Source organism: Cupriavidus sp. 05N40 (genome assembly GCF_056397305.1).
The window spans coordinates 1-41,822 of sequence record NZ_JBFTND010000043.1; the positions used below are offsets into that span (position 1 = coordinate 1).

Here is a 41,822-nt window from a genome sequence, read left to right on the forward strand (position 1 = left end):
TCCCGTCGCCTCGCAGGAGAACGCAGCATGAACCTCACAGGCAATCTCCTCCCGTCGCCTCGCAGGAGAACGCAGCATGAACCTCACAGGCAATCTCCTCATCGGCGCGCAGGAAGTGGGCGCCACGGCGGGCAGCATGCAGGCGCTGAACCCGGCAAGCAATCTCGAGTTCGCGCCAGCCTTCGCGTTCGGCGGACTCGATGAAGTCAATCGCGCGGCGCAACTGGCCGACGACGCGTTCGACAGCTACAACAGCACAAGCCTGGAGGTGCGCGCAGCGTTCCTGGAACGCATTGCCGACGGACTCGACGCCAATGCCCAGGCGCTGGCCGAACGCACCGCGCTGGAAACCGGCCTGCCCGCCGCCCAGCTTGCCGGGGAAGCCGCAAAGGCCGCTACCCAGTTCCGGCAGTTTGCGACGGTGGTGCGCCAGGGGCGCTTCCGGCAGGCGACGATCGATCCCGCGCAGCCGGAGCGTCAACCGCGCCCGCGCATGGATCACCGCATGCAGAAGATCGGCCTCGGTCCGATTGCAATCTTCGGGGCAAGCAATTTCCCCATCTCGTACTCGGTCGCCGGCGGCGACACGGCATCGGCGCTGGCAGCCGGATGTCCCGTCATCCTGAAGGCACACAACGCGCATCCCGGCGGATCGGAAATCATGGGCCGCGTCATCCAGCAGGCCGTAAGAGACTCGGGCCTGCACGAAGGTGTCTTCTCCCTGCTGCGCGGCGGTGGCAATGCGATCGGCGAAGCGCTGGTGGATCATCCGCTCGTCAAGGGCGTGACCTTCACCGGCTCGGAGGCTGGCGGGATGGCGCTATACCGGCGTGCACAGCAGCGTCCGGATCCGATCCCTGTCTTCACCGAGATGACCAGCGTCAATCCCACGTTCGTGCTGCCTATCGCGCTCTTCTCGCGTGCCGGTGAGATTGGCGACGGCTTTGCCGAACGCATGCTGGTGAACGTGGGCCAGGCTTGCCTGAAGCCCGCAATCCTGCTCGCCATCGACGGCGTGGGCTACAGCGAACTGAAGCAGGCGATGATTGCCCGCGTCAAGGCGATGCGGTCTCGCACGATGCTCACGCCAGSCATCAACATGGCGTACCGCAAGAACGTGGGTCGTCAGCTCGACGCAGGCGCAGAAGAGATCGCGGCGGGCGCCGGGCCCGAAGGCGAGTGGGACGGCCAGTCATTCCTGTTCGAGGTGGACGGCGCGCGCCTGCTCGACGAGCCGGCATTGCTCGAAGAGGTCTTCGGACCCGCGGCACTGCTGGTGCGCGTCAAGGACGACGAGCAACTGATCGCCATCGCCAGGCGGTTCCGGGGCCAGCTCTCGGCGACGATGCATCTCGAGCGCGCCGATCATGCGCTGGCTACGCGGCTCTTGCCCATCCTCGAACGCCGCACCGGCCGCATCGTCATCAATGCGTTCGCGCATCCGCAGGAGGTTTCCTACGCATCGATTCACGGCGGTCCGTTTCCGGCCACCTCCGATAGCCGGTTCACGTCGGTTGGCATGAGTGCGATCGAACGATTTCTCCGGCCCGTCTGCTACCAGGGCTTCCCGGACGAGCTGTTGCCGGAGGCGCTCCGGCACGACAACCCGCGCGGCCTCTGGCGGCTGACCGACGGCGAACTGTCGAAGGCCTGATCCCGCCCGGCACCCGTCCGCGCCGCAACGGCGCGGGCGGCGCCACTTCGCAAGCAGCAAACGATCCGCACACAGGAGATACCCATGCAGTTTCTTGTTCTGGTTGCCCGTACCTCGCCCATCCCTGAAGACATCCCCACCCTCGCGGAGCGCGAAGCCGAGTCCGAGGTCATCCGCCATCTCTACCTGGATGGCGTCGTCAGGCAAATCTGGCTGCGCGGCGACGGGGGCGCCTGCATCATCGCCGAGAGCGACGATGCGCAAAGCCTGGAGCGCTCGTTCTCCGCCCTTCCGCTGGTGAAATCCGGTTTCCTGCAAGCGCCCACGGTGATCGCGCTGAAGCCCTATTCGGGCTTCGGCCCCAGGGCTGCGCCTTGATCGACAGGATGTTGTGATGCCGCCGAGGCGCTGGCCAACGTCAGGGATGACTCCGATCTGAACCGAACGGAAGAATTGAACGGAACCAAGCTGATCGAGGCGCTTGTCGTTGCGCTGCGCATCAACGCGGCCCAGCCCGCCCGTTACGTCGGGCAGCCGGGCCGTGGGTCCGGATCCGGATCCGGCGCGCCTGAGGTATCAGGCGCTCGGATGCGTCATCTCGATGGGCACGATCCAGCGGGCGTATTCTTCCTCGCTCAGATAGCCCAGCGCCAGCGCCGCCGCCTTGAGCGTCAGCCCTTCCTTGTGCGCCTTCTTGGCGATTGCCGCTGCCTTGTCGTAACCGATATGGCGGTTCAATGCCGTCACCAGCATCAGGTTCTTGTCGAGGTTCTCCGCGATCTTCGGCAGGTTCGGCTCGATGCCGACCGCGCAATGGTCGTTGAAGGCCAGGCTTGCGTCGGCAATCAGCTCGATGCTTTCCAGCACGTTGTGCACCATCACCGGCTTGTACACATTGAGCTGGAAGTTGCCCTGGCTGCCGGCGAACGCCACCGTGGCATCGTTGCCGAACACCTGCGCACAGACCATGGTCATCGCTTCGCACTGGGTCGGATTGACCTTGCCCGGCATGATCGACGAACCCGGCTCGTTCTCGGGAATATTCAGCTCGCCGATGCCGCAACGCGGCCCCGATGCCAGCCAGCGCACGTCATTCGCCATCTTCATCAGGCCGCCGGACAGGGTGCGCAGCGCGGCCGAGGTCTGCACCAGCGCATCGTGCGCGGACAGGGCAAAGAACTTGTTGGGCGCATCGACAAAAGGATGGCCGGTCAGCGTGGCAATATAGGCCGCCGCGCGCGCGCCGAACTGCGGATGCGCATTCAGGCCCGTCCCCACGGCCGTTCCGCCGATCGCCAGTTCCAGCAGGCCTGGCAGCGCGGTCTTGACCGCGTTCAGGCCGAAATCGATCTGCGCGACCCAGGCGCTGATCTCCTGGCCGAGCGTGATCGGCGTGGCGTCCTGGAGGTGGGTGCGGCCGGTCTTGACGATATCCTTGTACGCCGTGGCCTTGGCCGCGAGCGTGTCCCGCAGGGCTTCCACCGCCGGCAGCAGCTTGGTGTAGATCTGCTCCACCACCGCGATGTGCATTGCCGTGGGGAAGGTATCGTTGGAGCTCTGGCCACGGTTCACGTGGTCGTTGGAATGCACCGGCTTCTTGCTGCCCAGCTCGCCGCCGGCAATCTCGATGGCCCGGTTCGAGATCACCTCGTTGGCATTCATGTTCGACTGCGTGCCGGATCCGGTCTGGAACACCACCAGCGGGAAGTGATCGTCCAGCTTGCCGGCGATGACTTCGTCCGCCGCCCGCACGATCAGGCTGGCCAGATCCTTGGGCAACTCGCCCAGCTCGGCATTGGCCTCGGCCGCCGCCCGCTTGAGGATCCCCAGGGCACGGATGACCGGCCGTTGCCAGCGGAACCGGCTTACGCCGATGGGGAAATTGATGGTGGAACGCTGCGTCTGCGCGCCCCAGTATCGATCTGCGGGGACGTCGCTGGCGCCCATCGAGTCAGTTTCGGAACGGAATTCGGACATCTGAGTTGCTCCCCAAACAAGGTTAGGCCAACGCCCTCCCGCTCTGGACGAGGGATGGCGTCTCGCGGTCAAAGATCAAGCTAACGTGAAACGATAGCGCACGTTGCCGTCACTAGCACGCGTACCCCGACGGGTGAAAGGGGTAAGTCGCCACGCATCAATGGACGATCCGCTGATCGTCCCGCAAGCCATTCTCGACACGCCCCGTGCAAGGTCAAGGCAAGTTCGTCGCCACCGCGGCGACAACGACCGCCTGCGGCAACTGGCCGACGATACGCAAGCGAGAAAGGCGTATGGAGACGGAAGCCGGCCATGAAAGCCAGCCCGAAAGGCATGGAGGGATTGGTGGTGGCGACGACATTGCCGTTGCCATTGCTGAATGGCTGAACCGCTGAACGGCTGGGCAGAAGAACGGCTGGGCGGCTGGACGCGGCGGCAGGAACCCGGAACCGGCCAAGGCCGGATCCGGCAAGTCCACCCGGCGCAACTCATGAGACAAGCGCCGGCGCCCCGGCAATCGGCTGCCGGGGGAAAGTGGCTCACTCCACGCCGAGGATGGCCCGGTTGCGGGCCTTGATCGTCTCCGCCGTCTTCGCCGTCGCGCCCTCGCCGGCTTCGACCCGCACGTCGCGTATCCCAAGCATGCGCTCTCCCACGCGCAGGCCTATCGGTTCGACGGGCAGGCCGCTGCTGTGCTCGACGAGCCGCAGCGGCGCTTCATGTCCGCACCACTTGTCGCCCCATTGCATCAGCGCGATGAGCACCGGATAGAGCGCCTCGCCCTTTTCCGTCAGCCGGTATTCGGTGCGCCGCTCGCTGCCCTCGGCCAGCACCTTGTCCAGCACGCCGTGCTCGATGAGGCGGTTCAATCGCGCGGTGAGCACGTTGCGCGCGATGCCCAGGTGGTCCTGGAAGTCGTCGAAGCGTGTCGTACCCAGCGCGCATTCGCGCACGATGAGCAGAGTCCACCACTCGCCGACCTGTTCGAGCGCGCGGGCAATCGAACAGTTCATGCCATCAAAGGTTTTTCGGTACATGGAGCCATGTTAAGTAAAAAAGTTGCACGACGCAACTTGACCTGATATCGTAAGTTTCGTCACAAAACTTATCAGGCTGACAGCCTGCAAGCGGCCGCGCGCCGCCAAGGATTTCCCCATGGATAGACGCCTCCTCGTTCTGGCCTGCGGCATGTTCGCCATCGGCACCGACAGCTTTGTCGTTGCCGGCGTGCTGTCGCAGGTATCCGCCTCGCTAGGCGTGTCCGTCGCGCTCGCCGGGCAGATGGTCACCCTCTACGCGCTGAGCTATGCGCTGCTGTCACCGGTCATCGCCGCGGCGGCCGCGCACTGGCCGCGCAAGCGGCTGCTGCTCACCGGCCTGGCGATCTTCGTGCTCGGCAATGTCGTGACCGCCCTGGCGCCAGGCATCGAGCTCGTGCTGGCGAGCCGGCTGCTGGCTGGCCTGGGCGCAGCCATGTTCAGCCCGACGGCGACGGCCACCGGCGCGTCGCTGGTGCCGCCCGAGCAGCGTGGCCGGGCACTCGCCATCGTCATCGCCGGCCTGTCCAGCGCGACGGCGCTGGGCGCGCCGCTGGGCACCTTCATCGGCGGCTGGCTGGACTGGCGCGCGACCATGTGGTTCGTCGCCGCCGTCGGCACGGTGGCCGCGCTGGGCGTGGCCTGGCGCTTGCCGGACATCCCGACGCCGCCGGCCGTCAGCCTCGCGCGCCGGCTCGCGCCGCTGGGTGAGGCGCGCGTGCTGCTGACGCTTCTGACCACCTGGCTGGTGTACGCGGGCCTGTTCCTGGTCTACACGTATATCGGCTTGAGCTTCGACCGCGCCACGGGCGGCGACGCGCGCGTGCTGGCGGTGCTGCTGTTGCTTTGGGGCGTGGCCGCGACGGCCGGCAACCTGGCTGCGGGCAGGCTGACCGACCGCTTCGGCGGCCGCCGCATCATCAACGCTGCGATCGCCATCGTCGCGCTGGACTTCGTGCTGTTGCCATGGACCTCGGCCTCGCTTGTGACAGCCGTGCCCGCCCTCATCGTGTGGGGCCTGTGCGGCTGGGGCCTGCTGGTGCCACAGCAACACCGCCTGATCAGCGTCACGCCCAGCGCGGCGCCGCTCCTGCTGGGGCTGAACTCGGCCGCCATTTACGTCGGCGTGTCGATGTCGGGTCTTATCGGCGGGGCCGCCATCACCTTGTTCGACCGTCACGCCCTCGGCCTGGTCGGCGCGGTCTTCATCACGGTGGCGTTGTTCGTCGCCGAATGGGCGCAACGGCGCATCGCGCGAACCGATCGCGCGCCGGCCGGCACGCCTGCCGCGCCGCCGGTCGCGGCCCGCTGAAGCGGTGGAACTCTCCGGCAGGAAGGCATGAGCCCGGGGGGGATCCGCCGTGTGGCACCCGCAGCGATCGATCTCGAAGTCGACGAGATGCGCCCTCGCATTGCGCCCGACACCTATTGCCGCCGGCTTTGCTCGCAGGAAGGACGCTCTCGCGAAGCGCGTCGGCGAGCTGCCGGGGCCTTCGGGCAATCGCACCTGCGAACGCATTGCCGCCACGCTACAGGCGGCCTGACGACACAAACGTCTGCCCACGATGCGAAAAATTCGCTATATTCTCGCCTAGCCGCCGCCGGCGGCCATTTCCGCTTATCCGAGGATCCTGCCCACATGGCAACCAAAGCAAAACCCACCGCGAAGACCCCTGCCAAGCCCGCTGCAAAGAAGGCCGCTGCCCCGGCCAAGACGGTAGCCGCACCGGCCAAGAAGGCCGCAGCCGCTGCGCCGGTTGCCAAGCCGCTGAAGGACACGTTCAACAAGTCCAGTCTGCTGGYCCACCTGGTCGCCCAGACCGAACTGGATGCCAAGACCGTCAAGACCGTGCTCGCGCATCTGGAGACCACCATCCTGAGCGCCGTGCACAAGAAGGGCGCCGGTGAATTCACCCTGCCGGGCCTCCTGAAGGTCGTGGCCACGCAGGTACCGGCGACGAAGAAGCGCTTCGGCAAGAACCCGTTCACCGGCGAAGACCAGTGGTTCGCAGCCAAGCCGGCAACCGTGAAGGTTAAGGTCCGTGCCATGAAGAAGCTGAAGGACGCCGCGCTGTAAGCAGCGCGACCTCCCAGACGCAAGAAGGGGCAGCTCACGCTGCCCTTTTTTTATGGAATGCGCGCGAGTGGCGACGACCAGGTCCGTGTCGAAAGGCGAGCAAGGTGATCGGGGGCCAATCGGGCTACCCATTCCCGGCGGAGCAGAACCTACTCAATAACGATCCCGGCGTCCTCTGCCAACTGCCGATAGCGAGCGGTCTCGACGCGGACCCGCCGGCGGAAGGCCTCCGCATCGCCTCGCACGACGGCAATCGAGTGCCGGGCGAGCGCCTTCTCCAGATCCGGGTCATTCAGCACCGCCTGCAGTTCCGATTGCAGCCGTTGCAGCACCATCTGCGGGATGCCGCGCGGGCCTGCCACGCCGAACCAGAACGAACCGCAAGGGTTCGCTATGCCAAGGTCGGCAAAGGTGGGGACTTCCGGATACTGAGATAGCCGTGCCGTAGCGCTGGTCGCCAGCGGTCGCAGCGAGCCCGTATCGATATAGCGCCTCGCGGTACCGACCGGGTCAATGCTCAGATCGATCCGCCCGCCCAGGACGTCTGCAAGCACTTGCGTGCTGCCCCGATAAGCGACGGGCAGCATATCGAGCTGAAACGTAGTGGCAATCATGGCGCCGATGAGGTGTGGCGCCGTCCCTGGGCCAGTGGTGCCATAGGTGACCATGCCCGGCCGGGCGCGCGCTTGTGCCAGCAGTCCGGCAAAGGACTGGATATCCGAGCCGGTCCTGACCGACAAGATGACCGGCGTTTCCGCGACGAGGCCGACAGGCGCCCACGCGCCTTCCGCGGCGATGGCCAGATGAGGTCGCAGGGCAGGCAGCAAGGCGAATGTCGTCGAGCTGGCCAGCAGCAGTGTGTACCCGTCTGGCAGCGCCTTTGCCACCCGCTCCGCCGCGGTCACGGTGGATGCGCCGGGCCGATTCTCCACCAGAACTGGCTTGCCTAGCCTGTCCTGTAGTTTGTCGGCCAGCACGCGCGCAATCGTGTCGCTGGTCCCGCCAGGACTGAAGGGGACAACCAGGTGCACGGGGCGATCGGGGAATGCGAACGCGCAGGCAGGCGCGGTGAGCACCGCCGCCATCGCCAGCAGGGCGCCGTATACGAATTGCACAGTCACGCGAGTCAAGGACATCGCTGTATTAACGGCAAAACGGCGACCAGGCTTAAGGGGACAGGAGGCAATCGGCAGCCCATCATGTCCCCGTGACCCCGCCGATGCTTTACCGAGCGGCATACTTTGCGCGACTTCGCAGAGAGCAACGGTGGACGTCTTGCACTGGACAGTCTGGGCAGTCCCTGAGGGTCAGGCGGGATCAGCCCTAGCCCTATCCACTCCATTGAAGCCCGTTTCTTTGACATGATCCCGATTCTATAGGAATGGGCTCAAGCAGATATTCACTTGTCGAACCTTCATCTCAAGAGATGGGTGGAATGCAGAGTTGAACGTGACGCCCGCGGCGATCGGGCAACTCATTCGCGGCCTCGAAAGCTATTCGATATTGAACTGTTCCACCGTTCCAGCTCCGGGCCGTCGCGACTGGCATTAACGGATGCCGCACGTGCTGCGCTGCCAGACCTTCAAGGCGGCTTCGATCTCCTTTCAAACGCGGTAGAGAGACTGAAAGCGAGCAAGTCACGCATTATCTTTACCGTGACGGTCCCGCCGGCATTTGCGGAAAAATGGCTCCTGTGGCGGGTTGACCGCTTTCAGCGGCGCCATCCTTATTACGATCTGCGGATCGAGACCAGTGGCCGCTTGGTCGATTTCACCTCCGAACGGATCGATATCGGCATCCGATATGGTGCTGGCGCATCGCCGGATGTCACGTCGACGTTTCTGCTGCGCGACGAGTTCTTTCCGGTATGCAGCCCAACCCTTTTACAGGGTCCCAGCGCATTGCGAGAGCCGAGCGACCTGAAGCATCATGCCTTGATACATGACACGTCGATGATTGGCTTCGGCATCTTTCCCTCGTGGCGCTCGTGGCTACTCCACGCGGGGTATGGAAATGTTGTCGATACCGACCGCGGCCTTCAACTCAATGATTCCGCGATGGCGGTTCAGGCAGCAATCTCTGGACACGGCGTCGCACTTGGCAGAACAACGCTGGTCGAGCGCGACCTGGCGGAGGGGCGCCTTATAAAGCCCTTTGAATACGTTCAGGGGTGCGAGTTAGCGTACTACCTAGTTCACAGGAAGGAGAGCGCCCAGCATGCACCGGTACAGGCGTTCAAGGAATGGTTGCTGGAAGAGGCGGGCTCTGGCTAGGCGCAGGCAGTCGCCTCAGTCTTGCACAGTGGATGCGGCGCGCTGGAACGGGTCGGGTCGGCAATAGAGAATGAGAAGGGAAGCCAGCAAAAGGAGCCGACCTATCTGCCTACTCGCAAGCCAAGCTCAACGCGATAGCACCAACTGGACACAGTAGTGCACCTGTGGGCTCGCACGGGTCTAGTGAACCTGCTCGCCCCTACACAAGCACGCGTCGCTGAAGTGGCCTTGCTCGCCGGGCGCCGGCAAGTTTTGTCTCGGTCTTGAGACGCATCCAGTCGCAGCTCTTGGATAATCGCGTTGCCATCGCACACGTATGGGCTCATACGTGGCGCCTCCAAAACTAAATAATCACCATTGAATCAATGGCTTACCAAAAAACATAACATTACCGACGGCGGTGGCATGCCGATTGCGAAGTCCCTTGGGCAGCCGGCCCGCGCATAGTGCGCGTGCCGAACATGCGCACAAAATGGAGGTGACAAGCAATGGTCCAGAAGAAACTCGTGGCAATCGGCGATGTGTGTGCTTGGGTGTCCGGGCAAGGCCCGGCAGTGGTGTTTTGTCATGGATTCACCACCACCAGTGAGTTTTGGAAGTCGCAGGCAGAGGACCTGTCGGCGAACCACACGGTGGTCTGCATCAACTTGCCCGGCCATGGGATCTCACCGGCGCCGCGTGAGCGTGCCTATACGATGGCAGCTTTCGTAGACGACCTGCATGCGGTTTTCACCACGCTGGGTCTCAAGGACGCGGTCCTAGTGGGACTGTCGATGGGCGGCACAGTTTCGCAGCTCTTCGCGCTCAAGCATGGATCGCTGCTGCGGGGACTCGTTCTGGTCGGTGCAACCCCGCATGGCCTGGGCGAAGACGTCGACGCGGCGCGCGTGCTGGAGGCCATCGATGTGTACGGCGTTGCCAAGGCGAGCCAGAACGTCATCGAGCGGTCGTTCGCGCCATCGGCCAGCCGCGAACTCATCGACTTCGGCAAGGGCGAGGTAGTGCAGACACCTGAGCATGTCGCCCGTCAGGCAATCGTTTCGCTGAACGGCAGCGATACGCGCGATCGCCTGTCGGGCATCGCATTGCCTACGCTCGTCATCTGCGGGACCGAAGACACCATCACACCGCCGCGGGAGTCCGTGCAACTCGCTGCAGGCATTCCCGGAGCGAGGCTGCACATGGTTGAAGGCGCCGGCCACTTCCCGATGCTGGAAGCGCCGCAGGCATTCAATGCCGTCCTCGGCGCGTTCCTTGCCGAACAGACCTGCTGAAGCGCCCTCTTCACGCATACCTGCCATTTAGGAGCTCCATCATGTCAGCAGGAACCATCGCCGCGCAGCCGTCGGCAGTCAACACCCGGGAATCGCGCCAGGTCGTCCTGGCCGCAGCCTTGGGCACGGTATTCGAGTGGTACGATTTTTTTATCTATGGAAGCCTCGCCGTATTCTTCGGCAGCTTGTTTTTCCCCAAGGGCAACGAAACCGCGGCGGTGCTTGCGTCGCTGGCCACCTTCGGCGCGGGCTTTGTGCTGCGCCCGTTCGGTGCCATTGTGTTCGGCAAGCTCGGCGACACCATTGGCCGCAAATACACCTTCCTTGTGACGATGCTGATCATGGGACTGGCTACCGCGGCCGTCGGATTGTTGCCCACCTATGAGACCATCGGTTGGCTGGCCCCTGCCACGCTGGTCACGCTGCGGCTTCTGCAGGGCCTGGCGGTCGGGGGTGAGTTTGGCGGCGCGGTGACCTATATTGCCGAGCATTCGACGGCAAGGGACCGCGGCCTGATGACAAGCTGGCTGCAGATCACGGGAACCGTAGGGCTGCTGATGTCACTGTTGATCATCATGGCGTTGCGGCAGATCATGTCCGAGACCGCGTTCGCGGCCTGGGGTTGGCGCATCCCGTTCGTGCTGTCGATCGGACTGCTGGTGGTTTCACTGTATATCCGACTGCGCCTGCATGAGTCGCCTGTGTTTGCCGAAATGAAGGCCCATGGCAAGACCTCRCGCAATCCGATCCGGGACATCTTCGGCGATCGCAAGACCCTGCGGCTAGTCTTGCTGGCGATCTTTGGCATCGTCGCAGGCCAGGCGGTGATCTGGTATACCGGCCACTTCTACAGTCTCTACTTCCTGACCTCGACGCTCAAGCTTGACTACCAGTCGGCGTACCTGTACCTGACCGTCGCGTTGGTGCTAGGCACACCGTTTTTCGTCGTATTCGGCCGGCTGTCAGACCGGATTGGCCGCAAGTGGATCATGCTGACAGGCTGCCTGTTATCTGCGCTGCTGTTCATACCGATTTTCAAGGGGCTGACTACCTATGGGAATCCGCAACTCGCCGAGTTTCGCGAGCGAACCAGCGTGGTGGTCCAGGGCGGCGATTGCCGGGAGGAGCAGTCTTTTCTCGGCCAACTGTTCAATCCCAAGCTGACCACGCCGTGCACGCGCGCCAAAGCCTTTCTTTCCGCCAATGCCGTGCCCTATGTTGCCAAGCCCGGCGACGGCCCGCTTGAAATCGTCCTGAATGGCAAGCTCACAGCGGGCTTTGATGAGACTCGGCTCAAGGCTGACCTGGTGGCCGCGGGCATGCCGCTGAAAGCAGATCCGGCGCGCGTTGATGCGCCCCGCATGATCGGACTGCTGTTCGTTCTGGTACTGCTCGCGACCATGGTCTATGGCCCGCTCGGCGCGTGCCTGGTCGAACTGTTTCCCACGCAGGTGCGCTACAGCGGCGTATCAGTAGCACTGCAGTTTGGCAATGGCTGGATCGGCGGCTTCGCGCCGTTCATCGCGACGGCGGTCGTGGTGCGGACCGGCGATATCTTTGACGGCCTGCTTTATACCGTCATCGTGGCTGCGGTCTGTTTCGTCATCGGCGCATGGCGGCTGCCAGAGACGCGCGGGCGCGACATGCGCGCCTAACGCGGCGACAAGGCGCGGGCGGTCGGCATGCCTCCTGTTGACTGCCCGCCGATGGCTGCCTAATCTAAAGAGCGAGACGAGGCGTCTCATCATTGAGATAGTGTGCCATGCCCTTCCCCGAACTTTCCGGCAACAGTGACAGCCAGGCGTCATTCCTGAAGCTCGTGCTCGATCATGTCTCTGACTGCCTCGTTGCGGTGGATACCGAAGGACAGATCGTTCTGATCAATGAGCCTTACTGCAAGTTGCTGGGCGGCACTGAGGCGGATTTTCTTGGACGGCATATCACTGAGGTGGTCTCTCCGCACACGCGCCTGCACAAGGTGGCGCGCGGCGAGGAAGTGGTGGGCGGCGCGCCGCTGCAGGTTCGGGGCTGCAAGCTGATCACCCGGCAGGTTCCGGTCCTGCATGAGGGGCGTATCGTCGGTGCCGTTGGCCTCGCGCTCTTTTCCAACTACGAACTGCTCAAGCGCACTTACGCCCTGGCATTTACGCCAGGCATCGCTCTGCAGAATGCCCGCAGCGGCTGGACCACCCAGCATACGGCTGACGATATCCTTGGCACCGGCCCGGAGATGGACGCATTGCGGCAACAGATCCGCGTGGCATCCTCGCATGCGTTTCCGACCCTCTTGCAAGGAGAGACCGGCACCGGCAAGGAGCTTGCCGCGCATGCCATCCACAGCGGCTCGGATCGTGCCCAGCGGCCTTTTGTCTGGGTCAACTGCGCCTCGATCCCTGAGCAATTGATCGACGCGGAACTGTTCGGCTACGAGGGGGGTGCGTTCACTGGTGCGTCGAGTCGCGGAAAGCCGGGCAAGTTTGAACTGGCTTCCGGCGGCACGCTGTTCCTCGACGAGATCGGCGACATGCCTATGGCGCTGCAGACCAGCCTACTGCGTGCCATTCAACACCAGCAGATAGTACGCGTGGGCGGGACATCTCCGCTGGACATCGACGTTCGCATCATCTGCGCCACCCACCGCGACCTTGCGCAAGCTGTCGAGACCGGCCGTTTCCGAGCGGATCTCTACTACAGGCTCTCCATGTTCCGTGTTTTGTTGCCGCCGCTGCGGGACCGCAGCGATCTGCGGGGACTGGTCACCCAGATCTATGCACGGCTCCTTGCGCGGCACGGCCTGGATCCCAGGCCCTTGCTAGACGACGTAATGGAAGCACTGCTGCAGCATCGGTGGCCAGGCAATGTGCGTGAGTTAGAAGGGGTATTGATTCGCTACAACCTTGACGGGAAAGTCGATATCCCCGCCGCTCAGGGCGCGGCCCCCCCTCAATCGGCGACAGAAGTGGCGACCTTCGACCTTCACACGCACCTCGAACGGCAGAAGCACGCCATGATCCAGACCGCGCTTCGACATTGCGGCCAGGACCGTAACAAGGCTGCAGCGTTGCTTGGCATCAGCCGTGCGTCCCTATATCGGGAACTACAGGCAGCCCGCCCTCGGCAGTGACCTAAGGCACTTCGGAAGCGGTCCAGCCGCTGGCCGCAGCCAGACGGGCGTGACGGGGCGACCGAAGGAGTCCAAGCGTGGATTTCAGCAATCGGTGCCGGCGGCAGCGGGGGTCGGCGGGTTCACCGCCCCGCCTGAACGAAGCAGGCTCTTGAAGACCCAAGGGTGGTGCCACCGTCTCCGGCGCATGAGCCGCTCTACGTATTCCTTGTGATGAGGGCGGCCACGATATTGCTTTGGGAGTTCCCACCGCCATCGACTCGGGCTTGTAGATGCTCGGCCGTGCATTGAAGGTGTCGAGCCTGTCGACTGGAGAGCGTCCGATTCGGGAACGATGCAAACCGCGCCGCCGGCGGCAAAGCCTGCGGAAATGATTTCCTCCTCCGACGCTACCCGCCGCCGTCGCAAAGCCCCCGCCCCGCGCTCCGTTTGAGTGTCCTACGTACCACTATTTCAGCTGACCCTCTGCTTCGCGGGCACTATTCGCACCTTTAATTTCTCAACATATAAGAAAGCTTCTCATAAGTTGATAATTACGAAGCCGCGGGTTAATCTTCGCCCGCAGTACAGACCCGCCAACGCACAGCGCGAATCCGCACACGGCTGACTCACCCCCGGCACCCGCAAGAAGGGCAGGCAGCAGCGGTGCACCAAAGGAGGCTCAATTGGTAACGAAGAAACTCAAGGCCGCGATCATCGGATCGGGCAACATCGGCACGGACCTGATGATCAAGATCCTGCGCCACGGCAAGCACCTGGAAATGGGCGCCATGGTCGGGATCGACCCGGCATCCGACGGCCTGGCGCGCGCCGCCCGCATGGGCGTGGCGACCACGCATGAGGGCGTGGAAGGTCTGATCGGGCTGCCGGGATTCGCCGACATCGACGTCGTGTTCGACGCCACCAGCGCCGGCGCCCACGTGAAGAACGACGCCCGCCTGCGCGAAGTCAAGCCGGGCATCCGCATGATCGACCTGACGCCCGCGGCCATCGGCCCGTACTGCGTGCCCGTGGTGAACCTGGAGCATTGTCTCGACGCGCTGAACGTCAACATGGTCACCTGCGGCGGCCAGGCCACGATCCCGATGGTGGCAGCCGTGTCGCGCGTGGCGAAGGTGCACTACGCCGAGATCGTTGCGTCGATTTCCAGCAAGTCGGCCGGTCCCGGCACGCGCGCCAACATCGACGAATTCACGGAAACCACCTCCAGGGCCATCGAGGTGATCGGCGGCGCCGCCAAAGGCAAGGCCATTATCGTGCTGAACCCCGCCGAGCCGCCGCTCATCATGCGCGACACCGTCTACGTGCTGAGCGCCGCCGCCAACCGTGTGGAAGTGGAAGCCTCCATCGAGGAAATGGCCGCCGCCGTGCAGCAGTACGTGCCCGGCTACCGCCTCAAGCAGAAGGTCCAGTTCGACGAGATCCCGGCCAGCGCCCCGCTCAACATCCCCGGCCTCGGCAAGTTCAGCGGCCTGAAGACCTCGGTTTTCCTGGAGGTCGAGGGCGCCGCCCACTACCTGCCTGCCTACGCCGGCAATCTCGACATCATGACCTCCGCCGCGCTGGCCACCGCCGAGCGCATGGCGCAGTCCGTTCTGACCGCTTGAGGAGACACCCGCCATGCCTTTCAACCCCGGCAAGAAGCTCTACATTTCCGACGTGACGCTGCGCGACGGCAGCCACGCCATCCGCCACCAGTACTCGATCCAGAACGTCAGGGACATCGCCCGCGCGCTCGACAAGGCCCGCGTCGACTCCATCGAGGTCGCGCACGGCGACGGCCTGCAGGGCTCCAGCTTCAACTACGGTTTCGGCGCCCACACCGACCTGGAGTGGATCGAGGCGGTGGCCGGCGAGATCTCGCACGCGCGGATCGCCACGCTGCTGCTGCCCGGCATCGGCACCATCCACGACCTGGACAACGCCTACAAGGCCGGCGCGCGCATCGTGCGCGTGGCCACGCACTGCACCGAGGCCGACGTCTCGCGCCAGCACATCGAGCGCGCCCGTGAACTTGGCATGGACACGGTCGGCTTCCTGATGATGAGCCACATGACCACGCCGGAGAACCTGGCGGTCGAGGCCAAGAAGATGGAAAGCTACGGCGCCACCACGATCTACGTGGTCGACTCCGGCGGCGCGCTGGGCATGGACGACGTGCGCGCCCGCTTCCGCGCCCTGAAGGCCGTGCTCGACCCGTCGACCACGACCGGCATGCACGCGCACCACAACCTGTCGCTGGGCGTGGCGAACTCCATCGTCGCCGTCGAGGAAGGCTGCGACCGCATCGACGCCAGCCTGGCCGGCATGGGCGCCGGCGCCGGCAACGCACCGCTGGAGGTGTTCATCGCCGCCGCCGACCGCATGGGCTGGGACCACGGCACCGACCTCTACGCGCTGATGGACGCCGCCGACGAACTGGTCCGTCCGCTGCAGGACCGCCCGGTACGAGTCGACCGCGAGACCCTGGCGCTGGGCTACGCCGGCGTGTACTCCAGCTTCCTGCGCCACTCGGAAGTCGCCGCGAAGAAGTACGGCATCAAGACGGTCGACATCCTCGTCGAACTGGGCAAGCGCCGCATGGTCGGCGGCCAGGAAGACATGATCGTCGACGTCGCACTGGACTTGCTGAACAAGGCATAACCTGCCGCATCCGCCGCGCCCCGGTGGCACAACCGACGGGGCGCAACGCATCAATACAAAAGAGACACGAACAATGAGACAGACTGTAACCGGCTCCAATGTGGGCGGCATGGCTGCACCCAGGGAGTCCCTGATCACGTCGACCGACCGCCGCCGCGCGCTGGTGGGCAGCGCGGTGGGCAGCACCATCGAGTGGTACGACTATTTCCTGTACGGCACCATGTCGGCCACGGTGTTCGGCAAGCTGTTCTTTCCCGCGACCGACGCTGTCACCAGCCAGTTGCTGGCCCTGGCCTCGTTCGCGCTCGCCTTCCTGATCCGCCCGATCGGCGGCATCGTCTTCAGCCATATCGGCGACCGCATCGGCCGCAAGAAGACGCTGGCCATGACCCTTGGCATCATGGGCGTGTCCACCGTCGCCATCGGCCTGGCCCCGACCTACGAGAGCATCGGCGTGTGGTCGCCCATCATCCTGACGCTGCTGCGCCTGCTGCAAGGGCTGGCACTGGGCGGCGAGTGGGGCGGCGGCCTGCTGCTGGCGGTGGAATATTCGCCGCCCAAGCGTCGCGGCTTCTACGGCGCGGTGCCGCAGATCGGCGCACTGGTCGGCCTGGCGCTGGGCAATCTGATCACCTCGGGCCTGAGCGTCGCCTTCTCGGAGGAAGCGTTCTATGCCTATGGCTGGCGCATTCCGTTCGTGCTGTCGATCGTACTGGTGCTGGTCGGCATGTGGATCCGCAACACCGTGGACGAAACCCCGTCATTCAAGCGCGTGATGGCGAGCAAGACCGAAAGGAAGGTGCCACTGGTCGAGACCGTGACGAACCACTGGCGCGCGGTGCTGGTGGTGATCGGCGCCAAGTTCGTCGAGACGTCGACCTTCTTCCTGTTCGCCACGTTCACGGTGTCGTACCTGGTGGGCCTGCACTATGCCCGCGTCGATGCCCTGAACATGGTGCTGGCCGCCGCCGTCATCGGCTCACCGATGATGCTGGTGTACGGCGGCCTGTCGGACCGCATCGGCCGCAAGACGATGTTCGTGCTGGGCACTGTCGCCGCCATGGCCTACGTGCTGCCGTTCTTCTGGCTGATGAACCAGGGCTCGGTGTGGCTGTGCGCGCTGGCGGTGATCGTCGGCTTCGCGCTGATCTGGCCGATCTACGGTTCGGTACTGGGGACGTTCTTCGCCGAGAGCTTCCCGCCTGACGTGCGCTACACCGGCGTCTCGCTCGGCTACCAGGTCGGCGCGGCTATCGTGGGCGGCCCGATGCCGCTGATCGCCACGGCCCTGCTGGCGTACTACGGCGGCAGCTACATCCCGGTGAGCCTGTTCGTGATCCTGTGCGGCGCGGTCTCACTGGTCGCCGTAGCTTTCACGAAGGACCGCAGCGGCCAGTTGCTGGACGACTGAGCCCGGCTTTAGCTGCCCACGCAATTTCCTGAGCCGTTCCCCCCGACGCCGCCGCGACCACTGGTCCGGCGGCGTTACACTTATGGCATGACCGACACGACTTCCCCCACTCGCACCCTTGCCAGCCAGACRCTTTTCCGCGGCCTGGACGTCGTCGATGCCGTCGCGGCCGGCGCCCTGACCGTGCAAGAAATCGCCGATCGCACCGGGCTGCCGTTCAGCACGACGCACCGGCTGGCGTCGGCGCTGGTGCAGGTTCGCTACCTGAATTTCGAACCCCGGCGCGGCTACCGGCTGGGGCCTCGCCTGCTGGAGCTCGGCTTCGCTGCGTACCGCGACTCGGACATCACACGCAGCGCGCGCGCCGGCATGGAGCAGCTTGCCGAGCAGACCAAGGACACCGTCCACCTCGCCCAGCTCGACGGCGACGAGATCATCTACCTCGACAAGATCGGCGGACAGCGCGCGATCAGCGTGAATTCCCGCATCGGCGGCCGCAAGCCGGTCTGCTCGACCGGCGTGGGCAAGGCCCTGATCCTGGACGAGAGCGAGGAGAAGTGGCGTGCGCGCTACGCCTACGATGCCCAGCGGAACAACGTCCACGTCCCACTCGACAAGTGGCTGGCCGGCATGCGCGGCTACGCAGTGGGCGGCTATGCCTTCGACCTGGAGGAAGACGCCCCCAGCATTCGCTGCGTGGCGGTGCCGATCCGCGACGCCAGCGGCCAGACCGTGGCGGCCATCAGCGTCACGGGCACGGCCGACTACACCGACGAAGCACAACTGCGAGCCCTGATTCCAATGGTGCGGCGGGTCGCGGCATCCATCAGCGAAAGGATTGGCGGCAGGCTGGCGTAAGCAGCCCTCGCGCTGATCTTCGGTGGGCGGCCGGGTATCGCCGTGGCCAGTGGCGCCTTCTTCCCGCCGTTGGCAAAGTCGGCCAGCCAGCGATAGACGTTGCGCAGATTGACACCAAAGGCCGCAGCCACGTCTCCCGCCGTCTGGACTTCGCGAATCGCCTTAACCGCCCGCTGCCCCATTGTCTGCAAGGCTTGGTGTTCGATCGACCGAGCATCCGAGTGTCGTCGGGCGCGGGAACGACTACCGGTCAACGGCCGGTAAATCGGGCAGGTCTGCGCTCGATGAAATGCGCAACCCCCTCCGTAAAGTCCTCGCTCTGGATGCTTTCGAACATCTCGGCATTGGCAACCCGAGTTGCTTCGGCCAATGACTGGAACGGTTGCTCCCACAATTGCCGCTTCATCACGCGGATAGATCGGGGCGAAACGTTCTCTGCCAAGTCGTCGGCATAGTCGAGCGTCGTAGCCATGAGCGTGTCCACATCGACCACACGGTCGACCAGGCCGATCCGCAGCGCCTCGTCAGCCAGCACCTTTCGCGCCGAGTACAGCAGGTCGGCGGCGCGACCGGGGCCGACCACGCGTGGCAGTAGCCAGGAGATACCGTGCTCGGCAATCAAGCCCCGACGCGCGAACGCAGTGCTGAACGCGGCGTTGGCGCTGGCGAAGCGCATGTCGCTGTACAGCGCGAACACCAGCCCCAGTCCCGCTGCCGCACCATTGATCGCCGCGATCACGGGCTTGCGCATGGCCGGAAAGTAGCCATAGCGCGTCTGATAGTCGGCGCGCCGGTTCATGTCGAACGGGCGCATCCACTGGGCGGCGCGGATGTCGCCAGGCGGCAGCACTTCGAGTTCGTTGATGTCCATGCCGGCGCAGAAGCCCTTGCCGGCGCCGGTCAGCACCACCACGCGGACGTTGTCGTCGCGATCAGCGGCCTCCATGGCGTCGCGCAGTTCGGCCTCCATGACCTTGGTCAGCGCGTTGAGCTTGTCCGGCCGGTTCATGGTGACCACGGCGATCCGCTCGCTTTTTCCGGCGCGAGCAACGGTAACCTGACTGTACATAGTGCGATTCCTTTCGATGTCGATGTCGATGTCGTGACTTAGGGGAGCTGAACGGATCGCGGCTCCAGGAACTCTTCCAGCCCATAGGCACCGCCTTCGCGCCCGACGCCGGACAGGCCGAAGCCGCCAAATGGTGCCGCGGGGTTGAAGCGGGCGCCATTGACGTCCACCTGGCCCGCCCGCAGCGCGTTGGCGAGCGCTTCGCCGGCGCTGTCATCGGCAGCCCAGACCGTGGCGGCCAGCCCGTAGCGCGTGCCGTTGGCCAGAGCGATCGCCTCGTCGACGCTGTCGTAGCACAGCACCGCCAGCACCGGCCCGAAGACTTCCTCCTGCGCCAGCCGGCTGTCTGGCGCGACGTTGCCGTAGATGGTCGGCGCGACGAAATAGCCGGTCGCTGGCACGGGTGCGTCGGCACCGCCGGAGATCCGGTCGAAGCCGGCCTCTTCCGCTTCTGCGATATGCGCATGCACGCGCTGACGCTGTAGCGCCGACAGCAAGGGGCCGATCCGGGTCTCGCCATCGGCGGGGTCGCCGAGCTTCATCGCTGCGGCAGCCTCGGCCAGCAGTTGCCGGCAGCGCGGATAGTCCTCGCGTGCAACGATCATCCGGGTGGTGGCGCTGCAGGTCTGCCCCGAGTTGAGGAAGCAGGAACTGATCGTCGCCTTGACTGCCCTGGCGAGATCCGCGCCCGGCAGCACGACGGCCGCCGACTTCCCGCCCAGCTCCATCGACACGCGCTTCATGTCGCCGGCCGCCTGCGCGGCGACCTTGCGGCCGACCGCCGTGGAGCCGGTGAACGACACCATGTGGATGTCGGGATGCGAGACCAGCGCCTCACCGACCGCCGCGCCACCCAGCACGAGATTGAGGACGCCCGGCGGCAGCTTCGCCTGCTCGCACGCGGCCATCAGCCGTTCCGTGACGGCGGGAGCCAACTCTGACGGCTTCAGGACCGCCGTGCAGCCGGCCAGCAAAGCGGGCGCCAGCTTGGCAGTGATCTGGTGCAACGGGTAGTTCCACGGCGTAATGGCGGCCACCACGCCAACCGGTGCCAGCGTCACGCGGGAATTGCCGAGCGTACGGACGAAGTCGAATGTGTCGGCCAGCGCCGCCGTGGCGCGCCACGCCGCGATCGGTGCATCCACCTGGATGCGGCGTGACAGCTTCTGCGGCATGCCGACTTCGCGCGAGATGTCATTGGCGAGTTCCGCCGCGCAGCCTTCCAGCGCGTCGGCCAGCGCATGCAGATACGGCGCCCGCCCGGCTGCGCCCAGCGCCTGCCAGTTTGGCTGTGCCCGCGCGGCCGCCGCCACTGCTTCGGCCACATCGTCTGCGGTGCCGAGACGGACCTCGGCCAACGGGGCTTCGGTCGCTGAATCGTAGACGCGGATCGATTCACCGCCTCGCATCGTGCGACGTGCGCCGTCGATATAGTGTTGGGTCAACTGCTTCACTGCGACTCCCTTGTTTTGCGTTGATCGAGGAACGCTGCCATCACACGCTGCGGTTCGCCGTCGGCATAGCACTCGAGCTGCGCCCGGATGCCGGCGACACAGGCCTCATCGAAACCCGGCTGCGTCATGGCGCGAAAGCGCTGTTTGGACAGGCGCACGGCGGTCGGCGGCAGCGCCGCGAGCGACCTGGCCTGTACGAGCGCCTGCGTCATCAGCTCGGTCTCGCCGCACAGCGCCGTCACCAGGCCAATGTCGAAGGCGCGCTGGCCACTGACCAGTTCGCCCGACAGCGACATCTGCACGTTATGCGTGTGCCCCACGTGCAGCGTCATCAGATAGGATCCGACGATGCTCGCCAGGCCTGCCTTGACCTCCGGCTGTCCCCAGCGGCTATCCGCCGTGGTCAGGCGCCAGTCAGCGCACAGCGCCAACTGGAAACCCGCGCCGGCAGCCACGCCCCGCACGGCTGCCACGCAGGGCTTGTCCAGGTCGCGGACAGCCTGGTACATCGCCCGCTGCCGGTTCAGCCAAGGCACGAGCTGCTGCCAGGTCACGGTGGCGGCCTCATCGAGGTCCTGCCCGGCGCAAAACGCCCGCTCGCCGGCACCGGTCAGCATGACGGCGCGCACGGACGGATCGGCGTTGAGCCGGCCCAGCGCTTCGATCAGCTCGCCGCGCAGGGCGTCGTTGACCGCGTTCATGCGGGCCGGGCGATGTAGCGTGACGATGGCGATCTCGTCATCCTGTTCGACACGTACAGCTTCCATGCTTCAACTCCCCTTGAGTTCCACCACGGCATCGACCGCCATGACGCCTTCACCGGCTGCCATCACCATCAGCGGATTGATGTCGACCGATGCCAGCGCAGTCCGGTGACGCAATGCCCAGTCGCCGAGCGCGACCGCCGACGACGCCAGCGCCTCCAGGTCGAGCGCCGGGATATCGCGATAGCCGTCGAACAGCGGTGCCAGGCGCAGCCGCGCGCAGGCCGCCTTGACGTCTTGCGCCGTGAACGGCGCCAGCAGTGTCACGACGTCCTTGCGGAGCTCGAGCAGCGTGCCTCCCTCCCCGATCATGACCAGCGGCCCGAACACGGGATCGACCGAGACGCCCAGCGCGAACTCATGCTGGCCCTTGACCATCGCCGCCACGACCACCCGTGGCAATGCCACGCCCAACCGCTGCAGCGTGTCGAGGCAGGCCTGCGTCGCGCGGGCCACGCTCGCGGCATCGGTGACTCGAAGGTGCACGAGGCCATGCTCGCTCTTGTGCGGGACCTCCGCCGCGCAGCCCTTGACCACCACAGGCACCCCGCCGAGCGCGTTAAACGCCGTCACCGCCGCATCCACGCTGTCGCATAGCCAGTGCGGCACGGTCGGTACGCCGGCTTCGGCGAGCAAGGCCAGGCTATGGGCTTCATCCTGCAAGCCGCTGCCGTCGAGCTGCAGTGCGTCGGGGCAGAGCGGCGCCGTCGCCGGTGCCGCCTCGGCCAGCCGATGATGCGCGGCGTATTGCGCCAGCGCTGCTATGGCATCGGCTTCAGTGACGAAAGCCRGCACGCCGTGTCGCACAAAGACCTCGCGGACCGACTGTTGCGGCGCGCTGGCCACCAACGGTTTGGCTTGGTTCGCGCTGAAGGCGGCGGCGTCGCGCGCCAGTGCCTCGACGTCGTAGCCGGGACCTGCCACCGGAATGCCGACCATCACCATGTCGGCCTGCGGATCGGCGCCCAGCGCCTGGAGCACGCGCGGGAACATGTCGCCCTTGCCCAGCAGCGCCGCGGTCATGTCGAGCGGATTGCTGGCCGTGCCGAACTCGGGCAGGATCGCGCCCAGTTCGCGCAGCGTTGCCGCCTGGAGTTCGGTCAGCGGCAGATCGTGCCGTTCGGCCAGGTCGGCCGCCATCACGCCCACGGCGCCGCTATGACTCATCACGACCGTGCGGCCCTGCCCCGGGGCGCGCTGCTGCAAATACAGCGGCACCGCGCGGACCAGTTCGCCGATATCGCGCGCACGCCAGATGCCGTGACGGGCCAGGAAGGCATCGATCGCGGCGTCGTTGCCGACCAGCGCACCGGTATGCGAGGCTGCCGCCATGGCACCGCGCTGGCTGTTGCCGGCCTTGATCGCCACGATGCTCGCGCCACGCACTCGGGCCACCTCCGCCGCGCGGGCAAGCTGAGCAGGGTCGGACACCGATTCGAGGTAGACCAGGATCAGCCGCACCTCCGGGTCCGCCGCCACGGCCGCGGTCATCGCGCAGGCGTCGAGATCGGCGTCGTTGCCCGTCGCTACCAGGTAGCGCACGCCGTAGCCGGCCTGGCGCAGCAACGCATAGGGCATGACGCTCGCCGCGCCGCTCTGGCTGATGATCGCGATCGGGCCGTCCTGGGGCGCCACCTCCATGAACATGGTCGAGAAATTGAGCACCGCTCCGCTGGCGAAGTTGGCCGTACCTTGCGCGTTCGGCCCCACCAGCCGCATGCCGCTGTCTCTGGCCACCGCCACCAGTTCCTGCTGCCGCTGGCGTCCCGCCTCTCCCGTCTCGGCGAAACCGGACGCCATGATGACGGCAGCCTTGACGCCAGCGGCGCCGCACTGACGCACCTGTTCAAGCGTGGCATCGCCGGACACGGCAATCACCACGGCGTCCGGCGCCTTGCCGATCGCACCGAGATCAGGGTACGCGCGATAGCCCTGGATGACCGCGCGCCCCGGGTTGACCGGAAACACCTCGCCCGTGTAGCCGAAGGTGCGCATGTAGTGGATCGGCCGTCCGCCTACCTTGTTGGGGTTGTCCGAGGCGCCGATCACGGCCACCGAGGCCGGCGAGAACAGGGCGTCGAAGGTTGCAGTGGTCTCAGTCAAGGCTCGCTCCCGATGCCTTGACCACCGGCGCCCACTTGCCCGCGTCATGCTGGATCAGCCTGGAGAAGTCCGCGGGCGTACCCGGCAGCGGCCGGGCACCCAGCGCGGCAAGCTGCTTCTGCACGTCTGCCTGCGCGAGCACGGCCTGCAGTTCGCTGTTCACGCGGCGGATCACGTCTGGTGTGGTTCCTTTCGGTGCCGACAGGCCGAACCAGATGGTCACGTCGAAGCCCGGCAGGCCGGCCTCGGCAATCGTCGGCACCTTGGGTAGCGCTTCCGAACGGGTCGCGCCGGTCACGCCTAGCGCTTTGACCTTGCCCGCGTTGATGTACTGCCCCTGGCTCGACACCGTGTCGAACATCATCGAGATGCGTCCGCCAAGCAGATCAGTGAACGCCGCGGCCGAGCCCTTGTATGGCACATGGACGATATCAATTCCGGCCATCGACTTGAACAGTTCGCCGGACAGATGGTTGGAGCTGCCATTGCCGGCAGAGCCGAACGTCAGCGTGCCCGGCTTCTGCCTTGCCAGCGAGATCAGCTCCTTGATGTTGCCGACCGGCAGGTTGTTCGACACCACCAGTACGTTGACCGTGGAGGCCACCGAGCCCACGGCATCGAACGCCTTGAGGGGGTCCACCTTCAGCGAGCGGTAGAGCCACGGGTTGATCGCCATAGTGCCGGTGGTGGAGAAGAAGAGCGTATAGCCGTCGGAAGCCGCCTGCGCAGMGGCCTCGGTGGCGATGGTGCCGCCGGCGCCGCCGCGGTTATCGACCAGCACAGGCTGTCCAAGCTGCTGCGACAGGTGCTGGCCGATCAGTCGCGCCATCGCGTCAGTGGGCCCGCCGGCCGGAAACGGCACGACCAGGCGGATCGGTTTGGCGGGATATCCGGTCGAGGCGGCAGCGGCGGCACTGAAGGCGGCCGGGATGGCAGCGAACAGCAAGGCACATAACGGTCGCCGGAATGCGCGAAGCACAGCGGAATAGCACGGCATGTTGTCTCCAGATGTTGCGTAAGCCCTCTCTGCAGGGAGGGATGTCCTTAGTGTATGGAGTCCTAAGCCAACTCAAAAGAGTATAATCATCGATATCTGATATCCATTTTTTGGATGGAGTGCCAGTGTGAACCTGAAACAGCTCGAAACCGTGGCGCTGGTGGCCGAAGTGGGATCGCTGTCACGTGCGGCACGCTCGCTGGGGATTGCCCAATCACTGGTGAGCCGTGCGATTGCCCAGATCGAGGCGGAATGGGGCGACCGGCTGTTCGAACGAACCGGCCGGGGCGTGGTGCTGTCGGAATTCGGCCAGCGAATCTTCCCGCATGTCCAGTTGCTGCTGGCCCAGTCGGCACGGCTGCGCGACGAGGTCAAGGACGCGGCGGGCGTTCCGTTCGGGCAGGTGAGAATCGGCGCGCTGCCGTCAATGGCGCCACGCTTGATACCGGCGCTGTTCGAGGACCTGCGCGCCACGGCGCCAGGTGTCCGGCTGCGCGTGGCCGAAGGCTTCAGTGGACAACTCGACGAGGAACTGGAGTCGGGCCATCTGGACCTGGCGGTCATCAACCGCTATGGTCCCGGGCCCCGCCAGGGCGAAGACGTGCTTGCGGAGGTCGCCACTTACCTGATCTGCGCACCCGGGCATCCGCTCGCCGGCGTGCCGAAGGTGCCCATCCGCAAGCTCGCTGGACTCCCGCTTGTCCTGCCACCGGCCCCCAACGGCCTGCGATCGATTCTCGACCAGCACGCACGTCAGCTCGGCATCTCGCTGGATGTGCAACTGGAAGTCGAATCGCTGAATACGATGAAGGAAGTTGCGCTTTCGGGTGGCGCGTTGACGATACTTCCGATGCTCGCGGTCGATAGCGAAGTTGCCGCCGGACGTCTATGCGCAGTCGAGATTGTCGAACCGCGCTTGCCGCGGACCATTGCCATGGGCGTCACGCGCCATCATCCATTGTCCCGCGCAGCACGACTCGTTCTTTCTCGCCTTCATGACTTGGTGCCCGAAGTCGCAAGGAGCAGTACTGCCTAGCTCGATTGTGCATGGCATCCGCCCGATGAGAGCGACGCCAATTTCGAAGAAGCGCGGACCGGCAAGGGTTCGCGCTGCTGATCGTATGCACCGCTGATGCAGAGAATTGTTAGGTAGACTCCGCTTGTGAAACCCGGTTGGCCTGGCAGCCCTTTCGTCTCTGCGCGCAGGCAACGGCCCGTCGACAAGTTCCCTCGCGGAGTATCTACCCATGGCAAACCGAATCGTCATCATCGCAGGCGCTACTGGCTTGGTCGGCAGGGAAATTCTGAGTGGCCTGCTGGCCGATGACACGGTGACGGAGGTGCACAGCCTGGTACGCAGAATGCCGGCGATCCGACATCCCAAGCTGACGAACCGGATCGTCGATTTTTCCGCATTGCCGCCGTTGCCTCATGCGGACGAGTTGTATCTGGCGCTTGGAACGACAATCAAGGTCGCGGGCAGTCAGGAAGCATTCCGCGCGGTCGACTACGACGCCAACCTGGCCGTGGCCGGCGCGGCGCTCTCTGCCGGCGCAAGAAGGATCGGCGTGGTCAGTGCGATGGGCGCTGACGCCGGCTCCAGGGTCTTCTATAGCCGCGTGAAGGGCGATATGGAGGAAGCGTTGACACAGATGCCAGTCGAACGGCTGGTCATCGCGCGTCCGTCCCTGCTGGTCGGGGACCGGGAGTCTCTCGGTCAACCGACCCGGCGCGGCGAGGAAATAGGATTCGCACTCGGCAACGCGCTTGGCTTCCTGATTCCAGCCAACTACCGGCCAATCGAGGCGGCTGCGGTTGCAAAGGCGCTGCTGGCCGCCGTCCCGTCATCCAAGGGCAAGACCATTCTGTCCTCCGGTTCCATGCAGCCAAAGACATAATGTGCGGCAACACCCGGCGCTTTCGCTGGCCGGGCAATCAATCCGCGTGCGGGCGGCCTGGGCCTGCTGCTCGATCCGTTGACTTCCGAGGGACAATGGCAGGCAAGTTGCGTTGGCGAGAATATGAGAACCTAGGTCGCTTGCCAACAATCAGCGAGGTCATCTACCAGGCCATGATCGACGTTGCCAATGTGCCACGGAACGACAAGTTTCAGATTGTCCATCGGCATGCGGATGGTGAACTTGTTTACCCCCTGGATGGCTACCTGGGTATTCGCTACACACCCAATATCGTATTCATCCAGGTGACCTGGAATGTCGGCCGTACCACCGAAGTAAAGAAGAAATTCTACAAGGCTGTCGCCGAGGGAATCAACCGGGAGACGCCCGTCCGGATCGAGGACGTCTGGATCAGTCTTGTCGAGGTCGAGCCGGAAAACTGGTCGTTCGGGAATGGCGAAATGCAGTATGCGCCAAAGTAATTACTCCGCGTTATCTCCCGTACTTCAAGGCGCGGGACACAGGCAATTTACCACTGGGCGAGTGACAAATTTTTGGTCCTTCGAGGAAATCCGGGGCTGAATCGCTTGTATCCTCGGCGCAAGTTTGAGCACCGGAATGTCGCGCGCCTGATGCTACGCGTCACACCGTGCAATCGCGCGTCATTGATGCTTGGTGGCCAGAATCTCGGCTGCGAATGCAGCGAAGGATAGCGCTTTTGGCGAGGGAAACCTTCCGGCCGGATAGACCGCATTCACATCCACTCGTGCCAGCGTATAGTCGGCCAGCACAGGCACAAGCTGGCCTGCAGCGAGTTCGGCTTGGCACATCAGCGCTGCGGCCCTCGTGATGCCCAATCCTTCACGAGCGCACACGATTGCCGCTTCTGTGGAAGTAAGCAGGTAGCGCGGTTCGACGTCGATGGTCTCGGTGCTGGCACCTTGTGTGAAGGTCCATGGCCAGCGAAGCGAGTTCGTGGGGCCAACGATCAAATCGTGGGACTTCAGAGCTTCGGGAGACTCCGGCGCACCGTGTTCGGCCAGATAGGCTGGCGCGGCTACCAGCAACCGGTCCAGCGTGGTCAGCTTCTTGACGCCAAAGTCGGAGTCTTTGAGCCGCCCAAAGCGTATTGCCACATCCACGCCTTCAGCCACCAAGTCTTGCAAGCTGTCAGCGGTCAACAGTTCCACCTTCAGCAGCGGATGCGGATGCACGAAGCGGGCCAGGTTTGGCAAAACTACGCGAGTGGCGAGAATGGATGGCATTGCAATGCGCAGAACGCCTTGCAGGCTGTCTTCGTCCCGCGCGGAGGCCTCGGCCTCCTCCAGTTCGATCAGGATCTGGCGCGCCTTCTGCAGGAAGACTGTGCCTGAATTGGTCGGAACGATCTTGCGCGTGCTGCGCAAAAGGAGTCTCACGCCCAGCCGCTCTTCCAGCTCGGAGACGATCCGCGAAACGGATGGCTGGGACAACCCAAGCTCACGCGCAGTAACGGAAAAACTGCCCGACTCCGCAGCCCGGATGAACACCTTCAGTTCCAGAAACCTGTCACTCATTTGCGGGACGAATATTTGTTGTTCACCTGCGCCGGATAGTAACGCACAGGCCGAAGCCTCAAACTTTGATCAACGGCTGACGCCCCAAGGCCATCTGGCCAGCCACTTGCGGAAGCCTTCTGAAGGAGCAGTAATGAGCATGCACAACTATCCAAAGAACGCGACGGCCCTGATCCTGGTCGACGTGCTGAACGACTTTCTCTCCGTCGATGGCAAGCTTCACCCAATGATCGAGCCCATGTTGGTGAAGACCGACCTCGTCGCGAAACTCCAGCGCCTGTTGGCTGGCAGCCGCAAGATGGGTCTCAAGGTGTTCTTTTCACCACACGGCGTGGACGAACATAGCTTTGACGACGTGCCACATGTGCATCCACGATTCCAGTTTGGGATCGACAACAAGGTGTTCTGGAAAGGCACCTCGGGAGCCGACTTCTACGCACCGCTCAAACCGTTACCGCACGAAGTGATCATCAGTCAGCACCGGATGTTCGACTCCTTCGCTGGCACGAATCTCGAGGAGCAACTACGTGCCAATGGCATCGAGTACGTGGTGCTGGCCGGCCTGACGTCGCACACGTGCGTGGAGGGTACCGGCCGCCATGCGCTTGAAGCCGGCTTCCATGTCACCTTTCTCAGCGATGGCGTGGCCGACTTCACCGAGCAAGCGCATCGGGCGGCGATTGAGCTGTCCTATCCAACGTTCGGACACGCGACGCAGACCATTGACGAATTCCTGAGTAGCGTGACTGGGGAGAACACATGAGCAACATCGCAATCGTCTTCCGCAACGGAAATGGTCGCACGGCCCATCTATCGCAAGCAGTGGTCGACGGCGCCGCGAGGTCGTTGGCATGATCGTAGAATCGTATCCGGTGGATTCTCTAGATGAGACTGGATGGGCAGACCTTGCCGTAGAAGACTGGCTCGACAGCCCCGTGCTCTCGGCAGTGACTTTCACGGCGTCCCAGATGCTGAAGACGCCTAGCCTGAAGGCCAAGATCCAGAATGCAGGTTATGTGCTTTCCGGAGCATTTTGAGTCAAATGAACCAGACTGATTGGAGATGGCATGACGACGACCTCCGCCAAGAAGAAAATTGCCATCCTGGATGATTACCAGAGCGCGGCCCTCACGGTGGCCGACTGGTCTGCAGTGAAGGAGAGGACGGAGATCGTTGTCTTTGACGACCACGTCGACGACGAGGACATCATCGTCGAGCGACTGCGTGATTTTGATGTGGTATGCGTCATGCGGGAACGCACGCCCTTCCGACGCGCCTTGATGGAGCGGCTTCCGAAGCTCAGGCTGATTGCATCCACCGGGGCGAGGAACGCCGCGATAGATGCCAATGCAGCGCAGGAACTCGGGATCGAGGTCGTCCATACGGGCTATACGTCCACGCCCACGATTGAATTCACCTGGGCGATGATTCTGGCGAGCATGCGGAACATTGCGGGAGAGAACGCGTCGTTGCGCGATGGCGGCTGGCAGGTCGGGATTGGCAGSGACCTGGCGGGCAAGACCCTTGGTCTCGTCGGCCTTGGCAACATCGGCTCCGAGGTGGCCCGGATCGGTCGTGCGTTCGGCATGCGGCTGCTGGCATGGAGCGAGAACCTGACGTCCGAAAAGGCGGYGGCACATGGCGCGCAGTGCGTGTCCAAGGAGGCATTGTTTTCGTCCTCCGATATCGTGTCGATCCATCTGATTCTCAGCCAGCGCACGCGTGGCATGATTGGCGCACAAGAGCTCGCGCTGATGAWGCCGACCGCGCGGCTGGTCAACACTTCGCGCGGGCCGATCGTTGTGGAGAAAGATCTGGTCGATGCTCTCAGTCGCAGGGCGATTGCCGGCGCGGCGATCGATGTCTACGATCATGAGCCACTCCCGCACGATCATCCGTTCTGAGTCTTGCCAAACGTCCTGGCTACGCCTCATGTCGGCTATGTGACAGAGGGTCTCTATCACACGTTCTATCAGGACTCGGTCTCGAATATCGTCAACTGGCTCGATCGCCAGGCCGGCGCCATCGAGTAGTGGCGGGGGCGTGTCACATCTCGGCTTCCGGCTGGTGATTAGAGTCATTGGGAGCGCCAAGTTGCGGTCTGTGGAAAGGACGCATCTGTGCGCTAAGCCCGAAGGCCGCCGGACTGGTAGTGGCACCTACTTTACCGCGCAGAAATATGACGACCACTTGTGCGTGATACCTGTCACGAATGGCGGCTCGCCGAGCGTACACCCAGGGGGGACGGCTACCGACGGTGCTATTGATTTTGACTCGTTGCGCTTTGCGTGCAAGGAAGGCATTGACGCCGAATTGGTAGAAGACCCCGATCGAGATGCCACAATGCTTTTCGGGGGCAAGCATGCGGCGCCGCGATAAACGCACCTTGTAATTGCCCCGCCAAGACTTCTACATCCAAAGCATGCCTGCGCTGCTCGCAGTAGTGAGAGAAAACAGCCCCGAACACCCCTATGGGGGCTCTCCCCAGGAGAAGGTTCCCGGCGGAACTCCAGAACTTGATCGTGCATACGGGTGCGTTGTGGCGATACCCCTGGGCGGTGGGGCACCCAATTGCATGGCATGGTAGGAATTCAGCGGCCATTTACATGTCGAGTCGCTTCGTCGCGATGGAGAAATTTCTCGCACGTCGGTGATGACATCACAAAGGAAGCCTGACCTGTACGGTCGCTCACCACGATACTGCGGCTCACGGGTCGTGGCCGCAAGCAGCAGCGACCGATACGGGCGGGCGGCCAGCCTGGGTCAGCCATCGTCACCAGGGCGAGGAGCCTCCAACGGACGTAGGGCTTGCACGGCGTGCTTGAGCTGCAGAATCCAGTCGTCAAGCTGGTCAGGCCGCTGGTCGAACACGACAACGCCGCGCCGTTGATGACCGAGTGCGCCATGCCGTGCAAGCGTAGCAGGTCGTCGCGCGAGCCGGCCGGATCACAGCTACGCGGGCGGATGGCGTCGATGATCCACCACGCGCAAGATGGCGGTCGTGTCGAACCTGTCCGGAAGCGCTTGCAGCGCCTCGGCATCTACCTTGCCATATGGGGTCCGCGTTTCAGACATGACTGGGCTTCCGGACGGAGTGCGCTGGTGCGGGAATTGCGCAGGCGAATCGCCTGGTCATCCTACCCTCTCGCTCGATTCGGCCTGAATGCGGCGATACGCTCCGCAATGCGGGCACCTTCTGCCAACCGAATCGCTCGCAGCGCCCGTTCCCCTTTGTCCAGCGCCGCATGATTTCGGTCCGGGCCTTCGTTATTGAGACGGAACCGCTTGATGCCGCGCGACTCGATCGCTTGTTGGCGTATCGCGTACCTGCCCTCCTTAGAACTTTGTTAACGACTGCAGCGTTTCGCCCGATGGCCGTTTCTGCCGCCCCATCGAAGCGATGCTTGAGCACCGTCGTGCCGTGAAGCAAGTTCGTCTATAGCAGAGAAAAAAACGCGGGGGATCTGCGGTTTCGCGCCATTTGTCGGTGATATTTGCGCAGCATGCGGACGTACCATCTTGTCGGCATATTCGCCCGACCTTTTCGCTATATGATGCGCTCGTCCATCCGCACACGCGTTGTCTGTACCAGCATCGTTCTTGTCGCTCTGTCGATTGTTTGCTGCACGCTCGCAAACTACTTCATCGCGAGGGCCAGCCTCAACGAGGCCATCGATCGCAACCTAGCCTCGATCACGGATAACCGTGCCGTGGCCATTGGCGAGTGGGTCGCCGGCAAAACCCACATGATCGCATCGCTTCAGGATGCGGTCCTGACACCTGAATCGATGCCTTTCCTTTACCAGATCGCTGCCGCGGGAGGGTTCTGGGATGTGGGCGTCGGCTATCCGAACAAGACAGCGAAGTTCACGGACTGGCCTAACATCCCGTCCAGCTATGACCCTACCACTCGCCCTTGGTACAGCGCCGCCGAGCAAGCCGGCAAACCGGTCGCGACGCCATACGTCAGTACTAGCGGTGCGTTGCTCGTCGCCTTGGGCGTACCGGTGACGCGCGACGGTGTGATGAAGGCTGTGGTCGTTGGCGATATTGCGTTAAACAGCGTGGTCGACGGCATCAAATCGATTCGCCCAACACCCGCAAGTTTCGGCATGCTGATCGATGGCACCGGCCGCATCATCGCGCATCCGGATCCAAAGCTAAGGTTCAAACCTGCTACTGAAATTGCCGCGGATTTCGCTCGCATCACAGCAAGTGCTTCAGGAACGACCAAAGGCACGTTCGAACTCGCGGTCAATGGAGCGAAAAAGCTCGTGCGCGCTCAACCGGTTCCGGGCACGGATTGGCAGGTTGTGGTTGCGCTAGACAAGTCCGAGGCGACTGCTGGACTTCGTTCGCTGATGATTGCCTCGCTGTCGTGTCTGGTTATCGTCGTCTGCATTGCCTCCGTCATCGTGGGAGCCATTACCACGACAGCGTTCCGACGCCTTCGCGACGTATGCCAAGCAATGGCGACGATCGGCTCTGGCAATGGCGACCTGACCCAGCGTTTGCCGGCCGACGGCCGGGATGAAGTTGCCAAAATCGCGCGATCTTTCAATCAGTTCGTCGATAAACTTCAGAGCGTAATGCTGCGCATCCGCGATAGCGGCGAACTTGTTCGTGCTGCTGCGAGCGAGATCGCCGCGGCAAGCCTCGACCTTTCGTCGCGCACTGAGTCTGCGGCGGCGAACCTTCAGCAAACGGCTGCGTCGATGGACGAGATCTCGGGCATGGTGGACCAATCAGCCGCCGCGGCGCGCGATGCCGATAGACGATCCACCGCAGCCACAAGGATTGCGTCACGGGGCGGCGAGGTGGTGGCGGATGTGGTTGGCACCATGGCAAGAATCGAAGAGGCATCCGACCGTATCGGTGCAATCATCGGCGTGATTGACGGCATTGCCTTCCAGACCAATCTCCTGGCGCTCAATGCTGCGGTCGAGGCGGCGCGAGCAGGCGAGCAAGGTCGCGGTTTCGCCGTTGTCGCGCAGGAAGTCCGTAGCCTTGCGCAACGAAGCGCACACGCTGCGCGCGAGATCAAGCACCTCGTCGACTCCAACGTCGAAAGCGTCACCGCAGGTTCAAATCAGGTACGCCAAGCCGGCGCGACGATGACAGAGATTGTCGCGAATGCAGCAGATGTCCAGGCCAGCATTTCTGAAATTGCCCGTGTGGCCACCGAGCAGACGCAAGGCATCCAGGAGGTCAATCACGCTGTCATGCAGTTGGACGGGATGGTCCAGCAGAACGCGGCCCTCGTGGAGCAGTCTGCTGCCGCGTCAACCGCGCTACAGGAACAGGCAAATGCTCTGGCATCAGCGATCGGTCAGTTCAAAGTGGAGTGACGCTTTAACGTGGACAGAATCTTCATCGACGGCGAGTGGGTTCGACCCGTCTGGCAAGTCCGCGCGGCCGTCACCAACCCTTCGACGCAAGACGTTGTTGCAGAGATTGCCTTGGGAAGCAGGCAGGACGTCGTCACCGAAGCTGGAACCATCAAGGCCCGCATCGCGGTGTTCGCGGGCGGCGCTAGGGAGTCCTCGTTCTGCCGCCAATTGGGCATTCGCTTTCCCCAAGCAACCGTTCGCCAGTCCATCGTGCGCGTGTCCGGGGTGGCCGAGCACCTCCCCGACGCCCTGCATACCGCGCGCGTGTCGATCACCCGCCGCAGCGATGGCAGCTATAACCTTGCCATCAGCGGCCGCAGACGCGGGGACCCGACGGCGCAACTCGTGCGCTTCGCGCCGCAGTTTCTCGCGTTGCTGATTGGAATTGACACGTTTTCGGAGTGTAGTAATCGCGGCATCGTGCGCACGGGTATCTGGACAAGCGGTGCCTTGCCTTGCGGAAAGAGAAGGCGGACCACGCAACTCAGCACGGAGGCGCGACTGCCCATATACCCTCGCTGCTTGAGTTCTTGCCAGATCAGTTTAGGAAAGCGACAGCCCTGGGCACGCTCTCCCTCCAGCATGGCTCCAACATAGTACCGTTCCACGAGAAGCTCAAGCGAGTGATTCAAGATCCTCCCGCAGCACTGCAGCGAGATTAAAAGGCTCCGTCACGCACGACGGATTGAGGATCACCGGATCGCCCCGGCTACACCCGTACCGCAGTTTCTGCGTTCCGGACAGCTCAGTTTGCAATTCGATATGGACTAGATCGGCAAGATCAGCGTGATGCACGGCAACGTTGCACTTATGCTCGACTGCATGAGTAAGACCGTTGCATCCTCTCTACCGCACGCCCCAGGCCCCACTGCGGATGCCCCTGATCATCCCCGCCTGGGCGCCGCACTGGCCTATATTCACCAGCATCTGGGCGAACCGCTGCCACTGCCGCTRCTTGCCGACCTGGTCCAGCTCAGCGTCGGAAGATTCGTGACCGTGTTCCGGCTGACGGTCGGAATGACGCCGCACCGCTACATCAGCCTGAAGCGCGTCCGGCACGCACAGTGGTTGCTCAGGCACGGCCACTCTCCAGCGCTGACGGCGCACGAGTGCGGCTTCTATGACCAGAGCCACCTGACGCGCTGCCTGAAGAGCGCCTGCGGCATGACGCCACGGCAGTTCCAGACGGCAAGTGCCCCGCTCCCCGCCGATATGGGCCGCAGCCCGCCAATGCCCAGGGCTCAAGTTGCCGATGGAAACAGGCGTTCGATCGGATAGTGCGTCTTGATGAAAGGCGACTTGATCACGATGAAGCTGAAGTACTTCTCGATCCCGATATTGCGCTCCAGCAGGCTTTCCATCAGTTCCTGGTAGTGGTTGACTCCACGGGTGATGAACTTGAGCAGGTAGTCATAGCCGCCGCTGACAAGGTGGCATTCGACGATCTCGTCCACCGCGCACACTGCCTTCTCGAAGCGCGCAAAGTCCTCGCGATGGTGGTCCTCCAGCGTGATCTCGGTGAACACCGTGAGAATATCGCCCAGCTTGTCCATCCGGATCTGGGCGCTGTATCCGCCGATATAGCCGGCCTGCTCCAGCCGCTTGACGCGAATCAGGCACGGGCTTGCAGAAAGACCCACGGCATCGGCGAGGTCCACGTTTGTCATGCGGCCGTTCTTTTGCAGCTGGGCAAGGATGCGGAGGTCGAGTCGGTCGAGTTTGATGGGGGCGGACATGGGCTTTCAAGACTGGAATGACTGGATCACATTGTCCCCGCATGGTTCAGCGGGGGCAATCGGGGCACGCCCGGAAAGTAAGGTTTCGCATCGCCTTTCAGTATCCTTTCGCACGGTCCACCAGCCCGATCAGGGGCTCACCGCGCTGCAGGCGGCGCAGATTGTCGAGTACGACCCGCGCAGCGGTGCCCGGCTGCGTCATGCTGGCAATATGGGGCGTGAGCCATACCCTGGGGTGGCGCCACAACGGGTGGCCGGCAGGCAGCGGCTCGGGGTGCGTGACGTCGAGAATGGCCTCGCCGATCTGCCCCGCATCCAGCGCGCCCTGCAGGTCGGCATCGTTCAGATGCTGCCCGCGCCCGACATGCACCAGCCCTGCCCCATGTGGCAGGGCGTCAAACACGCGGGCGCTCAATACTCCACTTGTTTCATCCGTCAGTGGCAGCAGGCAAACCAGGATATCGGTGCGGGCCAGGAACGCGTCCAGGGTCTGCGGGCCGGCATAGCACTGAACCCCTTCCAGGCTGTGCGGCGACCTTGCCCAGCCGGCACAGTCGAACCCGAACAGCCGCAGCCGCTCCAGCACGGCCTGGCCCAGCGAGCCCAGGCCAAGCACGCCTACGCGGCACTCGTGTGCCGCGCGCACCTGCAGGGGCTTCCAGGCTTCCTGCGCCTGCTGCCGCCGGTACGCCGGCATGTCGCGATGCAGCGCAAGGACCGAGAACACCACGTACTCCACCATCCCATCGACGATGCCGGGCTCGATCATCCGCACCAGCGGTACGTGCGCAGGCAGCGCGTCCAGGTCGAACTGGTCGATGCCGGCTCCGGTCGAAAAGAGTACCTGCAGGTTCGGGAACCGCTCTGCGATGCGGTCTGGCGCCTCCCAGGCTGCCAGGTAGCGGACCTTGTCGGGATCCCCGATTTCGGGCCAGATGCGGAAATCGATGCCAGGCGCCTCGCGCGCAAACACCTTGGCCCAGTCCCGGCCGCGCACGGGATCCGCCTTGTACAGAAATGTCGTGTCTTGATGCATTGTTTTATCCGAGGGCCTTGTCGGCCAGCGCAAAGGGAAGAAATGGTGCTGTTGGCGAAGCCGGGGTGCCGCGGGCCAGCACCGTCGCGTCGGCGACGTGCGCCAGGCCAATGCAGCCGAGCCAGTCCTCGAGTTCGCCATCGGCGTGGACGTCCAGGCGCAGCACGCGCCCGGTCACCAGGCCGGCCAGGTGCGCGATCATGGCCTTGGCCGACATCGCGCAGGGTGCGACCACGGGGCCGACCATCGCGCCGCGGCCAAAGCGCCGCAGGATCGCGAAGCCGCGGGGCCCGTCGGCGTGATCGATCACCACCGTGCCGATCGACTGGCTCAGCCAGGCCTGGATCAGGGACGGCCGTGCAACACCGCGGGCCCCCTGCTCCATCCCGACCAGAAGTTGCAGGTCATTGCGCCCGCCAGGCCGCAGGCGGCAGCCTTCAGGCAGCGCCATCAACGGTGCGGGCAACGCTTTACCCTCGTATTGATGCACCTCACCGATGCGCTCGAACCCCATGCGCGCGTAGAAGCGATGCAGCTTCCCGGGGGCGTGAAGCAGCACAGTGCGGCCTTCCAGGCCGGCACACAGCGCCTCCAGCAACAAGCTGCCAATGCCCCGCTCGCGGAAAGCCGGGGCGACGATAAGCAGTCCGACCGATGCGCCGCGCTCGTCCCATAGCCAGCGCATGCCGACACCGACAACCGCGCCGCCGACTTCGGCGACGCGGCCCTCGCCCATCTGGAACAGCCGCTTCCAGTCGCTGGGGCGGTGCGGCCAGCGTACATCTTCGGAAAGCGAAAGCGCGACGGGCAGATCGGACTGTGCCATCACGCGGATGGCTGGAAGCTGCGCGGAGTTCATTGCAGTAAGTGTCAGCGCCGGACGAAGCCAGAGAGCCCTGATGATGCGATGAACAGGCAAGGCCCGGATAGGAAAAATTTGCTACGTCGGATGGTGCACCGATGCAGTGCCACGCCTAGGGTAATCCCGAGGATTGTTGCGGTGCACATGCACGTACGCAGTGCGCATGGCAGGCAATGCCAAACCGCCCTCGCGAAACCGCAGGTTTTACTGCTACGGCCTGCAATACCCCACAAAGCCATCGGTCCCACATGCTTCAATGGCAGGGGATGACACATTGCGCGCCCGTGCTGCCAAAGCAAGAGCTTGCCCCGCGCCGCATGGTCGTGCGCTTTCACTTTCGCGATCCCCCGAACTCCGGCCCCCCAGGAGCTATTGCCATGTCAGACAAGAAGCCGCTCGACGGCCTCATCGGCCCTGCTGAATCCACGCGGGTCATAGCCGCCCTGCGCCATGGCGCCAGCCGGCGCGACATCCAGAGGTTCCGTATCTGGCTTGCCGCCTGATCCGGACTGGAAAGGAGAGACACCATGAACCTGTTCATCTTGCGTCTGCTGGCGCGGCGCATCGGTCTGGCGCTGATCTCGCTACTGGCCGTCTCGGCCATCGTCTTCGCCATCACCGCGGTATTGCCCGGCGATGCCGCGCAGGAACAGCTCGGCCAGGACGCCCGCTGCTGCTGGCCGGCCTGACTGCGCTGATCTCGGTGCCGGTAGCACTCGGCCTCGGCATCCTGGCGGCGGTCTTCCGCGGCACATGGTTTGACCGCAGCGTCAGCCTGGGCGCGGTGGCGGTGGTCTCGGTGCCGGAGTTCCTGGTCGCCACGCTCGCGGTGCTGCTGTTCGCGGTCCACCTGCGCTGGCTGCCGGCGCTCGCCTACATCGGCACCGACGATTCCTGGGACAAGATCGTGCGTTCGCTGGCCATGCCGGTCCTGAGCCTGTGCTGCGTGATCGTCGCGCAGATGCTGCGCATGACCCGCGCGGCGGTGATCGACCAGCTCAACGCGCCCTATATCGAGATGGTGCGGCTCAAGGGCGCCTCCTCGACCCGCATGGTGCTGTTCCACGCCCTGCCCAACGCCATCGGCCCGATCGCCAATGCCGTGGCGCTGAGCCTGTCTTACCTGCTTGGCGGCGTCATCATCATCGAGACCATCTTCAACTACCCGGGGATCGCCAAGCTGATGGTGGACAGCGTCGCCCAGCGCGACATGCCCGTGGTCCAGGTGTGCGCCATGATTTTCTGTTGTGCGTACCTGATCCTCGTCACGCTTGCCGATGTGTGCGGCATCGTCGCCAATCCGCGTCTGCGCCACCGCTGAAGCCTTGAACGCCATGCAGGAGCTGCAACCCATGTCCCCTACCTCCAACACGCACGCCACCTCCGCCGTGAGCGCCCCCGATAAAAGCTGTCGCCGCCCGCGCCTGCCCAAACTGGGTATCACCGGCTGGATCGGCTGCCTGATCCTCATCGGTTGGCTGATTGCCGCCATTCTCGGCCCGATCCTGATCAGCCATGACGGCACGCCCACGGCCGAGATCCAGGTCTTCGGCCCGATCAGTGCCCTGCACTGGCTCGGTACCGACTACCTCGGGCGCGACATGCTGACGCGCGTGATCCTGGGCGCGCGCTATACCGTCTGCGTTGCGCTGGTCTCGACCCTGTGCGCCAGCGGCATCGGCATCACGCTGGCACTGCTCGCCACCGTCAGCGGGCGCTGGATCGATGCCGGCCTCAGCCGCGGCCTCGATACGCTCACGGCGATCCCCAGCAAGATGTTCGCACTGATCATGGTCGCGGCCTTCGGCTCCTCGGTGTGGATGCTCGCGCTCACGGCGGCGATCATCTACGTCCCGGGTGCATATCGGATCGCGCGCTCGCTGGCGGTCAACATCAACGCGATGGACTACGTCACGGTCGCCCGCACCCGCGGCGAAGGCACCGCCTACATCATGCGCCAGGAGATCCTGCCCAACATCCTCGGCCCGATGCTGGCCGACCTGGGGCTGCGCTTCGTCTACGTCGTGCTGCTGCTCGCGAGCCTCAGCTTCCTGGGCCTGGGCATCCAGCCGCCCGATGCCGACTGGGGTTCGCTGGTGCGCGAGAACATCGGCGCGCTGTCTGAAGGCAGCATGGCCGTGGTGGCGCCGGCGCTGGCCATCGCCAGCCTGACCCTCGCCGTCAATCTTGTTATCGACAACCTGCCGGGTCGCTCGGCACGTAACGGAGTCAAATAATGGGCACGTCCGTAAAGGTCAGCAATCTGCGCATCACCGCAGGCCAGGCGACGTTGGTAGATGGTGTGGACTTCGAGATCGAGCCCGGCAAGGTGCTGGCGCTGATCGGCGAGTCCGGCTCGGGCAAGACCACCACCGCGCTGGCGCTGATGGGCTTCGCGCGCCACGGTTGCGAGATCGCCGGCAGCATCCGGGTCGGCACCACCGACGTGCTGCACCTGTCGCCAGGCGAACAGCGCCGGCTGCGCGGGCGCGAGATCACCTATATCGCCCAGAGCGCGGCGGCCTCGTTCAACCCGTCGCGCACCATCATGGACCAGGTGGTCGAACCGGCGCTGATCCACCGGCTCATGAATCGCAAGGCTGCCGAGAAGAAGGCGGTCGCGCTGTTCCGCGAACTGGCGCTGCCCGACCCTGATTCCATCGGCGAGCGCTACCCCCACCAGGTCTCCGGCGGACAGTTGCAGCGCCTGATGGCCGCAATGGCCCTGATCACCGATCCCGACCTGGTGATCCTGGACGAGCCGACCACGGCCCTGGACGTCACCACCCAGGTCGAAGTGCTGCGCGTGTTCCGCCGCGCGGTGCAGGAACGCCGCACCACGGCGGTCTATGTCAGCCACGACCTCGCCGTGGTGGCCCAGGTGGCGGACCACATCCTGGTGCTGCGCGATGGCAAGATGCGCGAGCTGGGCGAGACCGACCAGATCCTGTACCAGCCCGCCGACGACTACACGCGCTGCCTGCTGGCCGCGGCGCGGCCGACCGAGCGTCCCGGCGCGCCGGTGGACCCGGACAAGAGCCCCCTGCTGCTCGAGGTCCGCGACCTGTCCGCCGGCTACGGTGCGGTCGATGCCCACGGGCAGCCGGCCGCGAAGATCCTGGAGGGCGTGGGCCTGAAGCTGTACCGGGGCCAGGCGATCGGCGTCATYGGCGAGTCGGGTTCGGGCAAGACCACGCTGGCGCGGGCCATCGCCGGCCTGGTGGCGCCCTGCCACGGCAGCATCGCGTTCGACGGCCGCCCACTGAAACCGACGGTGGCCAAACGCAGCCACGACGAGCTGCGGCGCATCCAGATCGTGTTCCAGATGGCCGATACCGCGCTCAATCCTGCACGCACCGTCGAGGAGATCCTGGCGCGGCCGCTGCAGTTCTTCCACGGCCTGCGCGGCGAAGCGAAACGGGCACGGATYCGCCAGTTGCTCGATCTGGTGCGGCTGCCGGCCGGCGTGGCGCAGCGCACGCCCGGTGGCCTGTCCGGCGGGCAGAAACAGCGCGTGAACCTGGCCCGCGCGCTGGCGGCCGAGCCAGAGCTGATCCTGTGCGACGAGATCACCTCGGCGCTGGACACGGTAGTCGGCGCGGCCATCCTCGACCTGATGGCCGAGCTGCGCAAGGAACTGGGTGTCTCATATCTCTTCATCAGCCACGACCTGCACACCGTGCGCTCGATCTGTGACGAGATCGTGGTGATGCAGCATGGCCGCAAGCTGACCCAGGTCGCGCACGCGGACTACGACCGCGGTCCGCACCACCCCTACTATGCGCTGCTGGCGCGCTCGGTGCCCGAGCTGCGCCGCGGCTGGATCGATGAAGTCGATCTGCATAGCGACGATGCAGTGGCCGCCGGCGTCACCGCCTGACCCCGTTCTCACGGCGTGGCGTGATCGCAGCGATGACGCCAACCGGTCGGCGCAGCGCCAGCACGCGCCGGCCGGGAACAGTCGCGGTGGTCACGCCGTCATCGGCGCGCGGGGCTTCTCCAGCAAACCATTCGAATAGTCGCAACCTCGCCCCTTGCCTTCAGCTAGTGGCTCGCCCTGCTCGCGCAAGAGCAGCGGCGCCGAGGCTTCAAATGCAAAGCGACCGGCTTGCGCCGGTCGCTTGAGAGGGCCGCGCCTTGGCGGCACGGCGGCGGAACGCTAGCTCGTCGCAGGCGTCCTCAATACGGGGTGTGGTGGGATGGCGGGCGCATTTGGCTACCCATGCCAGAAGGCCGCGCCGTCGCCCCGGATTTGCGAGAGCACACTGCACCCAGGCTACCGCACTCCCGCCACCTTCCAGATCAGGCATCCAGCCAGACGTTCTCAGCAAACGAATAGCCCATCAGCCCCCCCAGCGGGATCGGCGACAGGCCCTTGAGCTTCGACGAATGTGCGTCGATGCTGGCCAGGAACAGCGGGATACCAATGCCGGCGTCCTCGTGGATCATGGTCTGCATGTCGCCATACAACTGCTTGCGTTTGGCGGTATCGGTTTCGCCCCGCGCCGCCAGCAGCAGCTGGTCGAACCTGGGGTTCTTCCAGCGCGATTCGTTCCACGGCGCATCGGACTTGAAGAACTGCGTGAGAATGGTGTCGGCGCTGGGGCGCGGGTTGACATTGCCGAAGCC

The 41,822-nt window shown here is 64.3% G+C and carries 37 protein-coding genes and 5 pseudogenes; 27 read left to right on the forward strand and 15 right to left on the reverse strand.

Annotated elements, in window-relative coordinates:
- Positions 1–76: 76 nt before the first annotated feature.
- Positions 77–1,654 carry an aldehyde dehydrogenase (NADP(+)) gene (locus AC1DO7_RS12665; protein WP_477116200.1) on the forward strand — a complete coding sequence of 526 codons (1,578 nt, stop codon included), beginning with the start codon at positions 77–79 and terminating at the stop codon, positions 1,652–1,654.
- A gap of 84 nt (positions 1,655–1,738) precedes the next feature.
- Positions 1,739–2,032, forward strand: a complete 294-nt coding sequence (locus tag AC1DO7_RS12670) for a hypothetical protein (protein ID WP_441621017.1) — start codon at positions 1,739–1,741, stop codon at positions 2,030–2,032.
- Between the two features lie 198 nt (positions 2,033–2,230).
- Here the strand turns inward: AC1DO7_RS12670 and fumC are convergent, their stop codons facing one another.
- Positions 2,231–3,631, reverse strand: coding sequence for a class II fumarate hydratase (gene fumC / locus AC1DO7_RS12675; RefSeq protein ID WP_477116201.1), 1,401 nt, complete (start codon positions 3,629–3,631; stop codon positions 2,231–2,233).
- Between the two features lie 206 nt (positions 3,632–3,837).
- On the opposite strand from fumC, the gene AC1DO7_RS12680 reads away from it, so the two are divergent.
- A complete protein-coding gene (locus AC1DO7_RS12680) occupies positions 3,838–4,026 on the forward strand; it encodes a hypothetical protein (RefSeq protein WP_441621013.1) in 189 nt (62 codons plus the stop codon).
- 144 nt (positions 4,027–4,170) lie between these two features.
- Here AC1DO7_RS12680 and AC1DO7_RS12685 read toward each other — a convergent pair whose 3' ends face one another.
- The gene (locus AC1DO7_RS12685; RefSeq protein ID WP_441621011.1) at positions 4,171–4,644 is read right to left on the reverse strand and encodes a winged helix-turn-helix transcriptional regulator; all 474 of its coding nucleotides are present in this window, start codon (positions 4,642–4,644) and stop codon (positions 4,171–4,173) included.
- Positions 4,645–4,786: 142 nt separating this feature from the next.
- On the opposite strand from AC1DO7_RS12685, the gene AC1DO7_RS12690 reads away from it, so the two are divergent.
- Positions 4,787–5,980 (forward strand): MFS transporter, encoded by a 1,194-nt coding sequence (locus AC1DO7_RS12690; protein WP_441621009.1) that lies wholly within the window; start codon positions 4,787–4,789, stop codon positions 5,978–5,980.
- A 327-nt stretch (positions 5,981–6,307) separates the two neighbouring features.
- Positions 6,308–6,745, forward strand: coding sequence for an HU family DNA-binding protein (locus AC1DO7_RS12695; RefSeq protein WP_477116202.1), 438 nt, complete (start codon positions 6,308–6,310; stop codon positions 6,743–6,745).
- 149 nt (positions 6,746–6,894) lie between these two features.
- Here AC1DO7_RS12695 and AC1DO7_RS12700 read toward each other — a convergent pair whose 3' ends face one another.
- Positions 6,895–7,860 (reverse strand): Bug family tripartite tricarboxylate transporter substrate binding protein, encoded by a 966-nt coding sequence (locus tag AC1DO7_RS12700; protein WP_441621005.1) that lies wholly within the window; start codon positions 7,858–7,860, stop codon positions 6,895–6,897.
- A 288-nt stretch (positions 7,861–8,148) separates the two neighbouring features.
- On the opposite strand from AC1DO7_RS12700, the gene AC1DO7_RS12705 reads away from it, so the two are divergent.
- The 8 genes from AC1DO7_RS12705 to AC1DO7_RS12740 all read left to right on the forward strand — a co-directional run bounded on the left by AC1DO7_RS12705 (position 8,149) and on the right by AC1DO7_RS12740 (position 18,328).
- On the forward strand, positions 8,149–9,018 hold the full coding sequence (locus tag AC1DO7_RS12705) for a LysR substrate-binding domain-containing protein (RefSeq protein WP_441621004.1): 870 nt from the start codon (positions 8,149–8,151) through the stop codon (positions 9,016–9,018).
- Positions 9,019–9,506: 488 nt separating this feature from the next.
- Positions 9,507–10,292 carry an alpha/beta fold hydrolase gene (locus AC1DO7_RS12710; RefSeq protein ID WP_441621002.1) on the forward strand — a complete coding sequence of 262 codons (786 nt, stop codon included), beginning with the start codon at positions 9,507–9,509 and terminating at the stop codon, positions 10,290–10,292.
- 41 nt (positions 10,293–10,333) lie between these two features.
- Positions 10,334–11,947 (forward strand): MFS transporter, encoded by a 1,614-nt coding sequence (locus AC1DO7_RS12715; RefSeq protein WP_441621000.1) that lies wholly within the window; start codon positions 10,334–10,336, stop codon positions 11,945–11,947.
- A 107-nt stretch (positions 11,948–12,054) separates the two neighbouring features.
- The gene (locus tag AC1DO7_RS12720) at positions 12,055–13,416 is read left to right on the forward strand and encodes a sigma-54 interaction domain-containing protein (protein ID WP_441620998.1); all 1,362 of its coding nucleotides are present in this window, start codon (positions 12,055–12,057) and stop codon (positions 13,414–13,416) included.
- Between the two features lie 665 nt (positions 13,417–14,081).
- A complete protein-coding gene (locus AC1DO7_RS12725; RefSeq protein WP_441620996.1) occupies positions 14,082–15,023 on the forward strand; it encodes an acetaldehyde dehydrogenase (acetylating) in 942 nt (313 codons plus the stop codon).
- Between the two features lie 13 nt (positions 15,024–15,036).
- Positions 15,037–16,059 (forward strand): 4-hydroxy-2-oxovalerate aldolase, encoded by a 1,023-nt coding sequence (dmpG, locus tag AC1DO7_RS12730; protein WP_441620994.1) that lies wholly within the window; start codon positions 15,037–15,039, stop codon positions 16,057–16,059.
- Positions 16,060–16,132: 73 nt separating this feature from the next.
- Positions 16,133–17,470: an MFS transporter gene (locus AC1DO7_RS12735; protein WP_441620993.1), complete on the forward strand. Its 1,338-nt coding sequence runs from the start codon at positions 16,133–16,135 to the stop codon at positions 17,468–17,470.
- Positions 17,471–17,557: 87 nt separating this feature from the next.
- Positions 17,558–18,328 (forward strand): IclR family transcriptional regulator, encoded by a 771-nt coding sequence (locus AC1DO7_RS12740; protein WP_441620992.1) that lies wholly within the window; start codon positions 17,558–17,560, stop codon positions 18,326–18,328.
- Positions 18,329–18,339: 11 nt separating this feature from the next.
- Here AC1DO7_RS12740 and AC1DO7_RS12745 read toward each other — a convergent pair.
- From AC1DO7_RS12745 to AC1DO7_RS12770, 6 genes and pseudogenes are all read right to left on the reverse strand, one after another.
- Positions 18,340–18,510: pseudogene (locus tag AC1DO7_RS12745) on the reverse strand (helix-turn-helix domain-containing protein); the annotation flags it as partial.
- Positions 18,511–18,578: 68 nt separating this feature from the next.
- Entirely contained in the window at positions 18,579–19,397 is an 819-nt protein-coding gene (locus AC1DO7_RS12750) for an enoyl-CoA hydratase (RefSeq protein ID WP_441620990.1), read from the reverse strand.
- Positions 19,398–19,435: 38 nt separating this feature from the next.
- Positions 19,436–20,851, reverse strand: a complete 1,416-nt coding sequence (locus AC1DO7_RS12755) for an aldehyde dehydrogenase family protein (protein WP_441620988.1) — start codon at positions 20,849–20,851, stop codon at positions 19,436–19,438.
- Positions 20,848–21,618 carry an enoyl-CoA hydratase/isomerase family protein gene (locus tag AC1DO7_RS12760; RefSeq protein ID WP_441620987.1) on the reverse strand — a complete coding sequence of 257 codons (771 nt, stop codon included), beginning with the start codon at positions 21,616–21,618 and terminating at the stop codon, positions 20,848–20,850. Before AC1DO7_RS12760 ends, AC1DO7_RS12755 begins: the two co-directional genes overlap by 4 nt.
- Before the next feature lie 3 nt (positions 21,619–21,621).
- On the reverse strand, positions 21,622–23,718 hold the full coding sequence (locus AC1DO7_RS12765; protein WP_477116203.1) for an acetate--CoA ligase family protein: 2,097 nt from the start codon (positions 23,716–23,718) through the stop codon (positions 21,622–21,624).
- The gene (locus AC1DO7_RS12770) at positions 23,711–24,715 is read right to left on the reverse strand and encodes a Bug family tripartite tricarboxylate transporter substrate binding protein (protein ID WP_477116204.1); all 1,005 of its coding nucleotides are present in this window, start codon (positions 24,713–24,715) and stop codon (positions 23,711–23,713) included. Before AC1DO7_RS12770 ends, AC1DO7_RS12765 begins: the two co-directional genes overlap by 8 nt.
- A 127-nt stretch (positions 24,716–24,842) precedes the next feature.
- On the opposite strand from AC1DO7_RS12770, the gene AC1DO7_RS12775 reads away from it, so the two are divergent.
- From AC1DO7_RS12775 to AC1DO7_RS12785, 3 genes are all read left to right on the forward strand, one after another.
- Positions 24,843–25,751 carry a LysR family transcriptional regulator gene (locus AC1DO7_RS12775; RefSeq protein WP_477116205.1) on the forward strand — a complete coding sequence of 303 codons (909 nt, stop codon included), beginning with the start codon at positions 24,843–24,845 and terminating at the stop codon, positions 25,749–25,751.
- Between the two features lie 211 nt (positions 25,752–25,962).
- A complete protein-coding gene (locus AC1DO7_RS12780) occupies positions 25,963–26,613 on the forward strand; it encodes a Rossmann-fold NAD(P)-binding domain-containing protein (RefSeq protein ID WP_441620980.1) in 651 nt (216 codons plus the stop codon).
- Positions 26,614–26,708: 95 nt separating this feature from the next.
- Positions 26,709–27,095: a tautomerase family protein gene (locus AC1DO7_RS12785; RefSeq protein ID WP_441620978.1), complete on the forward strand. Its 387-nt coding sequence runs from the start codon at positions 26,709–26,711 to the stop codon at positions 27,093–27,095.
- Between the two features lie 180 nt (positions 27,096–27,275).
- Here AC1DO7_RS12785 and AC1DO7_RS12790 read toward each other — a convergent pair whose 3' ends face one another.
- Positions 27,276–28,169 carry a LysR family transcriptional regulator gene (locus AC1DO7_RS12790; RefSeq protein WP_441620976.1) on the reverse strand — a complete coding sequence of 298 codons (894 nt, stop codon included), beginning with the start codon at positions 28,167–28,169 and terminating at the stop codon, positions 27,276–27,278.
- A 133-nt stretch (positions 28,170–28,302) separates the two neighbouring features.
- Here AC1DO7_RS12790 and AC1DO7_RS12795 point away from each other — a divergent pair, with 133 nt between their 5' ends.
- From AC1DO7_RS12795 to AC1DO7_RS12825, 7 genes and pseudogenes are all read left to right on the forward strand, one after another.
- Complete coding sequence (locus AC1DO7_RS12795) at positions 28,303–28,932, forward strand: cysteine hydrolase family protein (RefSeq protein ID WP_441620974.1); 630 nt, start codon at positions 28,303–28,305, stop codon at positions 28,930–28,932.
- 88 nt (positions 28,933–29,020) lie between these two features.
- Positions 29,021–29,206 carry a hypothetical protein gene (locus AC1DO7_RS12800; protein WP_441620972.1) on the forward strand — a complete coding sequence of 62 codons (186 nt, stop codon included), beginning with the start codon at positions 29,021–29,023 and terminating at the stop codon, positions 29,204–29,206.
- Positions 29,207–29,236: 30 nt separating this feature from the next.
- On the forward strand, positions 29,237–30,073 hold the full coding sequence (locus AC1DO7_RS12805) for a D-2-hydroxyacid dehydrogenase family protein (protein WP_477116206.1): 837 nt from the start codon (positions 29,237–29,239) through the stop codon (positions 30,071–30,073).
- A 3-nt stretch (positions 30,074–30,076) separates the two neighbouring features.
- Positions 30,077–30,202, forward strand: coding sequence for a hypothetical protein (locus AC1DO7_RS12810; RefSeq protein WP_441620968.1), 126 nt, complete (start codon positions 30,077–30,079; stop codon positions 30,200–30,202).
- 1,521 nt (positions 30,203–31,723) lie between these two features.
- Positions 31,724–33,517, forward strand: coding sequence for a methyl-accepting chemotaxis protein (locus AC1DO7_RS12815; protein WP_441621081.1), 1,794 nt, complete (start codon positions 31,724–31,726; stop codon positions 33,515–33,517).
- Positions 33,518–33,526: 9 nt separating this feature from the next.
- Positions 33,527–33,934: pseudogene (locus AC1DO7_RS12820) on the forward strand (hypothetical protein); the annotation flags it as partial.
- 414 nt (positions 33,935–34,348) lie between these two features.
- Positions 34,349–34,837: a helix-turn-helix domain-containing protein gene (locus AC1DO7_RS12825; protein WP_441621079.1), complete on the forward strand. Its 489-nt coding sequence runs from the start codon at positions 34,349–34,351 to the stop codon at positions 34,835–34,837.
- On the opposite strand, the gene AC1DO7_RS12830 is transcribed toward AC1DO7_RS12825, so the two are convergent.
- From AC1DO7_RS12830 to AC1DO7_RS12840, 3 genes are all read right to left on the reverse strand, one after another.
- Positions 34,801–35,295, reverse strand: a complete 495-nt coding sequence (locus AC1DO7_RS12830) for an Lrp/AsnC family transcriptional regulator (RefSeq protein ID WP_013956719.1) — start codon at positions 35,293–35,295, stop codon at positions 34,801–34,803. The two genes, AC1DO7_RS12825 and AC1DO7_RS12830, sit on opposite strands and share 37 nt — an antisense overlap.
- Before the next feature lie 97 nt (positions 35,296–35,392).
- Complete coding sequence (locus AC1DO7_RS12835; protein ID WP_441620966.1) at positions 35,393–36,331, reverse strand: 2-hydroxyacid dehydrogenase; 939 nt, start codon at positions 36,329–36,331, stop codon at positions 35,393–35,395.
- 4 nt (positions 36,332–36,335) lie between these two features.
- Entirely contained in the window at positions 36,336–37,190 is an 855-nt protein-coding gene (locus AC1DO7_RS12840; protein WP_441620964.1) for a GNAT family N-acetyltransferase, read from the reverse strand.
- 380 nt (positions 37,191–37,570) lie between these two features.
- Here AC1DO7_RS12840 and AC1DO7_RS12845 point away from each other — a divergent pair, with 380 nt between their 5' ends.
- The 4 genes and pseudogenes from AC1DO7_RS12845 to AC1DO7_RS12860 all read left to right on the forward strand — a co-directional run bounded on the left by AC1DO7_RS12845 (position 37,571) and on the right by AC1DO7_RS12860 (position 41,073).
- On the forward strand, positions 37,571–37,696 hold the full coding sequence (locus tag AC1DO7_RS12845; RefSeq protein ID WP_269148712.1) for a hypothetical protein: 126 nt from the start codon (positions 37,571–37,573) through the stop codon (positions 37,694–37,696).
- A gap of 24 nt (positions 37,697–37,720) precedes the next feature.
- Positions 37,721–38,514, forward strand: a pseudogene (locus tag AC1DO7_RS12850) (ABC transporter permease).
- A gap of 31 nt (positions 38,515–38,545) precedes the next feature.
- Positions 38,546–39,430, forward strand: a complete 885-nt coding sequence (locus tag AC1DO7_RS12855; RefSeq protein WP_441624469.1) for an ABC transporter permease — start codon at positions 38,546–38,548, stop codon at positions 39,428–39,430.
- A complete protein-coding gene (locus AC1DO7_RS12860) occupies positions 39,430–41,073 on the forward strand; it encodes an ABC transporter ATP-binding protein (RefSeq protein WP_441650477.1) in 1,644 nt (547 codons plus the stop codon). Before AC1DO7_RS12855 ends, AC1DO7_RS12860 begins: the two co-directional genes overlap by 1 nt.
- A gap of 16 nt (positions 41,074–41,089) precedes the next feature.
- Here AC1DO7_RS12860 and AC1DO7_RS12865 read toward each other — a convergent pair.
- Together AC1DO7_RS12865 and AC1DO7_RS12870 are read right to left on the reverse strand one after the other, a co-directional pair.
- Positions 41,090–41,268 (reverse strand): annotated as a pseudogene (locus AC1DO7_RS12865) (aldehyde dehydrogenase family protein); the annotation flags it as partial.
- A 227-nt stretch (positions 41,269–41,495) separates the two neighbouring features.
- A pseudogene (locus tag AC1DO7_RS12870) lies at positions 41,496–41,822 on the reverse strand (ABC transporter substrate-binding protein); the annotation flags it as partial.

What these genes read in the sequence shown, in the direction of transcription:
- AC1DO7_RS12670 (WP_441621017.1), top strand. Translation starts at nt 1,739, where the DNA reads ATGCAGTTTCTTGTTCTGGTTGCCCGTACCTCGCCCATCCCTGAAGAC.
- fumC (WP_477116201.1), bottom strand. Translation starts at nt 3,631, where the DNA reads ATGTCCGAATTCCGTTCCGAAACTGACTCGATGGGCGCCAGCGACGTC.
- AC1DO7_RS12685 (WP_441621011.1), bottom strand. Translation starts at nt 4,644, where the DNA reads ATGAACTGTTCGATTGCCCGCGCGCTCGAACAGGTCGGCGAGTGGTGG.
- AC1DO7_RS12690 (WP_441621009.1), top strand. Translation starts at nt 4,787, where the DNA reads ATGGATAGACGCCTCCTCGTTCTGGCCTGCGGCATGTTCGCCATCGGC.
- AC1DO7_RS12710 (WP_441621002.1), top strand. Translation starts at nt 9,507, where the DNA reads ATGGTCCAGAAGAAACTCGTGGCAATCGGCGATGTGTGTGCTTGGGTG.
- AC1DO7_RS12720 (WP_441620998.1), top strand. Translation starts at nt 12,055, where the DNA reads ATGCCCTTCCCCGAACTTTCCGGCAACAGTGACAGCCAGGCGTCATTC.
- dmpG (WP_441620994.1), top strand. Translation starts at nt 15,037, where the DNA reads ATGCCTTTCAACCCCGGCAAGAAGCTCTACATTTCCGACGTGACGCTG.
- AC1DO7_RS12735 (WP_441620993.1), top strand. Translation starts at nt 16,133, where the DNA reads ATGAGACAGACTGTAACCGGCTCCAATGTGGGCGGCATGGCTGCACCC.
- AC1DO7_RS12750 (WP_441620990.1), bottom strand. Translation starts at nt 19,397, where the DNA reads ATGTACAGTCAGGTTACCGTTGCTCGCGCCGGAAAAAGCGAGCGGATC.
- AC1DO7_RS12760 (WP_441620987.1), bottom strand. Translation starts at nt 21,618, where the DNA reads ATGGAAGCTGTACGTGTCGAACAGGATGACGAGATCGCCATCGTCACG.
- AC1DO7_RS12780 (WP_441620980.1), top strand. Translation starts at nt 25,963, where the DNA reads ATGGCAAACCGAATCGTCATCATCGCAGGCGCTACTGGCTTGGTCGGC.
- AC1DO7_RS12785 (WP_441620978.1), top strand. Translation starts at nt 26,709, where the DNA reads ATGGCAGGCAAGTTGCGTTGGCGAGAATATGAGAACCTAGGTCGCTTG.
- AC1DO7_RS12790 (WP_441620976.1), bottom strand. Translation starts at nt 28,169, where the DNA reads ATGAGTGACAGGTTTCTGGAACTGAAGGTGTTCATCCGGGCTGCGGAG.
- AC1DO7_RS12795 (WP_441620974.1), top strand. Translation starts at nt 28,303, where the DNA reads ATGAGCATGCACAACTATCCAAAGAACGCGACGGCCCTGATCCTGGTC.
- AC1DO7_RS12800 (WP_441620972.1), top strand. Translation starts at nt 29,021, where the DNA reads ATGATCGTAGAATCGTATCCGGTGGATTCTCTAGATGAGACTGGATGG.
- AC1DO7_RS12815 (WP_441621081.1), top strand. Translation starts at nt 31,724, where the DNA reads ATGCGCTCGTCCATCCGCACACGCGTTGTCTGTACCAGCATCGTTCTT.
- AC1DO7_RS12830 (WP_013956719.1), bottom strand. Translation starts at nt 35,295, where the DNA reads ATGTCCGCCCCCATCAAACTCGACCGACTCGACCTCCGCATCCTTGCC.
- AC1DO7_RS12835 (WP_441620966.1), bottom strand. Translation starts at nt 36,331, where the DNA reads ATGCATCAAGACACGACATTTCTGTACAAGGCGGATCCCGTGCGCGGC.
- AC1DO7_RS12840 (WP_441620964.1), bottom strand. Translation starts at nt 37,190, where the DNA reads ATGAACTCCGCGCAGCTTCCAGCCATCCGCGTGATGGCACAGTCCGAT.
- AC1DO7_RS12845 (WP_269148712.1), top strand. Translation starts at nt 37,571, where the DNA reads ATGTCAGACAAGAAGCCGCTCGACGGCCTCATCGGCCCTGCTGAATCC.
- AC1DO7_RS12855 (WP_441624469.1), top strand. Translation starts at nt 38,546, where the DNA reads ATGTCCCCTACCTCCAACACGCACGCCACCTCCGCCGTGAGCGCCCCC.